We start from the raw sequence: 57,671 nt of genomic DNA on the forward strand, positions 1-57,671 counted from the left end.
ACTTGTAAACCAAAGTGTAAGAGATACAATTCAAGACTTAACCAAAAAAGAATTTCTTCTGCAGAATAAACTAGATAGCATCTTGTCTACACCGATATCTGTAGGTCCAACAGGGCCGACAGGCCCTACCGGCCCTAGTACTGGCGTTACTGGTACTACAGGCGCAACAGGCGCTACGGGGGCTGCTGGTGTTACAGGCGCAACAGGTGCTACTGGCGGTGCTGGCGCAACAGGTGCTACTGGAACTACAGGTGTAACAGGTGCTATCGGCGCTACTGGAGCTACAGGCACTACAGGTGCTACTGGCGTAACTGGAGTTCCTGGTACAGGAGCCATTATCCCATTTGCTTCCGGTGTACCTGTACTATTGACCACGCTCGCAGGCGGATTGGTAGGAACAGGCGGACTGATTGGATTTGGAAACTCTGCGCCGACCGTAAGCGCATTAGGTGCAACGATTGATCTTACAGGAGCAGCAGGTCTGCTTCTGAACATGGCATTCTCGATGCCGCGTAATGGCATAATTACGTCTATTTCTGCTTACTTCAGTACGACAATAGCCCTTAGTCTAATTGGAGCAACTGCAACGATACAGGCACAATTATGGGAATCAACTACACCGAACAACACATTCACTCCAATTCCAGGAGCTATCGTTACACTAGCACCATCACTTTCTGGAATCGTAGCAATTGGTACTATTTCTCATGGAGCAACAACGGGGTTGTCAATACCTGTAACAACAGAGACTCGTTTGTTAATGGTCTTCTCGGTTACAACAACAGGTCTGACATTGGGTACTACGGTTGCAGGGTATGCAAGCGCTGGTGTAGCAATTACGTAATCACTATCATTAGGACGAAATAATTAATATCACGCATTGAATCGGCAGTAATACACTTTTCATAGAAAGGCGTGGAAGCTGCCGATTCTTTGCTTTGTTCATATGAATAATTTCAAGTCCGATCAATGGTTCACATTTCTTCTGCTATATTCTTGCAAAGGCAATCTGCATGCTCTTCTAAGTTAGATAACATGACAGAATCTATCAGTTAATTCATAATCGAATTGTATAGAATCTTTCAGAACCTACATATGGAACAGGAGCAAGAGTTAAAATATTGTTGGCTTCCTCAACCGCAATTATTTCTCTCCCGGGATCAAGAAAAATCCGTTTACCGGCATAATCAATCCGTTTTGCGGTAGCAGGATCAATCCTTTTTCTTATACCATCTAGAGGGAATCATCCGAAGAAGATGTAGGGGAGAGGAGGGCCATTCAAGATGGCTAGAATTCGATTTAGCGTATTTTTCAGTGTATTTGTCTCGATGGTAGCGTTAATGATCATTGCGCCGGTCATGCCGCCGCTCATTCGTGAATTGGGATTAAGTGAGGTGCATTCAGGCATCATCATTTCATTAGGCTCTGTCGCCATGGCCATTATGGCTCCTGTATGGGGACGACTCAGTGATCTCAAAGGGAGAAAGCCGGTTATCTTAATGGGCTTCATCGGAATGTTCGTCAGTTATGTCATTTTCACTGCAACGATGTATGCCGGATTACATGGAGCAATAGAAGGGGGGCTGCTCCTTGGACTTCTAATCGCTGCACGAGCCATGGTTGGCATGTTCATTCCAGCTGTACCTTCATCCGCACAGGCGTATATGGCTGACGTAACCGATGAGAAGGGGCGTTCTTCAGGCATGGCCCTTATAGGGGCAGCAAACGGGCTTGGGCTTGTGCTCGGTCCTGCAATTGCCGCTGTATTCGCATTTATTGGGCTGATATGGCCTCTGTATATTGGGGCATTACTACCGATTATCGCATTCTTTGTCGTGCTCATGTTAGTTCCTACTCATAAGCAGTTGAATCACACCAAGCCGCCCAAAGTGAGTCCGTTCCAGAGAGGGATTCCCCTTAACTTACTAGCCGGGATGATTACCATGCTCAGTATCATTACGCTGCAGGTAGTTGGCGGCTTCTATTTTCAAGACCAGCTTGCACTCACTACGCAAGAAACTGCCCGCATGGTATCCATGGGATTAATGCTGACAGGATTCGCAATGATTTTGACGCAGGGCATTCAAATGAAGACATCGAAGCTGCATCCCAAGCAGCTGCTGCTCATCGGATCGCTGCTCCTTCTATGCAGTATCGCACTGTTCTTGTTTATTAATAGCTTACTCAGCTACTATATCGCGTTCTCCCTGTTCGGAGTAGGGGCAGGATTGTTGATGCCCGGCTTCATGACAGGCGCATCGCTTGCGGTATCCAGTGAACAACAGGGAGGGGTTGCAGGACTGATTTCGGCCGTACAAGGAATTTCTGCGGTAATTGCACCTATTCTAAGCACGATGCTGTATCGGCTGGATAAGCATGTTCCATTTGCAATCATGGGTGTACTCGTTCTTATATTGAGCATTACTATGGTTGCTGTACTGAATAAGACGGCCATAAGCAATTCAGCTATCGAGAAATAAAATAAGACTCTAACCGTAGACTAATAAGCATCTAAAAATAACAAGAACGGCAAGAAGACAAGTGAAATGGTAAAAAGAGATTTTTTATTTTCATTCATTGATAATGATAATCATTTGCTTTAATATGGAGATATATACATGGATTTGCTCGATTTGGACTAACATTGGGGGACGGCACATCAGGATCGTCACATCTAAGCCTGCCAGGCTTCATAGGAATATACCGACACTGGATTGCTTTGTTCATGTACCATACAGAAACTTATATAGACATGGAGTGGGGGAGAAGGTCTTGAAACTGCACATCGATTCCCGCGACTTAAACGATACATTCGGAGATTTCATAGATATCACTCCTTCACTTCGGCCAAATGACCAGAAGCGCATCTATTCCATTCTGGCACCCAGCGGAACAGGGCATCTACAGCGATTTCTCTTAAGAAAAGGGCTAGAAATCAATTTTTTCGACGCAGAATTTCATCGTCCGGTAACGATGGACGTCGATATCCATTATCCGCATCTTGAAATTTCATATACGACTTCAGGCAGCGGCAGCTGGTCAGCATCATCGCAAGAATATGCAATGACCCCGGGGATGTCCTCGCTCATCTATGTCAAGGAAGCCAACATGATTGCGCAGCTGCACCCTAATGAACGGATGCAGCATATGGAGCTCCGGATTGATCTCAGGTATTTCGACAACGATCTTCCTGAGCTTGAACGATTGACTCGCAGCTCCGTCTTCTGTAAGCAAACGGCTGGCTCAGCCCAGATCTCATTGCTTGTAGAACAGATGAAGCAGTGCCCTTACCAAGGCGCGCTCCAAAAGCTATATTTGGAAGGAAAAGCGCTTGAGCTGCTGGCGCTTCATTTAGATGGCTTGGAAGAGAAGGGGCAAGCGCAACAGACCACTTCCAAGCTGACTGCCGAAGACATTCAATGTCTGTATGAAGCGAAGGATATCTTGACAAGAACGTGGAAGCAGCCGCCCAGCCTGCTTGGGCTTGCGCGCTTAACAGGACTTAATGATTATAAGTTGAAGCTAGGTTTCAAGACATTATTCGGGACTACTGTATTTGGTTACGTACGGGAACTGCGCATGAATGAAGCAAGACGAGTGCTGGAACGAGGGGAAGCCAATGTAAGCCAGACGGCAATGATGGTTGGGTATCATAATGTCAGCCATTTTGCTTCTCTCTTCCGGAAAACCTATGGCTACAACCCAAGTGAATGCGGCCGATTGACCGCATCAACTTCACGGCATGAGCTGTACAAGATTTGAGTAGAATGCACTAGGGGTAGTGCTCGGATAATTATAGAAGGTTTTTAGGATTCATGTCTGAGATGCGTGCTTCAATACTGACTGGATCACGATTGCTGTAATTCCCTATGGTATGGTCGTACATGTGCTTAACTAGAACAGATTACTTCAAATAGAACAGATTGAAGATGAATGTAGTACAATATAAGTTCAGATAGGAAAGGGGCGTGCCGATGCGATCCAAGCAAATATATGATTACATATTGACGAATATTGAACGAGGAGAGTGGGGGGCTCATGATAAGCTCCCTTCGGTACGATCCCTTGCCGCTGAACTCGGCGTGAATCGATTGACCGTGTTCAAAGTCTACAAATTGTTGAAGCAGCACGGTGTGACCTATGTCAAGGAGAAATCCGGCTACTACGTAAGCCCATCGAAGTCAGCAGTTGAACTGGATTATTTCAATAGTAAGAACAGCTCAACAGCCATACAGTTAACAAGCAATCTGTCCGATATTCACCGAGTGGCGGCTAACTATAAATTTTCTCAAGCTATAATCGATCCGAATTTACTGCCTAATCTGTTCCTGTCGGAATACGTAAAGAAAGTATTCGATAAGTACCCCAAGCTCATGGGAAGCTATTCAACACCGCAAGGGGATGAGGAACTGCGTGATGTGCTGTGTCAATATTTCATGCGGCAATATCGAGTCGATCTGACTATTGACGAAATTCTGATCACAACGGGTGCACAGCAGGCGATTGATCTCCTAGCCAGAATCCTAATTAGACCGCTCGATGCCATTCTCGTAGAGCGGCCAACATACAGCGCTGCGATTGACATCTTCCGAGGGCATGGCGCCCGATTGATACCGGTGGAGTTCACGCCGGAGGGGTACGATTTGGAAGCGATAGAGAAGCTGATGAAGCAGCATCGTCCACGAATGTTCTATATGAACCCAACCTTCCATAATCCGACGGGTTATACGCTTCCTCCGTCCCAGCGCAAGCAACTTGTAGAATTGGCTGAGCGGTATCGTTGCATGCTTGTGGAAGATGATGCATTTCATGATATTTATTTCGATGAGGGGCCGCCGCAGCCTTTATTCATGTATGATACCTATGGATGGGTTGTCTATCTGCGAAGCTTCAGCAAGTACGTTGCTCCTGGTTTGCGCATTTGCGCGGTGTTCGCTCGCAAATCGATGATCGATCCGCTGATTACAGCCAAATCGCTTGCAGATAACGGAACACCACTCGTCACGCAAAAAATATTTCTTCATTATTATCAATCTGAACGGATGCAGCAGCACCTAGAGAAGTTGCGGATCGCGCTGCAAATTAGACGGGACGTAATGGAAGAGGAACTATCGGCAGCCCCCATTGATTGGAGATGGACAACGCCGCAAGGCGGATTGAACATATGGCTCCGTCTGCCAAGCAACATTTCCTGTGGCGCACTCCTGCACAACTGTTTCCAGCAATCTATTTCCTTTGTCCCTGGTCATATATGTGATCCGCTGAACGACATGCAATCTTGGATTCGTCTAAGCTATTCACTCATGAACGAGATCCAAATACGAGAGGGAATTCAGCAGCTAGCGCAAATCGCCCAGCGAGTAGCAATAACCGATTCACAACCGATGGTTAATCCGAAATAATCCGAATCCTGAAAGGGGAATGGAATAATGAAAAAATACATTATTTTCGGTGCAAGTAAGGGACTAGGTGATGCATTCGTAAAAGGTTTGCCCAAGCAAGGAGATCAAGTGTGGGTTGTCTCGCGTAATCGTCCGTCCAGCTTAGATCTGAAAGATGGGGTCAAGCGAATCTGGATTCAAGCTGACCTGTCGCAGCAGGAGGCTTCCTCCCGTATAGCGAATGCAGTTGCAGAAGATGTGATTGATGTAATCATATACAATGTAGGCATTTGGGAACAAGATGGTTTTGGGGACGATTACAATTTCGACAATGATGATCCTGCGGAAATTGCCAGAATTATTCAAGTCAACATTACATCAACAATAACATGTATCCAGTCGCTGCTTCCGAATATCCGCAAGTCAGAAGCAGGCAAGATCATCTTCATTGGTTCGACGGCTGGGCTAGATCATACGAACAATTCACAAGTTTCCTTCGTTGCGTCGAAGTTTGGACTGCGAGGAATAACGAATGCGCTGCGTGAGCATGTTCGCCAAGATCAGATAGCCGTTACCTGCATTAATCCAGGCGAGCTTGCTGCTGAAATTCCTTATGAAGAGGGCGCAGAAAAGGCACTCTCTGCCTATGACAGTACCCGCATCCCAGTACAAGATATCTTATCACTCGTCACATGCGTAATCGGACTATCCAAAGCAGCCTGTGTCAAAGAAATCAATATTCCTGCGATGCAGGATACGAATGCATAAATTCGAATTTACTATCTAAAACCGTGCGATGCACGGTTTTTTGCTTTTCATTCGCAGGATTCGAGTTACACCTAACTAATGGATTGACATTTGTAAAAAAAGGAATATACTCCTCTATAACAGGAGATGATCTGATGAATTTGAATACACCCAAGTTCTCTGCCGTCCCTCGCCGCAAACTGGTGGATCAAGTGCTTGAACAGCTGCACGATGCGCTTGACCACCACTATCGTCCTGGCGATCGAATGCCAACCGAGCCGGAGCTGATGGAGATGTTAGGCGTAGGACGTTCAACGATTCGTGAAGCCGTCAAGATTCTGGTGCATGCTGGAGTGCTGGAAGTGCGACAGGGGGATGGGACGTATGTTCGTTCACGCCCTTCTGATTCAGACTCGTTGGAACAGCGGCTGCTTAGAGCGGAGACTGTGCACATTACCGAAGTGAGAAGCATGATGGATGCTCAGGCAGCACGCTTGGCATCAGAGCGCCGCACGGATACGGAGCTTGAGCGAATGAAGCAGCTTCTTGAAGAACGAAAAAAGGCACTGGAGGTTGGCAATTACGCTGCCTATGTAGATTATGATGTGGAATTCCACTGTTCGATTGCAGAAGCGAGCCACAATCCTGTGCTGATTGATCTGTACCGTGCCTTCTGCAGCGCGCTTCGCGGTGAACTAAGCCACCTCATCGTCGACACGCAGCATTATGAAGACCGGTCGGAGCTGCATGATCAACTGCTGCAGGCGATTGCGAATAGAGACGCCGATACCGCCGTTCGCTTGTCGCTTGCCAATCTGGAGCCGCAAGGCAGCCGCAGAAACAGCAAATAACTGCCGAACACACAAGGGAGAGGAGAGATGTTATGGTTATTGATGTTCGCGATGTAACTTGGAATAGGGATAACAAGATGATTCTGGAACAGGTCTCTTGGGAGGTGAAGCAGGGAGAGCATTGGTGCTTGCTCGGGCTAAATGGCTCGGGGAAGACAACTTTGCTGAATATGATTAACGGCTATATCTGGCCGACCTCAGGCAGCGTATCCGTCCTCGGAAAGAAATTCGGCACATTCGATCTTCGCGAGTTGCGGAAGCAGATCGGTTGGGTAAGCACCTCGCTGCAGCAGAGACTCCATGGACACGAAACAGTTCAGAAGATCGTTCTTAGCGGAAAGTTCGCTTCAATCGGACTATACGATAACATCGAAGAGTCTGATGAGGACAAGGCATTAACCTTAATTAAGCTGCTCGGCTGCGAGCGACTGCTAGGCCGCACTTATGATACATTATCACAGGGCGAGCGGCAGCGTGTGCTCATCGGGCGTGCGTTAATGGCTTCCCCGAAGCTTCTAATCCTCGATGAACCGTGCACGGGACTTGATATCTTCGCGCGTGATCAACTGCTCCACATGATTCAAGCGATTGCACGCGAGCCTGAAGCGCCAACACTCATCTATGTTACGCATCATGTTGAAGAGATCATGCCCTGCTTCAACAAAACGCTGCTTATTAAACAAGGATCTGTATTTTCATCAGGCAATACGGCCGATCAACTGACTTCGGCTCATCTGAGCGAATTTTTCGATTCGACTATCGAGGTGCGGCAAGAGCTGGGACAACGTTATTCCCTTCAATTGCTGTCAAATGAACCACATTATCATAAGTAATGACGGAAGTGGGCGAGAGTGCCCGCTTTAGCGAATCAACCTCCACCTCCTTAGCTATGTGCGATCCGGGAGATGACATCCTTATTTTCATACAAGCAGAGAAACTTGCTGTTCAGCATGTCTAATTAGAATGAAATTAGTAGAGCTGTCTAACGCTGCTTATTTGCAGCACAGACCATGCAATTTACCATGAGGATAATCATTTCCCCATGGTTCTTTTGTGTGGAGACTAGTATATTCCGGTTCAATATGGTAGAATTCGAACAATTTTCTTGTTATTAAATTCATGAATCATGAAGGAATATGGGGGACACCAGTATGCCACAACTTGAAACGAATAGATTATCATTAAGACCTCTGAATTTGAGCGATGCTGCGAGAATTGAACAATTAGCTGGAGATTATGACGTCGCCAAGACAACATTAAATATTCCGTATCCATATCCGAGCGGAGCGGCCGAGCCATTTATCAACAGCATGCTGGAAGCTGAGGCGAAGGGTAGAGTAGTCATTTTCGCAATCTGCGAGAAATCATCTGAAGACTTAATCGGCATTATGAATATCAGCATCTCAGCAATGCATAACCGAGGAGAATTAGCATACTGGATTGGTAAGCCTTATTGGGGCAAAGGGTATGGCACCGAAGCAGCTCAAGCGCTTCTATCTTATGGATTCGAAGAGTTAGGGCTTCATAAAATTTTCGCTGAAGCATACACCTCTAATCCTGGATCGTGGAGAATCATGGAGAAGATCGGTCTCGCTTATGAGGGAACACTGAAACAACATGTGTATCGATTCGGCCGGCATTACGATCTGGCATTCTATGGCATGTTGAGAGATGAATATAGACAAAGAACGAGCTAATTGGCTCGTTTTTTTGTTGCCAGATTTCACAGTTCTTATAAATAATCATGCCTTCTGTCACAAAAGAGCCGACTGAAATTGTTATATAGAGTAGAACAAGAGAGATTGGAATGGTGAATTCGTATGAATCATGTAGAGAGCAATCCTAATTCGAAAAACAAGTTCAGCTTGATCAAAAAAACCATCATTGTCACTTCCACTGCAGCACTGCTTGGCATTGGAGCATTCAGTTCCAGCATGCCAGCTACAGCAGCACTGAGGATAGATGGCTTCAATGAAAAGACGGCTATCAAGCAGGGGTACCTATACAAGCCTAATTTGAGTGTCAAGCATGATGGAATTACCCTAACTTTGACCGATGTTCGCTACGATGGAACGATATTATCCTTCGCATTGCGTCCGGAAGGAGCGAATCTTGATTTCCCCTTTACCATCAACCCGGAGAAAGAGAAACTCAAAGGTTACATCAAGTCAGAGTGTGAGGTGCTTGCCGATGGCAAACCCATCACCATAAGCAGCTCTGAGACCTTTGGAGCAAATAAGAGCTATCAATACTATGCAAAAGGGGTGAAGCTCCCTGACGAATTCGAGCTCTCGATTAAGGCCGGAGTGACGCATGTGAAGGAAACTTATGATTTCAAAGTGCCGGTGAAGTTGAAAAGCAAACCGCTCGTTGTGAAGCCAGATCGCGCATCCAAAACTTCCGGAAAATTCAGCTATACCGTTAAGCAGATTGTTCTGTCGCCGTTCTCTACACGGCTTATCCTGGACAGCGAAGGTTTGCCCCCTGCTTCAGCTGAGCAATCCGGGAAGTACCATGCAAGTCCAGTTTATTATGAGTTATTCGACAACAACGGCAACGAGATAGGGCCTGAAATGATTGGATTCTTCCATAAAATGCCGGAAACCAAATACCATATTGATAAATTCTACTATCCAACGGACGACAAGGCGACCTCCATCACGATTAAGCCATATACGTATACCATTAATAGCAAAAACTGGGCTATCCTCGAGGAGAAGGGGAGCAACGGGAAAATGACTTATAAGAAAACGTATTTGAAAGACTTGGAGCTTACGATTCCAATCAAGCGATAACACAAAAATGATTTCCAACTAGAAGGGATGATTGATAGAAATGAAGTCAATCAAAAAAACGGCAATCGCCATATCTGTGGCAGCACTGCTTGGGACGGGTGCGCTCGGTGCGAATTTGCCTGCAGCAGCAGCGCTGAAACTAGACGGCATCGATGAAAAGACGGCTATTGAGCAGGGTTACCTGTACAAGCCTAATTTGAGTGTGCAACATGACGGGATTACCTTGAAGCTGGAAGAGGTTAAGTACGACGGTTCTACATTATCCATCTTAATCAAGCGAGAAGGAGCAGATCTGGACGGTGCAATATCCCCATATTTCAGCATGGAGGATCTGAAAAAAAATCCGAACAATGAATTTATCAAAAAAAATGCCATCCCTGAGCAGGATCAGCTAAAGGGTTACATTAAGCTAAGCCCGAAGGTATTAGTTGATGGAAAGCCGATAAAATTGAACAGTGCCAGTTTCTCTGGTCCTAAAAATAATTTTAATTATGTCGCAAAAGGAGTCAAAGCGCCCGAGCAATTCGAGCTTACCATTAAGGCTGAAGTTACAAAAGTTAGTGAACCATTTGAGCTCAAGGTTCCAATCGAGTTGAAAAGCAAACCGCTCGTTATCAAGCCAGAAGCATCCAAAACGTCTGGAAAATTCAGCTATACCGTCAAGCAACTCGAACTGACGCCATTTTCGACCCGACTCATTTTAGACAGTCAAGGACCAGTGCCTGCTTCTGCCGAGCAATCTGGGAAGTATCATGCAAGCAAGGTCTATTATGAGATTGTCGACAACAAAGAGAAGGAAATAAATCAAGAAAGGATTGAGTTCTTTAATAAAAAGCCGGAAACCAAGTACCATGTTGATCAATTCTACTATTCGATTGACGACAAGGTGACATCCATCACGATCAAGCCGTATACATACACGGTAAACAGCAAGGATTGGAGCATCCTCGGAGCAAAAAAGGGCAGTGAAGGAAAGAGAACCTATCTGAAGGATTTGCAAGTCACGATACCGATCAATCGATAATAAATAAAACACAAGGGGGGTTGCTCCAGAACCATGTTAGCATGGCTGGAACTGCCCTTTTTCCATGTGGTAACAAGTCGTCTGAGGCGCTTATTGTGCACATCTACGAATTTGTATCTACTATGTACAGTTATATTATGCTAACATGAAACGGTCGCTTATTTTACAGTGCATAGAATAAAAAATTCATTGAACGTGTCACAAAATAAACGGTTCAGATTGTTATATATAATAAGACAACAAGAAAGGAGTTGAGCACTTGCAATCTACCAGCCCCGGGGAGTCAGTAGTGCAGTCCGTTAATGTTGAAGAAATCGTAACGCGAGTACAAGCTGGTGATAAACAAGCTTACCGAACGATCCTACACAATTTCGAACGCCAAATGTATACATACTGCTACTATATTTTAAAAAATCATGCGGAAACGGAAGATGCTGTTCAAGAAATATTTATCCGTGCCTATGAAAATTTACATCAATATAATAGACAAGTTTCTTTTTCTGCATGGTTATATAAAGTTGCCTATCATCATCTGATTAATTTGAAGAAGAAGAAGAGCCGTTGGCTTAATCTGATTAAGCAGGTGGAGAAGGAGACAGAACAACAAGAGATTGCCTTTTCCCAGCATGAAACGATAGTAAGCGATCTCCTAACCTATCTCACTGCAGAAGAGAGGCATATTTTGCTCTTGAAGGCTGTGGAGCAATATACATTTGAAGAGATTAGTGAAATTATGGGCCTGAAATCAGCAACGCTGCGCAAGAAGTATGAAAGATTACGTGCAAAATTAATGGATCGAATTAGTGAAAAAGGAGAGAAGGCCCATGGGACATATGCAGCGCACGGAATACGCTGAGATGGACGGGATCGAACAAATGATTCGTCAATCCTCACCGCCTCCCATTCGAACCGATAAAATCATGGATCGAATCGAACAAATGGAGTGGACAAGCGCATCTCTATTCAATCGTAAGCCGAGTATACTAAAAAGAACCTTATTCGCTGCTTCTGCCGCAGTCATTCTCGGAGTAGGAATGGTCGGAGTTGGATATGTATCCCCAACGATGGCGGAAGCTTTGAAGAAAGTGCCGGTAATCGGACTGCTATTCTATGAGGCGAGCGAAGACGCGGTTCAGAAGGCGATTGAGCGCGGGATTATATCAACGCCAAACGTTAGCGTTACGCATGATGGAATTACGTTAAAGGTAACTGAAGTATTATTTGACGGGACTCGCTTGTCATTCCGTATCGAACGTGAGGGCAAAGATTTGCCTCAGTATCTGGCTTCTCCATATGTAGAAGGCTTTTCGAATGAGGAAAGAGTTGCGCTCTATAATAAATTCTACGAGACAAACAAAAGTATGGCGGAATCCTTCGGCACTCCTGATGAGAAACAGGAGAGAGGGTATATTCGAAGCCCAGAAGTTCTAATCAACGGTGAGCCTATCAAATCCTCTGGCCAACTCAGCAGCTATATGATGGATGATAAGCCGATGTATATGCTGGAATTTAGACATGTCGCAACCTTACCGGATGAATTTGAACTGACTGTGCGGACAAAAGTGACACAGGTTAAGGAAACGTATGAATTAAAAATTCCTGTGAAGGTTGAGAACAGAGCCATGATTTTGAAACCGAATGCAACCAAGTCCGACGGCAAGTTCTCGTATACCGTTAAGCAGCTTGATATCTCACCTGTATCCACTCGTATCGTACTGGACAGCAAGGGTCCAGTTCCGGCCTCTGCGGAACAAACGGGGGATTATCATGCAAGTAGAATGTACTATGAGATTGTGGATGATCAGGGACGTGTACTAAGACCATCCAAACTTATCTATACACCTGTTCTGCCAACAACCGAGTATCACCTCAACGATTGGTATGCGCCAGCAGGGATGAAATCGAAATCGATCACAATCAAGCCTTACAACTATACAATTAGCAACAAGAACTTTGAAATGAAACGAACCAATAAGAACGATTTTGGAGATCGAACATACTGGAAAAACCTTGAGATGACGATCGAAATTCCGCAATTCAAATAATAAATAGTCAGGGCCGACTCTGCGAACCATGAAATCATGGGGAAGAAGTTGGCCCTGTCTCATTTTTATATAGAGAGGTATTTCTCCCTACTTTATTGCAATTTATCCCTTATGATCCGTCCTTCTTTTCTAGATAATGATGGTGTAAGGCTGAGCCGCATGGAACATCAGTGCAGATGCTCATGGAGGTGTTGTCTCATATGTCTGGTGATGAAATAGGAGGGATAACCAAATCTGTTATCAACATTTTGCAAGCGCTATCATTATGGATTAAAGGAGGATGATTACGTATGTTACGTACAGGGAATACATCCCGCCGCAAATGGATGGTTGTCTTACATGCAGCTCTAGCATTGATGCTCCTGCAAGGTCTGGTACTCTGGGCGCCGCAAGCTCAAGCTGCCGTATCCAGCAAGACGATTGTAGGCTACTGGCACAACTTCGATAATGGTTCCGGGTTCATCAAGCTCCGTGACGTATCTCCTAAGTTCGATGTCATTAACGTCTCCTTCGCAGAGCCAACCTCTGGTGTCACGAATGGTACTATCGGCTTCACGCCTTACAATTATACGGATGCCGACTTCAAGGCTGATGTCGCTTACTTACAGAGCCAAGGCAAGAAAGTCATTATCTCCATCGGGGGCCAGAATGGGCAGGTGCAACTGCCGAACGCCGGAGCCCGGGATAATTTCGTCAATTCAGTCATTGCGATCATTGAGAAATACGGCTTCAACGGACTTGATGTGGACTTCGAAGGACACTCCCTCTATCTGAACGCTGGCGACAGTGACTTCAAAAATCCCACCACTCCAGTTATCGTCAACCTCATTGCTGCACTCCGTACCATTAATAACCACTTTGGAACCGATAACTTCTACCTGACCATGGCTCCTGAAACTTTCTTCGTCCAATTAGGCTATACCTTCTATGGCGGCAGCTGTATTAGCTGCGACAACCGCGCAGGCGCTTATTTGCCCGTCATCCATGCTACACGCGATATTCTGGATTGGCTACAAGTGCAGAACTACAACTCAGGCCCGATTACAGGACTGGATGATCAGTATCACACGATGGGGAATGCTGACTTCCATGTGGCAATGGCCGACATGCTCTTGACCGGATTCCCTGTTGCCAAAAATCCAAACAACTTCTTCCCGGCACTGCGTCAGGATCAAGTTATGCTCGGATTGCCTGCAAATACGAATGCGGGGGGCGGGTTCACTACGGTTGCAGAAGTGCATAAAGCACTTGATGCGCTCATGAAAGGCGTACAGTTGTCCAGCTACAAGACACGAGGCAGTTCGACTGGATATCCGAACTTCCGTGGGTTGATGACATGGTCAGTGAACTGGGATAAGTTCAATAACTTTGAATTCTCAAACAGTCATCGTGCTTATCTGGATGCATTAACTCCGCCTATTCCCGATACGGAACCTCCTTCCGTACCAACAAACGTAATCGTTACAGCTAAGACATCCACCAGTGTCAGTCTCAGCTGGACGGCCTCCACAGATAATGTTGGGGTGACCGGATATACCGTCTCCTATGGGACTCAATCTGTGAGCGTTTCGAATCCGAATGCTGTCATCTCGGGATTGACGCCAGATACGAATTATACCTTCACGATTTCTGCGAAGGATGCGAAGGGGAATCAATCCGCTGCAAGCGCACCGCTAACGGTGAAGACAGCTCCAGCGGGATCAGGTGGAGATACAACACCCCCAACCGCCCCAAGTAATTTACAGGTAACTGGAAACTCCGCAACTTCAGTAATACTCAGCTGGTCGGCCTCGACGGACAATGTCGGCGTGTCTGGCTATACCGTGTCTTATGGAACGAATGCTGTCAATGTGACGGACACAACCGTAACCATTACGGGATTAACGCCCAATACAAACTACGCATTTACCGTAATTGCTAAGGATGCAGCCGGGAATGTTTCCACTGGAACTAGTGTTCAAGTAACGACAGATTTACAAGGCGGAGCTCAGCCATGGGCTCCAAATGTCAGCTATAAGGCAAACGACGAAGTCACTTATGGCGGAAAGACTTATGTATGTCGGCAAGCTCATACTTCATTGCTAGGTTGGGAACCGTCTAACGTTCCAGCTCTGTGGCAGCTCAAATCCTAATAGAAGGGAAGTAGGGGAGTTCTGAATCGATCAGAACTCCTTTTTTCATGTAGGTAAACTGTGTCGCTTCTCCTATTGACACTTCCCATTTATGGCTTATAATCATGATTAATACTTAGATTTACTTAATAACACTTAACTTTACTTAACAGAACAGGGGAGAATCCATGTTTCAAGAGGAACGCTTGGCAGCTATATTAGAGCACCTGAAGAGAAACAAGCGCATTGAAGTGGAAGAAGTATGCGACCTGCTGTCTATATCACGAGATACGGCACGCAGGGACATTATCAAGCTTGAGGAACAAGGATGTATCGTTCGCACACGAGGTGGAGCCGTCCTGCCTACCATATCGAAGGAAATGCCCAATTACGGCCAACGGTTACAGAAGGAGACGACGTCCAAGCAGATGATCGGTCAGGTTGCCGCTGCTCTCCTTCACGACGAAGATTACTTATACATGGACTCATCCACGACGGTACGGTGTGTGGGAGAACATATGAAGACCAAGGGGAATGTCATCGTTACGAATTCCATCGACATGGCTGGTATGATGGCGGCAAGGAATCAAGCTCGCATTCAGCTGCTTGGCGGCCTATTAAACAATGATCAACGCATGATTTATGGATCGCGGGCGATTGAGATGCTAAGCGACTATCACTTCGACAAGGCCTTCCTCGGCACTTGTGGATTATCCATGAATGGACTGACGACCGACTTTGAAGAAGAGACATATCTCATCCGTCAGGTGATTCGCAGCGCAGACCAAGTCATTGTCCTTGCTGACCACTCCAAGTTCGGCAAGACGATGTTCCATCGTGTTGCAGGCTTAGAAGATATAGACTTTATCGTCACAGATCGTGAGCCAGATGCGGAGTGGCAGCGTTATGTAAATGAAATAGGCGTTGAGATCATCATTGCTGACAGAGAGGTGCACCATGATTAACAGACTAATTTGGATGGGTTGTCTATCATACATTGTAACTGGGGTAACACTTGTCATTATGGGTGCAGTGCTCCCTGAACTGCTTCTGAACTATGACTTGAATTATACGGACGGCGGAATACTTGTCTTCGTTCAATTCGTCGGTATGCTGCTCGGCGTTCTCAGTATGCCTGCTATTTCTCGAAGGTTCAGTCGGAAACGAGGAGTTATGATCGGATTGCTGATGATTAGCGCCGAGCTGCTGCTGTTTTTCCTCCCGCCATGGCCAGTCGTTATTTTGATAGCCGGATTTGCGGGGGCAGGAGCGGGGCTTGTGGAGTCAGGGATCGGTACCATTATTCTTGTCGCAGTCAAAGAGAAGCAAGCCATCGCGATGAGCAAGCTGGAGGTTACTTTTGGCCTCGGCGCCTTGATGATACCATTCGTGGCAAGCTTCTTAATCGCACGTGGGATATGGACATACTCTTTCCTGCTGCTCGGCATAAGCGCACTTCTCACGGCAATCGCCTGGCAGCGGATGTCATTCGGTCATGTCGATGCCATGTTGACGCGCACAGTAGGTAAGGGCTCCGAAGCCAAGCGTGAATCTTACTCAGCGAAGTCCATTCCTTTCCTTGTCCTATGCGCCTTCTTCTTCATGCTCTATGGAGGAAGCGAAGTGTCTGTTGTGCACTTCTTCCCATCCCTGTTTATCGAGAGATGGGGCGTCGCAACCTCTGATGCAACATTGACGGTTACGGTATATTGGACGGCGATGGTTATCGGCCGCGCGCTATGCGGTGTACTTGCAGAGAAGATAACGTACTATCGATTTTTATGGATCACGACAGTGCTCAGTGTCCTTGTATTGCTCATTCTGCCTTTCATCTCACAGGCATGGGGAGGGTACGTCATTAGTTTTCTCCTCGGGCTTGGAATGGCAGGCATGTTCGCGATCATGCTGATTTATGCGAATAGTGCCCTTCCCGGCATGACTGAGCGGACAACGAGTATTTTGCTGGCGGCAAATGGACTAGGTGGTTCGCTTCTGCCGATTGCAGTCGGTAGAATGATGGACATATGGCCGGTTCAAGCCGTCATGTGGCTTTTCTTCGGGGTGATGGTAACGATGCTGCTGCTCGTATTCGGATCAAAGCGCCTGAATTTGTTCTTGTCGACGAGCAAACAGACGAGCCAAATCCATACTTCAGAAGCGATCACCAATAACCATTCCTAGCGTTATTACTAGAGTACATGCAAAGCTAAGATAATAAAATTAATCGAATGAAAAGCAATTCCTTCCTCGCAACATGGAAGCGGAATTGCTTTTTTGTTATGCAATCATAGAATGAGGATTCTAGCCATATATTTTGACCATCGGTACATTAAGTGGATTCACTATCCCACAATAACTCCTTTGGAAATGAGGGCAAGCAAGAATGCGCGAAAATACCCATGTGCACCAGCTAGCAGCACTTGTAAGCAGGGGAGGACATTGAATGCCAAAAAAGCTTCACTATACCATTGCCATTGTCGGGGCAGGCAGCGCCGGATTGTCGGTCGCGGCCCGCTTGCTGCGCGAATCGAAAGCGCTTCACGGCTCAGTCGTGCTACTTGATCCGCAAACCAAACATTATTATCAGCCCTTGTGGACGCTTGTCGGCGGAGGCGTCGTCAGCAAGGAGACGACCGAACGTAGCCAGCAATCACTGATCCCGAAGGGAGCCGACTGGATTCAGGAGGCGGTCGAGGAATTCAATCCGGAGGTCAACCGATTCGTTACCAAGGCGGGCACCGTCATCCAGTACGAGATCCTCGTCGTAGCGGCGGGAATTCAGGTGGACTGGGAGCGGATCAAGGGACTGAAGGAGTGCATCGGACGGGATGGGGTGTGCAGCAACTATGATTATCGATACGTCGATAGCACGTGGAAGTCCATTCGCCAGTTCCGTGGCGGGAATGCAATCTTCACGCAGCCGAACACGCCAATCAAATGCGGGGGAGCGCCTCAGAAAATTATGTATTTAGCCGACGATGCATTCCGGCAAGCTGGGGTTAGAAGTAAGTCGAACATCATCTTCGCTTCGGGCAATGCGTCTATCTTTGCCGTCCCGAAATATGCTGCGGCACTTAATCGGGTGATCGAACGAAAAGATATTGTGACCAAATACCAGCTTGATCTGATCTCGATTGATTCGGTGAGGAAGGAAGCCGTGTTCGAGCACGTGGTTACGAAGGATCGGGAGACGCTTCGATACGACATGATTCATGTCGTGCCGCCCATGTCGTCTCCCGACTTCATTCGAAATAGCCCGCTTGCAGGAGCCGCAGGATGGACCGAAGTCGACAAACATACGCTGCAGCATCTCCGGTTCAAGAACGTGTTCGCACTCGGAGATTGCAGCAACCTCCCGACTTCCAAGACGGGAGCAGCCATCCGCAAGCAGGCTCCTGTCGCAGTTCAAAATATCATCAGCTTGCTAGCTGGACAACCGCTTGCCGCACGTTATGACGGCTATACATCATGTCCGCTCGTTACCGGCTATAATCGGCTTATTCTGGCGGAGTTCGATTATGATCTGACCCCGCAGGAAACATTCCCGTTTGATCAGTCGAAGGAACGGTACAGCATGTATATGCTGAAAAAAAATCTGCTGCCTAAAATGTACTGGCACGGGATGCTGAAGGGCCGAATGTAAGAGAAGTCTACGAAAAATTCATAATGTTAAGTTAATCAAGTACCCGTGGTTGTTTTATTTAGAAAGGGGAGAGTATTGCCTAATGCTGCTGCGTTATTTTTATGATGACAAGTTAGCTCACGCTTCCTACCTGGTCGGCTGCCAAGCTACGGGGGAATCGATCGTGATCGATCCGGCTCGCGATGTAATGCCATATATCACAACAGCTAAATCCGAAGGCTTGAATATCATCGCTGCTGCCGAAACCCATATACACGCTGATTTCGTGTCTGGAATGCGCGAATTCGGAGTGGAGCACGAAGCAACGCTTTACTTATCGGGCGAAGGCGGGCCGGACTGGATGTATTCGTATGTGAACGATGAGAGCGGGAACGAGGTCAATCATCGCCTTGTGCAGGATGGAGACCGATTCCACATCGGCAATCTCGAATTCGAAGTGCTTCATACCCCTGGCCATACGCCTGAGAGTATTTCGTTCCTGCTAACGGATCGGGGCGGAGGGGCCGATTCTCCGATCGGCATTTTTACGGGCGACTTCGTGTTCGTCGGTGATGTGGGACGCCCTGATCTGCTGGAGAAGGCAGTAGGGCTGGCAGGCACGGCAGAGGAGGGAGCAAGGCAAATGTTCCGCTCCTTACAGCGCTTCAAGGAGCTTCCCGAATACGTGCAGGTGTGGCCTGCCCATGGTGCGGGAAGCGCATGCGGCAAGGCGCTGGGCGCAGTTCCTTCATCGACGGTAGGCTATGAGAAGCGCTTCAATTGGGCCCTGTCCTTCACGAACGAAAATGAGTTCGTTAACTCATTACTGGCGGGGCAACCCGAACCGCCAACTTATTTTCCGAGAATGAAGCACGTGAATCGGGTAGGGCCTACATTACTTGGCCAGCTTTTTGTTCCAGAGCAAATCGAAGGGAGTGTGGAAGAAGTCGCGAGTTTCGTGCAAGCAGGAGCAATCGTCGTGGATACTCGCCCATGTGCTGCATTTGGTGCCGCGCATGTAAAGGGAACGATTAATGTGCCATACAATCGTTCCTTTACTTCATGGGCCGGATGGCTCCTGAATGACGAGCATCCGCTGTATGTGATGGGGGAAGAGGAACAATTGCCTCACATTGCCCGAGATTTGCGATCCATTGGCATCGATCGAATTGAAGGTCTGATCGAAGCGACGAAGATGTGGGTGGATAGCGCCCTCCGTTCATCTTCCAAAGAATTGGTGGAATCTTATCCTGACGTTACTCCTGCGAGCATCGCAGACCAGGTAGTTGGCGGCGAGGTCGTAGTTGTGGATGTGCGCTCAAGTGCAGAATGGGAGGAAGGCCACATTCAACATGCCAAACATATACTGCTTGGCAAGCTGCCGGAACGTGTTCGTGAGGTGCCGACTGAAATGCCCGTGCTCGTCCAATGCCGAACCGGAATGCGTTCCGCCATTGCGGTCAGCATTCTTCAGGCACATGGCGTTACGAATGTCTTCAACCTGCAGGGCGGCATTGTCAGGTGGCAAGAAGAGGGATTGCCTATTGTAACGCGATAGATGGCAAGATCTTGGCCCATACATTTCAAGGAATACCATAAAATAATGAGTAAAAAGCGGGCAAAGCATGCTCGCTTTTTTTATTGGCTGTACAGGGAGTAATCCATTGACTATATACTATAGGGGGGTATACTATAAAAGTAACAAAACACGAACATACGCCCTAAGTATATAGAGGAGGGATCGGATGACGCATCTCGCGAAGTTTGCAGTAACTCCGGGTTTTGAAGAAGGAGGAAGTCTTTTTACGCCTAAACAGTTGTCACTGCTTGGTTCTATCGTAGGCAATCAGGCAAAGATCGAGCTGACTACCTTCAAGCAGCTGTATGTCGAAATGGAAGAAGAACGAATGGGTGAGGTACAGCAGCGGTTGAAGGAAGTAGGGTTAGAGATCAACCCAGCGGGCTTCTACACCAAGAGCTTGATTACATGTAATTTCTGCAGAGGAGCAGAAGACACGAATATGGAGCTTGCTAAGCAACTGAATGAAGCGATAGCCGGAATAGAGGTTCCATATCCGATCAGGATAGGCTACTCTGGATGTGCACTCGGAACAGGAGAACCGTTGCTGAAGGATATCGGAATTGTGAAAATGAAGGATGCATTCGATATATACATTGGCGGAGAACCGAAAACAATCAAGCCAACCCTCGGACAATTGGCGATTTCCGGAGTGACAGCGGAGCAGTTAATCCCTTGTGTCACCCGAATGATCGATTTCTTTCAAGCGAATGGCAAGAAGAAGGAGAAATACGCTAAGTTTATTCAACGCATGTCGTTCGAAAAGATTATCGAAGAAGCTGTGCGTACCGAAAGTAAAACTGAATCAAGTTAACCTTGCACGCTAGGGAAGATCTGCATGTATATGATATCGTTTATCGTTCTGATAACCTCTTATTTATAGTTGAATGATGCTTCATACACTTGTGTATAAAAAAGAGCGGTCGGATCAAGAATCTTCTTGAATCGTACCGCTCTTGTATATGGATTATGAGAATTCGTTCAACGCTTCAGGCGTCCAGTCCGTAACCCCGTTATCCTCTAAAACACCCAAAATAACGTCTGTAATATCTGGATCCGCCATCAGCTTGTCTTGAACGCGGAAAATAATATCGTCAGCGTCGGCTAAGGTTAAGCCCTTGCGCAGTTCGATCATCGCATCGACGTGATAATAGCGCCCTTCCTGCGTAATTCGCAAATCATTAATATCCGTAACGTCTGAGTCAGCAAGAATAAGGAAAGCTACCTTCTCCGCAACATCGCGAGGAGCTGCGACCCCGATAAGTCCAACCATATTGTCATACCCGACTCGAAAAGCAACGCCAATCATTAATATCCCGATTAGAAGCGTCGCAATTCCATCCAAAGCCTTAAATGCTGTCAAGGAAGTGACGACAACTGCGCTCATGGCCAATAAGGCACCCGTAACAGCAACAAGGTCTTCATAGAATACTAAGCGAGTGGGCGGTGCAGAACGACTAACATGCTTAAATGAAGCAGGGATAAATGCAATACCTTTTGTTTCAACTCTTGCTTCCTTCGTAATTTCCTTCATCGCTTTGAGCAAAATAGCTCCATCAACAACTAAATTGAATACTAATGCCGCGATATTTATCCAGAACGCCCCACTGCTCGCTTGTACGGGGTGCTGAAGTAAATGCAGGCCCTCACGTATCGTCTCGTAGGCCATAATCGTTACAACAATAACAGCCACCATACAAAAGAGGTTGATGACTCGACCGAATCCAGTAGGGAATTGGCGAGTGGGCTTCTTCTCCGCAAGGATACTGCCGACGAATACAAAGCCTTGATTCACGCTGTCCGCCAGAGAATGCATGGAAGATGCGAACATCGCCCCACTGCCGCTCATTGCAGCACCTGCGCCTTTTGCAGCTGCAATAATGGCATTTCCTATCATTGCAATTGCAGAGGACTTGTTTCCTTTCTTAATAAGCTGTAATACCGTTTCTCGTTCCGATTCGGGATCCATTGCTTCCTCCTAAATGATGAATAAGATAAATGAAATTGTTGCCTAAGCTTACTAATTTTATTACAAGAAGCTTAATGCAATCAATTATTAATACGTTTAAATCAAAAATAGTTTCGAGATTTCATTTTTGCTTCTATCATTGATATAATTACCAGGATAGGAGATTGATAGAATTACGCGACAGAGCGTGGCAGTTATGAACTGCTTATTCGTAATTACTAACTTACATTGATTGAGCCTTAGGGGAGGAAACGATACATGGATCAAGAAGCAAGCACCGCCGGATGGGATGCGATTGATCAAGCAGTCACAGCAATTTATGGCGAGCAGGAGCCTAAGCATTACGGCACGATCATTTCATATGCATTGGGTGGACATGATCCCTTGGATGGAATCAGTGCATACAAGGCGGATTTTCCATACCCGCATTGGCATTTTGTCACCTATGGTTTTTCAGAACTTTATGATAAAGAATTAGACGATGAAGAATATAGCGGATACGGGTTCGAACTTACATTCAGACTGGTTAGGCAGCCTGAGGATGAGGAACCTCCCGCATGGGCGCTTAATCTGCTGCAAAACATGGGGAGATACATATTCAACTCCGGCAATGTATTTCGATCGGGAGATTATCTGGATGCGAACGGGCCGATATGCTTAGATGCAGATACCCAATTAACAGCGCTCGCCTTCGCTGAAGATCCCGATTTGCATGCAATCGATACCCCGAATGGCAAGGTAGAGTTCATTCAAATGGTAGGGATTATAAATGATGAGCTTGAAGCGATGCAAACTTGGAATACACTCGGCCTTTTGAATGTATCCCAAACGTACCTGCCTTATTACATTACCGATCTGGAGCGGGAGTCGCTTCTTCGCACGCCAGAAGTGGCCGAAGCTGCTGAGCGAGGAATGCAGAATGATGGTTCAAACACCGGAATCTTATTCGTTCAGCAATTAGGATGGGAATCTGGCAAGAATGGATGGTTAGGCAAGAAGCCGGCTAAACTCCTCATCGGTGCAAAGCAGGCGGACTTAATTGGGAAGCTGCTGCAGGGGCGGATCTTGAAGCGCAAAGAACTTACACTGGTTGGGCCAGAGGTTACAATCGTAATAAAATCGGGCGATCGTACTTCTCACGAAACGACAGAAAATGCGATTCAGTTGTTCGTAGATGATCGTACGGTTGCTGAACTAAGCACGAAGCTGGAGCCGAAGGCGGGCATGATCGAACTTGCGTCTACACAGAGCATCGTCTTTCAGATTGAGATAACAGAAATTAAGGATCAAGAAGGCAACGTCGTCGAGGTTATTGGATAAGGCTGACACGAGAGACATGAATGGGTATGAGGAGGAGTTGTCATGAGCTGGCTAAGAGAAGAAATTGCGTGGCGCACAGAAGGAAAGCGGTATGCCTCGGAAATTAATGAATATGTGCGCGTCGGGATGGAAAGCAACTGGGAACAGGTACAACAAGAGCCAGGGGATGATCAGCGTTCAGACATGGCCACAGACATCGTTGACATGATACGAGCTGCCAATCAAGAAGGTGATAATGAGCGATTGCGGCAGGAAATTCCGCCAGCTTCCTGGCCAATTACACCCAGTTATGAAGAGAAGCAGCAAGCAATCAAACCAATTGTCTGCCTGAACGATGGAACTGTTCTTGTGCGTACTTATGGCGGCGGCATCTATCTCATTCAACAGGATCGAATTACTGAGCTTCCTGACTTCTATCATATTGGATGCTCCTCGGACGGAAACTATTTCGCGCTTAGTAATGAGCAAGGAATACGTATAATACGAGGAATCGTTACAAGCTTGGGGGAGGGCGAAGAGATTGCCGCTTGGTCCTGGCAAGTTATACAGCAACGTATTAAGGCAATCTTGAATGATTGTGAATCACTTGCCGATTCAGAACATCCGGCTAGCCATATTGAGGAGGCTATTCCATTCGACAATGGCTCAAGTCTTCTTCTCGTAACCGATTGCGGCATCTATTTGCTTAACAAAGACCAAGTCGAGCTGCTTCATCCTGAACTGACGGAGATGCAGCAATATGATTACGAGGATACTCACATTGATATGGTGCACGGTGCTGTGTCTCCAGATGGACGCTGGCTTGCGTATGGCAGCCAGTGCAGTGAACATCTATTGCGAGATGCGGCAAGTGGGAAGGTGTATACGTTCGAGCCGCAGTCCAGTTATCCGCATTATTCCCTGTTCGCCAAGGACAGTGGCGAAGTGTGGTATAATGCATGCCATTTCTATAATGGGGCAACGATTCAAATCCCGCTTGCAGACTTGGAGCAGCTTGAAGCTGGGGCAGAACGAAAGTGGCCGCTAATGAATGATGAGATGCGTATATACGCCGCTGCTGCATTGACAGATGGTCATATATTGGGTGATGCCTATGGATATTTGCGCAAAATAGACAATGAAGGTAATGAGATATGGCGATATTTTGTCGGCAGCACCTTATCCGGTATTGTCGCATCACCAGATGAATCACGATTAGCGGTAGGCACATATGGAGGAATGCTGCATCTCATTGATTTACAGAGCGGTGTCAAGAGTGAGTACAGCATTGGTACTGCGAATATCATAGAGATTGACCGCTGGATTCTATGGCGAGATGAAGAGCCACTGCGCTGGTAGTTGAAGTAAGGTAGAAATACGGAAGAAGTATGGCATAAAACGCTCTACTGATCGAACCTGCTAACCAGATAAGAATATAATATTGATGATCTGCGCTGTGTGAGTTTCTGAGTTTGTAAGTTGTCAGCATCACACCATAAAATCATGATGTAAAATCTCTAATTGAAGAAAGATTTATTGAAGAAGGACTGGTATACAACGATGTCTAAACGATGCGCTTGGGTAAAAGAAAATGAGCCTCTATATGTGGACTACCATGACAAAGAGTGGGGCGTTCCCGTATACGACGATCGAAAGTTATTTGAAATGCTGTGCCTGGAAGGTGCGCAGGCGGGGCTCAGTTGGTGGACAATCTTGCAGAAGAGAGAGCATTACCGTGAAGCCTTCGATCAATTCGAGGCAGAAAAAATCGTGCAGTACACGGAAGAGAAACTGGAATCCTTGCTTGATGATGCAGGGATCGTGCGCAACAAATTGAAAATTCACAGTGTCGTTAAAAACGCGCACGCTTTTTTGCGACTCCAGAAAGAGCACGGCTCCTTCTCTACGTACATATGGAGCTTCGTCGATAGCCAACCCATTGTGAACCATTGGGCGACCATCAAGGAGGTTCCCGTTACAACCGATATCAGTGATCGAATGAGCAAACAGCTTAAGAAAGACGGGTTCTCATTCGTAGGCAGCACGATTTGCTATTCCTTCATGCAGGCGGTTGGCATGGTGAATGATCATACGCTGGAATGCATCTGCCATCCGTCACATCAAACGATTCGATCTTAGTTTTTGGATAGATGTCTGTTTGATGTATGAATAGAGGTATCGATTAATAAAAGAGATTTGAAAGGAGGTGAGAAATCGATGAGTTCCATTCACATGCTGGCCGGCATACCGGGTAGCGGGAAGAGCCATTACGCGAAGGAGTTGTGCAAGCAGCATAGGGCTGTTCATGTAGCAACCGACTCCATACGTCAGAAGCTGTTCGGAGATGAGGCGAAGCAAAAGAATACGTATGTCGTATTTGATGAAGCTTTCTCTCAGATTGAGCAAGCATTGGCTTCTGGGCGCAATGTAGTATTTGACGCAACCAATGTCAGCCGAGAACGAAGATTGAAGTTCTTGAAGCGGTTCAGGGAGGTCCCGGTGGAATGTCATGTGTGCAGCACGCCCTATGATATCGCCATGCAGCGGGCTCAATCTAGGAAGCGTAGGATTGACGAGACCGTTATGTCCAAGTTTGCTAAGCACTTTGAGTTTCCGGTACTAGGCGAAGGCTTTCAACAACTTCATATCGTGCATGCTCCAGCTGATGCTATGCTTTCGCGCTCGGAGCTGGAAGAGCTGCTTGCGGATAATCCGGATCACGACGAATTGTTCAACTATTTGTCCCGCTCTCCGCATTTTCAGGTGATGGTAGGATATGATCAACAAAATCCGCATCATTCGAGAACGTTGTCCGAGCATACCTATGCGGTGCTGGAATATGTACGTGCGTTCTACGAAGGAGATAACATGCTGGCAATGCAGTTTGCTGCACTGTTTCATGATGCAGGCAAGCCATTCTGCAAGGTGTGGAAGGAAAGCCGGGGATATTACTCCTATTATGGTCATGAACATGTATCCGCAGCGATCGCCTGCCATGTCCTGAAGCAAATGGGGTACGACGAGGAATTTGTCCTGCAGGTTGTCAATCTAGTCAGCTTCCATATGGAGATCCTGCACGGCGGGGATGCTGGAGCATCTCATATTTATCATTTGTTAGGCGATGAGATGCTGGCTCAATTGTATTTTTTTGCGGAAGCCGACACTTTCGCGAAATAAGGAGGTGAAACGACATGAAAATCAAATATCCGAAAACGATGCACCTTCCCTGGTCCAGAAGCTATACGAATGACGATAAAATCTTGCGGAATACGGATCATTTCATCGGCCGCGAGGTTGTTGTTACAGAAAAAATGGACGGGGAGAATACAACGATGTATAACAATGGCATCCACGCTCGTTCCCTGGACAGCAAGGATCATCCTTCTCGGCACATCGTCAAAATGCAGCATGGCGGCATTCAATACATGATCCCGGAAGGCTATCGATTATGCGGTGAAAATGTATATGCGAAGCATTCGCTATCTTATACGGACTTGCCGAGTTATTTCATGCTGTTCTCGGTATGGAATGGGCAGAACATATGCCTATCTTGGGACGATACCCTCGAATGGGCTGAACAGCTTCAGCTTACTGTTGTTCCGGTGCTGTATCGGGGAATATGGGATGAGGAAGCCGTCAGGAAGTGCTATACGATGCAATCCCGCTGCGGTGGGGAACAGGAGGGCTATGTTGTTCGACTCGCGTCTGCATTTCATTATGATGCATTCAAGGAAAGTGCAGCAAAGTTTGTCCGCCGCAATCATGTACAAACCGATGAACATTGGTTAAGCAAGCCGATCGAACCAAATGGTCTTGTGAGACAATAATCGAATTTTCGCTAATTTACAATACTAGATTATAAGAAAGGAATGGGTATCATGTAATTCATAATAGAAGTACCGATCTATAGAGGATTTATCCTAACAACAAACTAAAAAACCAGCTTCCTCCTTAATCGGCAAGCAAGCTGGTCTGCTATCGAATACCGTATTTATTTTACCCCTGCTTTTTCTTGTTCAGGGCATAGGCCGTGCTTCTTTCTAGAAACTCCAATACCTCATCTGATATCGGAAATAACCCCGTCTCACTGGCAGGACGTTTTCTTACTTCCCAGAACTTCTCGCTTAACTCCTCATCACCCTCAAATGTAATCATCGACAGCTCATGCAGCTCAATTGCAATTTTGCAACCTTCATCCGATTCTGGCGGAATAGACTGTTGAATACACCATTCGATCCGCCGCAGACAGGACACATATTGTTGAGTGATTGGATCGCTATTGCCGAGACTCGGAAGAGTCTGGCGCAATAACTTGCTTTCTTCTTCTCCGAAGTAATCCATCCACTGCTCGGAATTCTCTGGTGCGTTCTGCACAAGACTCGATACCTTCTCCCAAGAGAGATTTCCCTCTATATCAATCATATGTATGAGTGTCGCTGTATTGGAAATGCTCGTCTGCAACGATGTTAACTGCTTCTGAAGATGATTATAATGGGCAGTTAGGATGTGACGGTAAGACAGCTTGTCTATCAATTGCTGAATATCCTCCAGCGGGAGTGACAATGACTTCATGAGCGTGATCTTCTCAAGCGTAAATAAATCTGCTTCCGAATAATAGCGTCGACCGTTGTCTTCCTTATGACTTGGCGTAAGTAGGCCAATCTGATCATAGTACCGCAATGTTCGTACGGATACATTTCTCATCTTCGATACTTGTCCTGTTGTCCAGCGATTCATGTCAGTCCTCCTGAAAAAAGTGCTTGCAGGTTACGTAACGTCACCTAATATAGTTGGATTATAACATAGAGGATTGAGGGATGAAGATTGAAGACAACAGAGATGTGGAAGAAAAATGATCCTTGGACTTGGCGCCAAATGCTGGCCTTGCTGGCACTGGAATTCGTATTTGTGATTTTTGTGATTAAATATCCACTGCAGCAATTGTACGATGATTGGATGCAGAACACACTATATGCAGGCACGATGACGGGACTTACTATAGCCATAACGCTAATGCTGGGCATATATTTCGTTGCTTTACGGCCACAGAAATTGAGCTGGACAGAAGTTGGAGTAAAGTCATTTTCGGCTAAAGATTGGTGGAGAATCATACTCTGGATACTTGCACTTATTATACTCAGCTTGGCAACCGTTTATCTTACCAGCTTTCTAGGGACTACGGTGGAGAATAGTAAAACAGAGAGCCTAAAACAGCATGTTACGTTATTTACTTTGCTGCTTGGTGTCATATCGGCAGGGATCATTTCGCCAGTATATGAAGAAATCTTCTATCGAGGATTCATCTATCGCTGGCTGCGGACACGTGTTGGAATGGTAGGAGCATTTCTTATAAGCGCGTTGATCTTTACTGCAGCGCACTACCCAACGACAAATGCGATGCCCGTTAATTTCGTTGGCGGAGTCATATTCGCATGGGCGTATGAGCGTACGGGTTCCGTATGGCCTGGAATCCTTGTCCATGGCATAACGAATACGATTGGTGTTCTATTAACGGTGGTAGGCTGATGCTGATTTATCCAATCGAATCCGTACAGGTGATTATTCTGACGAACCTCATCCATCTTTGGGCGGGGTTTTTCTATGCTTCCTGATAGTGACTACCGACTCTAAGAAGGGGGGAATGGAGTTAATCGTGCTTTACTTGTAAACAGAATGATTGAGAACATGGGAGGATCTGAATTTGACATCATCTATTTTAGAGGTATATAATTCAGTAATAAAATAATAGGTAACCTAATTATTTGATTATTTAATAGTTAGCTAACCTAATATAGAGATGAAACGTGTTCTAGAATCTATGAGGTGATGCGGAAATGTTCGATCCAGATACAACGGCGTATAAGCTCGTCCAATCGTTCATGCGATTCAATCGGGCCGAGTGGAATCAACGGATGTCAGCAGGCAAGAAGCGCAGTGAGATGATGATGCTGTTCTGCATCAAGCGCCATGCGCAAGAGGGAGAGCCGGCTATGCGGGTATCCGACATCAGCAACCATCTGCGGCTCACTTCTCCGACGGTTACTCAGACCTTGAATGTGTTGGAGAAAAAGGGACTTGTGGAGAGGTTTATGGATAAAGAAGACAGGCGTGCCGTTCGAGTACAACTGACCGAAGAGGGATTTAAGACAACAGAAGAAGGTCAGAAACAATTCGAGGAACAGATTAACGGGCTGATTCAGCATCTAGGTGAGGAGGATAGCCTTCATCTCGCGGATTTGTTAAAGAAAGTTTACGAATACTATGACATCCGCAGCCAACAACGAGAAAAAGAAAAGACACATGATGATGGAGATGGAGTTGAGGAAGCATGATGAAGTTGTTTCGGTATTTGAAACCATACCGAGTGCCGATCGGCATCATATTAGCGCTTGTTTTTGTACAATCGCTGTCGGAGTTGTATTTGCCGACACTCATGTCTGATATTGTAAACTTCGGGATTTCCAAAGGAGATGTCCCTTACATTTGGAAAATTGGCTGTCTCATGCTGGCGGTAGCAATCGGGGGGACAATCTGTGCGATTGTGAGCAGTTATTTGTCAGCCAAGGTTGCAATGGGCTATGGGAAATTAATGCGCGGCAAGGTATTTAATCACGTTCAGCATTTTTCCCTGCAGGAGTTCGATAACATTGGTACTGCTTCGCTTATTACGCGTACGACCAATGACATTACACAAGTACAACAGGTGCTTGTCATGATTCTTCGCATGATGATCAGTGCTCCGATGATGTGTATCGGCGGGATTATTATGGCCGTTAATAAGGATGCCAAGCTAACGTTAGTGCTAGCCGTTGTTATCCCAATCTTGGCACTTGCAATCTTTCTCGTAGCTAGTAAAGGGATTCCCCTGTTCAAGGCACAGCAGAAAAAGCTCGATAAGCTGAATCAAGTCCTTCGTGAAAGCTTAATTGGTATACGGGTAATTCGTTCCTTCAATCGCACCGAGCATGAGAAGAACCGTTTCAACGAAGCCAATACAGACCTAACGCAGACAGCGGTAAAGGTAAACCGCATTATGGCATCGCTAATGCCAGTCATTATGCTTGCCTTTAACTTCTCGACACTTGCGATCATTTGGTTCGGAACGGATCGAATCAATGCCGGCAGCATGCAGGTGGGCGATCTGATGGCATTTATCCAATATGCGGCTCAGATTATGTTCTCTCTTGTTATGGTATCGATCATTTTCGTTATGATACCGCGCGCCTCCGCATCTGCCACACGAATTAACGAGGTGCTTGACATGGAACCAGTCATTCGTGATCAGGATCATGTAAAGAAAGCGGAAGGACTTCGCGGATACATTGAGTTCGATCGCGTGACGTTCAGCTATCCGGGTGCAGAGAATCCAGCATTGTCCAATATCTCATTCAGCGCCCGCCCTGGAGAGACGACTGCCATTATTGGCGGTACAGGTTCCGGTAAATCTACGATGCTGAATCTCATTCCGCGATTCTATGACATTGACAGTGGGCGCATCCTGATTGATGGTGTAGATGCCAGAGAGTTATCTCAGGAGGGCTTGCGGGAGAAGATTGGGTACGTGCCGCAGAAGGCCGTACTATTCTCAGGCACAATTGCAGATAATATTCGCTATGGCAAGCAGGATGCGACAGATGAGGAATTGCAGCATGCAGCAGTAGTTGCGCAAGCTGCTGATTTCATTGCAGCTATGCCGGAAGGATACGATTCAGCTATTTCCCAAGGGGGAACGAACGTATCAGGCGGACAGAAGCAGCGCTTATCCATTGCGCGGGCACTAGTGCGCAAGCCTGAGATTTATCTCTTTGATGACAGCTTCTCCGCTCTAGACTTCAAAACAGATGCCAAGCTGCGGACAGCATTAAGAGGAGAAACAACTAACGCAACTGTAATTATCGTCGCACAACGTGTAAGTACGGTGAAGGACGCTGATCAGATTATTGTGCTGGAGGAAGGACGAATCGCAGATATTGGCACGCATCAAGAACTGCTGAAATCTAGTGAAGTGTATCGTGAGATTGTATCCTCGCAGCTGTCGGAGGAGGAGATCGCATGAGTGAAAAAAATAAAGCAGCGAATTCCGGCCGTAAGCATGGTGGCGGTGGACCGATGGGGCCGGGGATGATGATGCCGGGTGAGAAGGCCAAGGACTTCAAGGGTACCTTACGCAGGCTTCTCGGTTATTTGAAACCGAGCCGAACCAAGCTCTTCATCATCTTTTTGATGGCTATACTCAGTACCATATTTTCAATCGTCAGTCCTAAAATTATGGGTAAAGCAACAACCAAGCTGTTTGAATTTACAATGGCGAAGTTCAACGGACTCCCAGCTGTCATGGACTTTGACTTTATTACTAATATCCTACTGCTGCTTGTTGGCTTGTACCTGTTCAGTGCGTTTTTCAGTTATATCCAACAATACTTGATGGCAGGTGTAGCGCAGAAAATTGTGTATGACATGCGTCAGCAGGTCAATGATAAGCTGAATCGTCTACCGCTCAAGTACTTTGACGGGCGCACGCATGGTGAGATTCTAAGCAGAGTTACGAACGATGTAGATAACATAAGTACAACGCTGCAACAAAGCTTAACGCAGTTAATTACGTCCATCATCACGATCATTGGAGTCATCGTGATGATGTTGACCATCAGCCCGCTATTAACCCTCATCTGTATGCTGACATTGCCGCTCAGTGCGATCGTCATTAAGATGGTGGCTTCTCGGTCGCAGAAACACTTTATGGGACAGCAAAAGTCACTTGGTGAGCTAAACGGGCATGTGGAAGAAATGTATACGGGGCATAATATTGTCAAAGCGTTCGGCCATGAGGAAAAATCACTCGAAGAATTTAATGAGGTTAATGAACGCTTGTATGAATCGGGTTGGAAGGCACAATTTATTTCCGGCATGATTATGCCGCTTATGAACTTCATCGGCAATATTGGATATGTGCTGATTTGTGTTGTTGGCGGATTGCTCGTGACGAAGAAATCGATCGAGATCGGTGATATTCAAGCATTCATTCAATACGCTCGGCAATTCACACAGCCAATTGCTCAAACAGCCAACATTGCAAACGTCATTCAATCGACGATTGCCTCTGCAGAGCGGGTATTCGAAGTACTCGATGAGGTAGAAGAGGTTCCAGAAGCAGCGAAGCCGGTTGAGATCGCACATCCAGTCGGCCAAGTGGACTTCGAGCATGTGCAATTCGGCTATAAGGAAGATGAACTGCTCATTACAGACATGAATATCCATGTAAATCCAGGACAAATGATTGCGATTGTAGGTCCTACTGGAGCAGGGAAGACGACGCTCATTAACCTGCTGATGCGCTTCTATGAAATTAATGGCGGTGCCATTAAAATCGATGGCGTGGATATAACCGACATGGAACGCAGCAGTCTGCGGTCGATGTTCGGTATGGTGCTTCAAGATACATGGCTCTTCAATGGTACCATTCGTGAAAATATCGCGTATGGCCGAGAAGGAGCGTCGGAAGCGGAGATTGTACGCGCAGCGAAGGCTGCGCACGCCGATCATTTTATCCGTACGCTACCGAAGGGATATGATACGGTTCTGAATGAAGAAGCCTCCAACATTTCACAAGGTCAGAAGCAGCTCCTTACGATCGCACGCGCGATTCTTGCGAATCCATCCATTCTTATCTTGGATGAAGCAACGAGCAGTGTCGATACACGCACTGAGGTTCATATCCAGCGCGCAATGAACGAATTAATGAAGGGAAGAACGAGCTTCGTTATCGCTCATCGTTTGTCGACAATACGTAACGCTGACCTGATTCTTGTAATGAACAAAGGTACTGTAATTGAGCAAGGAACCCATGATGAGTTGCTCGAACAAAAAGGCTTCTACGCGGATCTATATAATAGTCAATTCGAAGAATCAACACCAGAAGCAATTTAATTTCTATAGCCTGAGTATGTCAGTCCACGATGGATCAGCATACTCGGGCTTTTTATTTGCAAATGATACCCGAATTTAAGTTTACATAATAAATATTACGTTACTTCATTTGATTACAAGATCTCTATTTTTGAGTAAATTACGCGTTACAGAAACGAATAAAATTTGACAATTTTCGATTACGAGTGTAATCTATACCTCGGGATGTTAATTACATATGTAATCAATAGAAAGAAGGTTGAAGATATGACAGAAATTCCGCGAATCTCGGATGCTGAATGGGAAGTCATGAAGGTATTCTGGGGGACAAACCATAAGCTGTCAGCGAACGATGTAATCGAGAAGCTAAGTGAGAATAGCGACTGGAAGCCAGCTACGATTAAATCGTTAATTAATCGATTGCTCAACAAAAATGCGCTCGGCTATGAACAGGAAGGGAAAACCTATCTATATTATCCTGTAGTCAGTGAAGAAGAGTGCGTCAGGGCAGAGAGCAATTCCTTCTTGCAGCGTCTATATGGAGGCGCCTTGAAGCCGATGTTTGTTAATTTCCTGAAGCAAGAGAAGCTATCCACAGAAGAAGTAGAGGAGCTGAAGAAAATACTCGACGAGGGGCAGCGTAGAGATGAATAACTTATTAACATGGTTAACTATAATTTTTGATTGGGTTGCAAAGACTTCCTTAATGGCATCAATCATTGTTGTCCTTATCTTGCTTGTGAGGGCCGCATTGAAGGATCGTCTCCCGATCAAATGGCAGTACATGCTCTGGTTCGTTCTGCTTGCCAGGATGCTGCTGCCTTGGGTACCTGAAAGCTCGTTCAGCTTATATAATCTATTTTCATTTGCAGATAAACCAATTGCGCTTCCTATCTCGTCAATGGATGATGATATGAACAGATTATCGGCGGAACATGCATCAGGAACAAACGAAACCAGCCATATTCTGGACAATAGCATGTCTGGTGCTGAGCGGTCAGATGTCACGAATAACGATAGTCCTACATTCATTCACTCCGCATTGTCACTTAGCTGGTTACTTGGCGTATTGACAATGACAGCCTATGTACTTGTATCGAACCGCAAATTTTCGCGCGGGATGATGAGAGAATCCTATGTCGTATCCGATGAAGACAGCTTGCGTGTACTTCAGCAATGTCGCGAGGATTTGAAGATAAAGAGAACACTGCCGCTGCTGATATCGAATGGAGTGAGCAGTCCTACACTGTATGGGGTATTACGACCGAAGATATTGCTGCCCGGCAAGTATTTTGCACAGTTTCGCAATGAAGAACTAAGACATATTCTGCTTCATGAATTTGTTCATTACATACGCAAGGATATTGTGACAAACTGGTTATTCACCATCCTGCTTATCCTGAACTGGTTCAATCCGATTCTATGGTACGCATCCAGTAAAATGAGGGAAGACCAGGAGCTGTCTTGTGACGATCGCGTCATTTCTTGTTTGGAAGAAGATGAGGTCAAACAGTATGGATACACCATTGTCAAGCTGGTGGAAGCGAATATGACAACCGGCTTTCGTCCTGTCAGTGCGACAAGCTTCTCAACCGACAAATCCCTCATTAAAAGGAGAATAAACATGATTGCTTTGTTCAAACGAGGTTCGTATAAATGGACCATTCTCGGAATCGCGATCATTTCCATTTTTGCCTGCATTGCCCTAACGAACGCGGCAGCGGATAAACCAGAGCCGAAGAAATCCGAAATCCTTGAACTGTATGCAAATGAACCATTATTTAATCAGGTTAATGAAAAAATCCGCACTACGGTTAAGCAAACGGTTAGTGATGTCATGCAGCAGTTGGGCAAGCCGCTTCCGCTCCAAGAGATCATGCCCACAGAAGACACGAAGGATTTGTTCCTTGCATTCAAAAGCTCTCCAAATGACGGCCCCGGTCAGCGTTACATATGGGTAAACGCTGACACCGGCAAGCTATCGAGAGTACAACTAGGGTTGGATCTGACGCCAGAAGCAGCCGGCTCTGAATTGTTGAAGAAGGCTGCGCAAGCGCTGCAAGACAGTGGATACAAAGGGAATCCATATTTTAAAATCAGTCGTACCATTTTCAATGATCCTTACACGAATGAATATACGGTTCAAACGAAATTGATAGATAATCAGAACGATCATCGAGTTGAAGTGCGATTTTCGAATGACACAATCACTACGTCCTATGATGTAGGTCCTGACCAAATTTCGGATGATGAAAATAAAAAAGGTCAATACATGCTTGCTGTACTGCGCGGCAAAAAAGCTGATCAGCTTACCGCTGCATCCAAACTTTTCTCTGACAGCTACAATACCGTGTATTTGTCTTATGGTTCTGACGGCGGTGTCAGCTTCGATCCGAAAACCTATAAGATTCGTCAAATTTATGATTCTTCATTATCTACCTATTCGAGCAATCCTAAAACAAGCGCGAGCCAAAAGCAGAAAAAGCTTGAAATCACGGATGAGCAATTACAAACAGCTGCTTTCCCTCTTGTTGCTGAATTGCTCGGATATAATCTACATGAATATGAAATGCAGAGAAATCCAAAGGCTCCCGGCAGTGCTCAATTTGTTAAAGATGGAGAGCGTATATTTGCGATAGAGTTTAACGAGAATGGTGATATATGGATGATCAACGACTACACGAATTAAAGCAGACATTCATATCCAAATAACGACGACCTGAGACATAGTCATGCATAACAAGTATTATATAAATCCATGACAGGAATCCTGAATCATCAAGATTCAGGATTCCTGTATTTTGGTCAATGGTTTGGCTGCCGGGCCCTCTAATACATCGCCTTCATAGGAGAACCTTGACCCATGGCAAGGACAATCCCAGCTTCGTTCGCCGTGGTTCCATTCCAGTTCGCAACCCATGTGCGTACAAGTGGTATCAACGAGATGAAGCATGCCATGTTCATCTCGATAAGCTCCAGCTCTTTTACCGTCAATCGATACAACGGCGCCTTCATCATTCGATAGATTCTCAGGCTTATTGTGAACACGCTCCAATTTGCCGCTAATGAGATGTTTGGCAACATCCGCGTTCTGAGCGAAAAATGTCTTCACATCAGGATCGACATGAAAGCGCGACGGTGTATATAGTTCCTGATAGGCATTCTCTCTCCCCATAATCATATCCCTCAACAGGAGCGCAGCAGCCGTGCCATTGGTCATGCCCCATTTCCGGTATCCGGTTGCAACGTAAACATTCGGTACTGAAGAAGATATTTGTCCGATATACGGCATTTTATCCAAAGAAACTAAATCCTGAGCCGACCATCGATACGATATTTCTGCTGCCCCAAACACATCATTCGCGTATGCTTGCAGTGCTTCATAGTGCTTAATGGTGCAAATGCCCTGTCCGGTCTTATGACCTTCACCGCCAATAAGTATCAAGCTTTCACCGGTATCCAATGCCGCTGTACGGATCGAGCGTTTTGGGTTCTCTGCGCTAATATACATGCCTGACAATTGAACATTCTTATTGGGGATGCCCACAACATAGGAGCGTTCAGCATGCATTCTTGCAAAATAAAATCCCATCCCGTCATAACAAGGAAAGTGGGAGCATGAAACGGCATGCTTGCAGGTCAACTTGAAGCCATCTTGCGTAATTACGGTCGGCAGCGTACCCTTATCGATGGTTTCTACAGTGGTATGTTCATAGATCTGCCCGCCTAATTCCACAAACAGCTGAACTAACTTGTCCAAATACTTAACCGGGTGAAATTGGGCTTGATTCCGCATGACGAGGGCCGCCTTGATCGGCACAGGCAGATCGATTTGAGTGACCAATTCACCGTCAATCCCGAGCTTCTCATAGGCAGCGAGTTCCGTTTGAAGCTTCGGCAGGTACTCATCCGAATTTGTATAGATATAAGCGTCCCGTTCCTCATAATCGCATGGAATCTTATGTTCCTGAACCATATGCTTAATAAATTGCTTTGCCTCGATATTCGCTTGATAGTACAGCTTTGCCTGTTCTTGACCGAAATGGTGATTGAACTCGTCGTAAATAAGGTCATGCTGCGCTGTTATTTTGGCCGTCGTATGACCAGTCGTGCCATTCAGCAGCTGACCTGCTTCAACAAGCACGACGCGGAGTCCTTCCCGTGCCAAGAGGTAGGCCGTTGTTATGCCGGAAATTCCGCCTCCAACTACTACAACATCTGCTTCCGTATGTTTAGCAAGTTTCGGGAAGGAGGGAATCGTTGCGGAGTCCCGCCAATAGGATTCAGGAAATTGGGGGAGATCTTGAATGGACGAGGAATCATTGTGCATAGTAGCGAACCTCCTATATAGATTGTCTTTGTCTATTCATTTCCTTGGGAATCCGTGTCTAATCAGTGTGTGATTGAAATCATACGTACAGACTAGGGAATACAAACATCGATCTGTATGACGAAGAAAGGAAATATCAGCGCTTCTAGGGTATAATCCGAATCGTTCGATGCCTTGCAGCCTAATTGACATGCTAGCCATTCGCGGATATTATCGATATCATAAATCTATGATTAAGAAGGGTTGTCCATGAAATTTACAAAAGCAACGAATTATGCGCTCCATACTATGCTCATGCTGATTGAGGCATCTACCTTTAAGCCAGTTGGCGTACAACAGTTGGCAGAATCCCAGGGCGTGTCCCCAACGTACTTGTCCAAAATATTAACGAGACTTGTGAAGGCCGGCATGATTGAATCGATCTCGGGAGCCAATGGGGGATATCGCCTGACTCGTCATCGAGAAGATATTACATTTCTGGATATTATCCATGCTATCGAAGGCTCGACCTCGTTATTCGAATGTAATTTCGTCCACGGCGAAGAATGTCTGATTCAAGCGGTGATGAAGGAAGCGGAAGAGAAGATGGAGAATCATCTGAAGAATAAGAAATTAATCGATATCGCTCAACAACTCCATAAGAAATCGCATTCGTAATCTACTGAAATGGAGATCATTTCGTCTAGTACCTAATGTTGTTGTTAATATGTGTATCTCGAAATGTCGAATGTTCCAAACTACAAATAAATAGGAAGTGTTGATGCAGGGGGACAGAATAAATCTCAAGGGATTTGAACTGTCTGCTGAACGAAAAGTGAAGAGGGGTATGTCCTGATGTCAATTCGTCAATTGAATCCGAAGGTCGATGAATTTATACGGAAAGCGAAAACGTGGAAAGAAGAATATGAGAAGCTGAGACATATCGTTCTTGACTGTGAGCTGACCGAAGATTATAAGTGGATGCACCCATGCTACACCTATGAGAACAAAAACATCGTTTTAATACATGGGTTTAAAGAGTACTGTGCACTTCTGTTTCATAAAGGGGCCCTGTTAAAAGATCCAAGCGGAATTCTCATCCAACAGACGGAAAATGTACAAGCAGCCCGTCAGATTCGGTTCACCAATGTTCAAGAAATCGTTGAGATGGAAGATATCTTGAAGGCCTATATTAAGGAGGCCATTGAAGTTGAAAAAGCGGGGTTGGAAGTGAACTTTAAGCAAACGGCAGAGTACACAGTTCCCGAAGAATTTCAAGTTAAACTCGATGAAAACCCTGCCTTGAAAGAAGCCTTTGAAGCATTAACGCCAGGGCGTCAACGACAATACCTGTATTATTTCTCAGAACCCAAACAATCCAAAACGCGAACATCAAGGGTAGAGAAATATACACAGCAAATTCTTGATGGAAAGGGATTAAAAGATTAGATTATTTGACGATAATCGTAGGTGGACAAGAACATACCTTCATGTAGATCCCGCATTGCGCGGTTTTTTTATTTATATGCATGGCAATACAAACAATAGGGGTTGGATCGGACGCATGAAAATCAATCGTTGACAGGACACCTTTTGGTGTCTTATAATCAAACCGACACCAAAAGGTGTCACTTTTAAAGACAGTCATAGCGAAATTTGCAAACCTGATTATGTTTCACCTGAAATATTCTTTGTCATGACTGGTGCAGCTCTCTCTCATGCGTTTGCTAATGATTATGGTGATTACGGTTTTTATGTGATCCTCCCGCTTTTCTATGCAGCACTGAACATCGCCTCATGGACACTGCGTCCAAATAGCCGTAAACTCTAAGGAGGTGATAGAAGTAGTCATAGCTGATCCCTCATATCACCAACAGATTTCTACTACAGAATGTAAGATATTGGAGAGGTTGTTGTGGGTGAGAATAATCAGTTGCGGGATGTGTTTGACGCGATTGCAGATCCAACTAGGCGGAGACTCATTCGTTTGTTAGCAGAGAAAGAGGAGATACCGCTTCATGAATTAACGGCACAATTTCAAATGGGACGTACAGCGGTATCCAAGCATTTGACAATTCTTAAAGAAGCCGGACTGGTATATGACCGCAAAGTCGGCCGAGAGACACGATTTAGGCTGAATGCCGCGCCACTGAGAGAAGTCCAAGACTGGGTGGCTTTCTACAGCAAGTTCTGGGGTTTGAATATGTTGCGCTTGCAACATTTATTAGAGGAGGAAGAAGAATGAGTGTAACATTAACACTGGATTTTCAATACAAGACTACAATTGAGAAGTTGTGGTCCGCATTAACCGATTCCAGCAAGCTTGCCAAGTGGGTTCACAACATCCACACTGGTGAAGCAATGGAAAATGATTTTAAAGCCGTCGTTGGACACCATTTTCAGTTCCGCACGCAGCCGAACGAATGGTGGAATGGAATTATTAATGGAGAAGTACTGATTGTAGACGAACCCAACAAGCTGTCCTATACATGGGAAAGCGGGGAGAAGCACACGATCACGTGGACACTGCAAGACTTAGGGAACGGAAGCGTTAACCTTCATCTCGAACAAACCGGAATCTCCAATGAACAAGCACTCGCAGGCGCTAAGTATGGCTGGACGAAGTGGTGCAGTGAGCTTGAGAAGGTATTCGCTTAGTAATAAAGAAGTACACAATAATGCAGCAATCAGCATGATGGGCACAGTTATCAATTATTAAGAAGAACTCTCCAAGTCAGGAGGGTTCTTTCTGTATTTTTACGTAACGCGAGTAATAACTGCTTCATAAATAGGAGAAGAATATGTTATCATAGATATTATCAGTCTGTAATATCCTATTTAATAAGGAGATGAGTATCATGATTTACGATTGCGTCATCATTGGGGGAGGACCCGCAGGACTGAATGCTGCTCTCGTCCTAGGAAGAGCAAGAAGAAGCATCGTCTTGTTCGACCACAATCGCCCTGGAAATGCGGTGACACATGCATCCCACGGTTTTATTACGAGGGACGGGGTTACAATTCCAGAATTCCGGCGCATCGCGCACGAAGAACTGGGTCGCTATCCATCTATCCATCTATCCGTCTGATGCATGTTGAAGTTACGACAGTTGCCAAAGTGGATGGTGTCTTTAACGTACACGACACAATGGGGCAGTGCATTCAAGCGAAGAAATTGATACTTGCGACAGGGGTCAAGGAAATATTCCCGCAAATAGAAGGATTCACTCCGCTATACGGCAAAAGCTTGTTCAACTGCGTATACTGCGATGGCTGGGAATTGCGTGATCAACCACTTGTGGTCGTGTCTGAACATGCTGCTGGATTTCACACCGCCAAGTTGCTCTATCAATGGAGCAATGATTTGGTTCTTTGTACGAACGGATACTCAACCCTTACACACGAGCAGAAGATGCAGCTTCAATCCAAAGGGGTGAAGGTCATGGAACAACCGATAGCCGCTTTTATCGGACATAATGGCAAGCTCCAACAAGTTCGATTCGCAGATAGAACAGAGCTTGCGAGATCAGGGGGCTTCGTCACTCCCAAGTTTGAACAAAGTGCACCATTTGCTGCACAGTTGGGCTGTGAATTGACCGCGACTGGAGGGATTCAAACAGATGATTCAGGGCGAACTACGATAACGGGTGTCTACGTAGCAGGGGATGCGGCTTCCTTTTCTCCCTCCCAAGTTGTATTCGCTGCAGCAGACGGTAGTCGAATTGCTATGCATATCAATAGAGTATTGACTGAGGAGGAGTTCGAACAAGTGGAAAACTAGATGGCACGAAATCACTTTGGTAGTCACTCAAATCTTTATTGGAGGGGTTACACATGAACATTCCATGGAATGAGCGTTACGGTTCAGCAGAATATTACTATGGAGAAGAGCCGAATGCATTTATCCGAGAACAAGCTCATCATCTTGACAATTGCCGAAATATCGTTGCTTTTGCGGAGGGAGAAGGCAGAAATGCCGTCTATTTAGCTCGTGCTGGACATCAAGTGACAGCGATTGACTACTCCGAGAACGGTCTCATCAAAACGGAAAAGCTGGCTCACAAGTACAATGTTCGAGTGCATACCAAGCAGGCAAATCTCCTTACGGATCATATCGCTCAACAAGAATACGATGCTGCAATTATGGTTTTCGGCCACTTTCACCAACGTGACCAAGGCTTAATCGTGAATAATCTGAAGCAGGCCGTGAAGCCAGGGGGCATTATTATGCTTGAAGTATATTCGAAGATGCAGCTTCGTTATGGAACAGGCGGCCCTCCGGATATAGAGATGCTATACGACCCCGCTGAGATGCTAGCTTGGTGCAAGGAGCTTGAGGTTCTGCACTTCTATTATGGGGAACAGAACCGAGTGGAAGGAAAGGGCCATACTGGATTAGCTCATGTGATTCAAGTGATTGCAAGACATCATTCCGCCACAATTTGATCTTGAACCACCCTTATTGATGGGATATTATGTAAGGGAATGAACGTTCATTCCGAAAAAAGGGTGATAGCTAGTGACCACGAACAAAAGAGACGATATTTTACTCGCAACATTGCATTTATTTACTGACCGCGGTTTCGACGCGACTACCGTACCGATGATCGCTGAAAGAGCCAAGGTTGGCGCAGGCACCATCTATCGTTACTTTGAGAGCAAGGAGGAGCTGCTGAATTCTTTGTTTCAAGAATGCACCGAGCAGTTCTTCCGCGCCGTCAAACAAGGCTTTCCTGAATCTGCAACCGTCCGCGAACAATTTCATCACATTTTTGTTCAGACCATCCATTTCGCGAAAGAGAACAGGGAAGCCTTCTCGTTCATTGACTCTCACTTGAATCCTCGATTATTGGACGAGAAAAGCCTCAAAACATTTGAAATAGGCATGGATTTTATTCGCCACTTCTTATTCAACGGCCAGCAGCAGAACGTTATCTCTCCATTGCCGCCAAATGCGTTAATCTCTATTTTCTACGGGGCGCTTGTCAAATTGTTCGAAACAATCCGGGCAGAAGTGCTCGAAGAAACGCACGAACTCCTCGTAGGAGTGGAGGAATGCTGCTGGAATGCAATCAGAGTTCATTAACTCGATTGTGTTCCATTGCAGCACGGAATGAATATTCATTCCTACCTGTCTACTGTCGACTTCAATCGTTCCTTGCTGCAATGTAACACTGACATCTATGAGCTACCTCTTGCGAACGAATCTGTATTCCATTTAGAGGAGGCAAAATCATATGTCTATTGCGATTCCACAACCCAAAACCTATGGCCCTCTCGGCAACATTCCTCAACTGAATCCGAATACACCCATCTTATCTTTCATGAATCTTGCTGATGAATACGGTGAAATCTACCGCATGAAGCTGCCATTTGGAACGCTTCATGTCGTCTCTGGGTACGAGTTGGCCAAGGAATTTAGCGACACTGATCGCTTCGGCAAAATCGTAGATAAAACCGTATTAAACAATGTGCGATCCTTTGCAGGGGATGGATTATTTACTTCTGAGACGGAGGAGCCGAACTGGAAGAAGGCCCATAATATTTTGCTCCCGAGCTTCAGCCGCACAGCAATGCGGGGCTATTTTGACAAGATGCTGGATCTCGCCATGCAGTTAATCCAGAAGTGGTCGCGCCTAAATCCTGATGATCATATTGAGGTGCCGGAGGATATGACAAGACTGGCGATGGATACGATCGGGCTATGCGGCTTTAATTACCGCTTTAACAGCTTCTACCGTGATCAACCCCACCCATTTGTAACAAGTATGGTTCGGGCATTGGATGAATCCTTGAATCAAGCGCAGCGGCTTGGCATTCAGGATAAGCTTATGGTCAAAACCCGGCGGCAATTCCAGCAGGACATTGATGTCATGTTCACATTAGTTGATAAGATTATCGCTGAACGCAAAGCGCACGGACACGATGAGGCAGATGACTTGTTAGCTTACATGCTGCAAGGCAAGGATCCCGACACAGGTGAAGCTCTGGACGACGCCAACATTCGGTATCAAATTATTACGTTCTTAGTAGCCGGACATGAGACAACAAGCGGATTATTGTCATTCGCCCTGTATTTTCTGCTGAACAATCGCGACAAGCTGCAAAAAGGCTATGAGGAAGTAGATCGTGTATTGAAAGATCCCATTCCCACCTACACACAGATCAAGGATTTGAAATACATTCGCATGATTCTCGATGAATCGCTGAGATTATGGCCGACAGCACCCGCGTTCAACTTGCATGTGAAGCAAGATACGCTGTTGGCGGATCGATATGAGATGAAGAAGGGAGATCGCCTGCTCCTACTGCTTCCTCAATTGCACCGAGATGCTGCAGTATGGGGAAGTGATGCTCACGAATTCCGCCCAGAGCGATTCGAGGATCCAAGCCAAATCCCTCATGATGCTTACAAGCCTTTCGGAATCGGTCAACGCGCTTGTATCGGTCAGCAATTTGCTCTGCAAGAGGCGACATTAATGCTTGGTTTAATCTTGAAACATTTCGAACTCATCGATCACACCAATTATCAATTGAAGCTTATGGAGTCGCTGACCATCAAGCCCGAAGGGTTTACCGTGCAAGTCCGTCCGCGACGCACTAAGATCGGAGCTGCAGCCATTCTCATTGAAAATCGTGACCCGTCTAATGAAGGAGCAGCCTTAAGCCGAGAGCCTCAACAACGATCCCTTCACCATACGCCGCTCCTCGTATTATACGGCTCCAATCTTGGCACAGCAGAGGGCATTGCCCGCGAACTGGCGGAGAAGGGCCATCAATTAGGCTTCCTAAGTAAAGTCGCATCCCTTAATGATTATGCAGATGGCCTGCCCAAGGAAGGCATCACCTATATCGTGACAGCATCATATAATGGTCAACCGCCGAGCAATGCACGACGCTTCATGAAGTGGCTGAAGGAAGTGGAGCCAGAAGCGTTGACAGGAGTTCGCTATTGCGTCTTTGGTTGCGGCGATCATAACTGGCCTAGTACCTATCAGAGCATTCCCATATCCATTGACGAACAGCTCGCAGCTAAAGGAGCGACTCGACTGCTGCCTGTCGGCCATGGCGATGCCAGCGGTGACTTCGAAACCGAAGTGGAGGAGTGGCGCGCTAAGCTGTGGCCAGCTGTTATGCGTTCACTGGAATTAGAATTTGATGGAATTGATGGAACAGAGGAATCAACAGCTTCTTCGTTATCTGTAGAGGTTGTAAACATATCAGTTGAATCACCATTTGCCGAATCATATCAGGTCCATTGTGCAACGGTCATAGACAATCACGAGCTGCAAAGAGGGGGAAACGGGCGTAGTACACGTCATATCGAGATTGAACTGCCACAAGGCGTGTCTTATCTTGAGGGGGATCATTTAGGTGTGTTCCCTATCAATTCGGATAATCTAGTTGAACGGGTAATAAGCAGATTTGACTTAAATGGAAGCGATCACGTGGTGTTGCGAACAACAGGGAACCTTTCTTCCCATTTGCCGTTACATCGCCCTGTACTAATATATGATCTTCTAAGCCGGAGCGTCGAACTTCAGGAGCCTGCCAGTCGAGCACAAATTCGCGAGCTTGCCGCCTTGACGGTATGTCCCCCACATCGAATCGAATTAGAAGCACTGCTTGAGGCAGAAGCCTATAGGCGGAACATCCTAGAGAAGCGAATATCAATGTTAGATTTACTTGAGAAATATGAAGCTTGCTCGATGACATTCGAGCGCTTTCTAGAGCTGCTCCCGCCACTAAAAATACGATACTATTCGATATCCAGCTCTCCTCGTGTACAGCCGAATCAGATTAGTCTTACGGTAGGGGTCGTACAGAGTCCGGCTTGGGATGGACGCCATGAATATCGTGGAGTTGCTTCTAACTATCTTGCCGACAGACAACCAGGCGAATCCATCAGGATGTTTATTCAGCCACCGCAGTCCAATTTCCGGCTGCCAGAGGATCCAAGCACACCTATTATTATGGTAGGCCCGGGGGTAGGAATTGCGCCGTTCCGTGGATTCCTTCAAGCTCGGCAAGCCATGAAGGAGCAAGGGATTCCGCTCGGCAGCGCGTATCTTTATTTCGGCTGTCGAGATGCGACGGATCACATCTATGAAGAAGAACTGGAGCATTATCAACAAGAGGGGATTGTTACGGTACACACCGCATTCTCTCGTATCGAGGGTCAACCAAAAACCTATGTCCAGCACCTGATCAAGCAGCGTCAGCAAGAAGTTATCGGTCTCCTTGATCAAGGGGGACAGTTCTATGTGTGCGGAGACGGGAGCGCTATGTCACCAGATGTAGAGGCAACACTTAAGCAAATGTATCAAGACATTCATGGTGTTAGCGAGACGAAAGCAAACAGATGGCTGGAGCAGCTCGGGGTCGATGGGAGATATGTGAAGGATGTGTGGGCAGGAAAGCTTAATGAACCAAAATAAGTTGTAAACGAGTTGCAGGACAAGGGCGCCCTAGATGGGCGTCCTTTACCATTTAGACAACTAACTAGGTCATTCGTGTGATTGTGTTGCAAGAACAGGCTTTATATACTTGATTGGAGGTTGACAGCACGGTAGACTTTCTAGCATCGCAGACTAGTAGGAGGGAATAACAATGATATATATTGAAGCTGCCGGGGTCGAGAAAGACGAAATGTACTATTTTGAGATCAACGAGAACGGAACAGCTTATCGACAAATAAGCAAACATGGTAATTTACATAGCGAGGTCTCCACTGCGCCCGATTTTGTGTTGTGCGATCAAGAAGTAGTTATTGAAGCGGGCGATCGTATCATTACGAAGGAACAATTTGAAATCGAGTGGCAGCAAGCGATTGAGCCTAACCTAGCGGCATGGAAGATAACGAAGAAGCAGTATCCCCTTGGGCGTCCGGTTCGCGGGGAAATTGCAATGTTTTATCCGCAAGGAGCGATCATCCGTATGAGCGATGATGCTTATGCCGTAACAGATTATAATAAACTAAGAGAACTAACGCCTGCACAATATTTATATCCAAGCTACTGTATAGAAGGGTTCGTCGTAGACTACGACGAGATCAATTTATGGCTGGTTATCGAGAACTGTAAGATAACGGGAGAAAACTCTTTGTAGGTAGTAACAGTGCTTCTATTGAACCTAACTTTTTTCAGAAAGGAGGAGATGAGATGACGAAAGACGAGGCGCTATTTCTTCTTAAATGCCATGCTTTCCATCATGACGATTTCGAACACGAAAAAATGTCGAATGGATTTTTGCATGCTGCAGAGTAATGGCCTGCTTTCCCAAGAACAAGTTCAAAAAATGGATGAATGGTAGACATGATCTCGTATGCCGTGATGGTATTATTGGAAGGCGGAGATCAATTGGATGAAGCGCTATGGTTATATCGAGAATACTTGCACAATCAAGAGAAGTGAAGCACCGTGTGAGAAGGTGAACCAAGGGTATATTGAGGGAAATACATGTACTTGATAGGAGATAATGCGATGAATAGACTCGCCTCATTAGATAGCATTCCATGGCAGCGAATGACAACGGCCTATGGAAGGGGAACGGACATTCCTCATCTGATTGAAGAAGGACGCTATCATGAATTGGCTAATTTAATCGAGCATCAGGGGACATTGTGGCAGGTAACGCCATGGGTACTGCTAGTGTTGCTGCAGAAGCTGGCGGATCGAGCTCTCCAACCAGATCAAATTACGGAAAATGAAATGACGCCTTACGCGGCCGTTGCTTCCGCATTAGCCTTTCAAGACATAGAGGCGGGGCAAGCGGTTAACAAGATGGAAGATTTACTAGAACAAAAGTACTTATGGCCGGAGAGCGAAGAAGAGGATGAGGAACAGTGGGAGGAAGGGGAGCCGCCTGGATATGATCCAATACCGTTCTTTAGTTATTATTACTATAGCTATGACTTATTGAAGCAGGCAGTGCCTACTTTCACTGCAATCAAGAATGGAAATCGCCAGCTTGCTCCCACTATTGATGAGATTCTTCAGTTATTCGAAAGCTAATTTATACAGAACTTATCACCGTCAATAGAACAATAGAGAAGGGTAATGCGTAATTTCGGTGATTTATCTATCTTTACCTTGGCCGCATGCTTACCTGAACAGGTATAATAAATATACGTTAGCAAACCCTAACAGCACGATACATACGAAATAGCAGGAATGAAAAGGAGATCCAATGAACGAGAAGCCTTCTAATTTAGACGCAGGATGGAACTTTGACAACAGTTTCTCCCGTCTTCCACATTCATTTTATTCCAAGCTGAATCCAACTCCTGTACGAGCGCCGGAACTTAGTGTTTTGAATGAATCGCTCGCTGCCTCCCTCGGATTGAGTGCAGAAGCATTAAGAAGCGAGTATGGCTTAGCTACACTTGCCGGCAATACGATTCCAGAAGGGGCGCTGCCGCTCGCCCAGGCTTATGCTGGCCATCAATTCGGATATTTCAATATGCTCGGGGACGGAAGAGCAATTCTGCTTGGCGAACATATTACGCCTACGGATGAACGATTCGATATTCAGTTGAAAGGCCCCGGCAGAACCCCATATTCACGAGGCGGCGATGGTCGAGCCGCCCTCGGGCCGATGCTGCGAGAATACATCATTAGCGAAGCGATGTACGGTCTAGGCATTCCAACGACACGCAGCTTAGCGGTAGTATCCACCGGTCAAGGAGTCATACGTGAATCAGAGCTGCCGGGCGCTATACTCACTCGAATCGCTGCGAGTCATATACGAGTCGGGACATTCCAATACGTATCCAATTGGTGCGGTGCCGAGGATTTGCATACTTTGGCTGATTATACGCTGAACAGGCACTTCCCAGGAGCAGCAGACAACAGTGACAACCGATATTTGATCCTGCTCAAAGAGGTTATAAAGCGTCAGGCATCGCTTATCGCTAAATGGCAGCTTGTCGGATTCATTCACGGAGTCATGAATACGGACAATATGGCGATTAGCGGTGAAACGATTGATTATGGCCCTTGCGCCTTCATGGATACGTACAATCCAGACACCGTCTTCAGTTCCATTGATCGAGAAGGACGCTATGCATATGGCAATCAGCCGAATATTGGCGGGTGGAACCTTGCCCGGTTCGCGGAATCTATCTTGCCGCTGCTGCATGACAACGAGTTGAAGGCCGTGGAATTGGCCGAGGATGCCCTGAATGAATACTTTGAGCTGTATCATAGTCACTGGCTGGCTGGAATGAGAGCAAAGTTAGGCATTTTCAATGAAGAAGAGCAAGATGAAGCCTTGATTAACGACCTGCTGAATCTGATGCAGAAGCATCATGCTGATTATACCAATACGTTCCGTGCATTGACCCTCAATACGGGCGAGAAAGAGTCATCTTTATTCGCTAGCACCGAGTATGGACAATGGCATGAGCAATGGCAAGCAAGACTAGCCAAACAACCGCAATCCAAGGAACAGTCACTTCAGCTTATGCGCAGCAGCAATCCAGCCGTCATACCGCGCAATCATCGAGTTGAAGAAGCATTGGATGCAGCGTCGCAAGAAGGGGATTTCGGTGTGATGAAGCGGCTGTTGGATGTTCTCGCGAGTCCATTCGCGTACTCTACGGATCAGGATGAATACTGCGAATTGCCGCCTACGCCTTCCCGTCCTTACCGGACTTATTGCGGCACGTGATAGACAACACGAGCAGTAACTTGACATGTATATTTACAAGGTGTTACGATAAATGCATAAATTTTCTAGGGAGAGATGTTGATGTTGGCGGTCGTTCTTAACTAATCAAATTCCATAGTGAGGTATATGTAATGCCAGTGAGAAGTGTTGCTGTTTAGCAATATTTATTTGCTGTGGCTTTGCGTACCCTCGGAATTAGTTAAGAACAACGGATATCATACTTGCCTTAGGTCATAAGTATGCCTATTTATTGAACCCGCATCCGTGCTTCTTGAAGCACGGATTTTTGCTTTATTTGGGGGCTTATTTAGGTATCAATCAAGTAGGGCGTAGAATGACGTTTGTTCATTCTGCGCCTTTTTTGTGTGCCATGAATGAGCGTCATTCCGCCACAGAAGAGGAATGACACAATGCGCAATTTTATCGACATCGCAAATGAAGGCGTACGCTTGGAAGAAGGGATCACTGTTATCGAGCAGCTCTTGTTGGAATGTTATTTGAACCCTGGAATCTCTACCAAAGAATTGGCCCGGAAAGCTCTTATTCCGATACCAACTGCTGCTGCTGTCAAACGGGAACTTATCAAGGTCGGGGCCATTGTTCAGGATAAAGGAGCACGCTGTACCGTGAAAGGAAAAGCATGGGTTGAGGAACAATGGGGATATCTCGGAATCCATAGAAGCCTATATCAAGAGCTGATGGCTTTCGAAAATGGGATTCATTCCGATCTGCACCATGTATTAGCCGATTTGCGGGAAATCATGAAGTATCGTCCACAGGCCGATACTCGAATCGATCAATCCAAATGTACACCGGAGACTAGCTTACGCAGAGCAGTGCTTTGTTTGAAGCAGCAATTCTTAATTGGGAAACAGATTATGTGTGTGGGCGACGACGATTTGGTTAGTGTATCAATTGGACTGCTGCTTCAAGCTCTATTCCCTAATGGGAGACATTCCAAAACAGCAGTGCATGTCGTTGACATGGATGAGCGATTTTTACATTACATTCATGATGTGGCACAGCACAAACGATTGCCGATTCAATGCATCTATCACGATTTAAGAGAACCACTGCCGGCAAACTTGCAAGGGAAGTTCGATTGTTTCTTCACAGATCCCCCGTATACGCTGCAGGGGATGAGCCTCTTCGTATCTCGAGGTATTAGCGCACTGCGGAAGAGAAAAGGCTTGCCGATTTTCTTATCCTTCGCACATAAGTCACCTGATTACATGTTTACGATGCAGCGTGAGTTCCTAAGAATGGGGGTGACGACCAGTGCAACAATGCCGCGATTTAATGAATACGAAGGAGCAGAGATTATCGCGAATCGGAGCCAGATGATCATTCTCAAAACGACTGAGCGTACCATACCGGATTGCTCAGGGACATTTGAGGATGCATTATACACAGGTGAAGTGAGGCAGACGATGCGAACGTACAAATGTAAACAGTGCGGGAACAAGATCACGGTTGGCTGCCAATGTGATATCGCAACGATAGAGCAGCTCAAGCACCGAGGCTGCCACTCATGCGGCAACGATACGTTTGATTTCATGAATAAGAAAACATTTTGATATATCAAGAAGGAGAAAACATGAACATCATCATTCGAAAAGAAACACAAGCAGACTACCAAGTGACTGAATCCGTTGTGAAACAGGCATTCGACTCATTGGAATTCAGTGATCAAAAGGAACATGAATTAATATCCCGTGTCCGGCAATCCGACGCATTCATTCCGGAATTATCCTTAGTCGCTGTTCTCAGTGATCGTATCGTTGGTCACATCCTGTTATCTCGAATAACAATTCGTGGAGATCAGCACACCGTTGATTCACTCGCCTTGGCTCCCGTATCCGTGTTACCGGAATACCAAGCTCTCGGAATTGGAAAGAAGCTGATCCGCGAAGCACTGCAGCTAGCTGTACAGTTGGGATACAGTTCTGTGATTGTGATGGGTCATCCTCAGTATTATCCGAAGTTCGGCTTCAAGAAAGCCTCAATATGGGGGATACAACCACCTTTTGAAGTGCCTGACGAGGTATTTATGGCATTGGAGCTGCAAGAGCACGCTCTGGATCACGCTTCCGGGGTTGTGCAGTATCCAAGTGAATTTTTTGAATAAATGGTCGTTCTGGCCGGTATGCAGATGATCTGGCCAGGTAGCGAGTCATACATGGGAGAGTCGATAATGAGGTACCCAATTGTCGCGTATGATGCGAAATACCATGAACGATTAGTAGACATATGGCTTCGTACGTACAGATAGGGCGTTCAGCACTCGACGGAACAGGCCGACCATTTCCATTGCTGCATCTAGAACTAAAAAATGATCCATCGGGTTAAGCTTTTATATCGAAATAGAATCATGTAATTCTATTGCTGGTGAAATGATAAACGAAGTAATCGGGTGTTTTATATTCATATTTTATCTTTTGATGTTCAAGTCAGTCTCCCTAGAGGGGATTGGCTTGAACTCTTTTTGTCTTGAGATTAATTTCATAATGAAAAAGGATGAGGGCGGCATATTTGGATCGTTTCATCATATGATCGATACTGACCGAAAGGTTAGTAAAAAGTGAAGGAGGAGAAGCTTTGCCTGTAAGGCTCTACGAAAGAGAAAAAGTGTTGAGGGCCTGCATATCCGTATTTGCGAGCAATGGTTATAAAAACACTTCGACCGGGATGCTGGCTGAAGCTGCCGGCACATCGAAGGCTTTAATATTTCATCACTTTACTAGCAAGAAAAAGCTGTATTTCAGCTTGCTGGATCATTGCTTTGAAAAGCTATTCGGCGAAATTCAAGCGGATTGCATATTCGATAACAAGGATTTTTTTGAGGCTATAGATACGATCAGCCGCTTAAAACTCAATTACTTTCGCAAACATGCCAATGAGTACAAATTGGTGTACGAAGCTTTCTATTTAACGCCTGATGAACTGAAAGAAGACATTGAGCTGAAGTATGGGCACGCAATTGCCATCAGGTATCAAGAGTGGGAACGATTATTTGAAAAAGTTCAGCTGCGAGAAGGCGTTCCGCGCAAGCAAGCTTTTGAACTAATCAAGATTACGCTAGAGCATTTCCAAAGGAAGTTTATTGAGGAGCTCAAGGATATTGATAACATTGAAGAAGAATGCCTTAATGTCTTGCTTGATGAGATGAAAAGCTTCTGCTGCATGATCCGTCAAGGAATTGCATCGGACACGACTGACACGAATGCATGACCCAATGATTATGGAAACGGCGAATGTGAAAAGGAGCAAAAATATGAAGAGATTAACGAGTGACGACTTTATCTCTACGGAACCAATGCACGATGTCGTCTCATTTTATGCGAAATTTTATGAGCAGCAGGAACCGCTGTACCGCCTTGATAATTTTTTTGGCATGGGGGAAGCATGGCTCGCATTTCGCCACGATGATGTTGTTGCAATATTGAAAGACCCGCGCTTCATCAAAGACATCCGCAAGCTGACACCAAGGGAACAACCCATAGAGGAGAACGTATCCGTGAATGCCTTGATGGAATGGGTGATCAACATGCCGAATATGCTCACTGTTGATCCGCCTGATCACACCAGGCTGCGCAGGCTGGTATCCAGAGCCTTCACCCCCAACTTAATTGAGGAGCTACATCCCCGTATTCAGCAGATTGCCGATGAATTGCTAGATGCTGTGCAGGAGCAGGGAAAGATGGATCTTGTATCGGATTTTGCCTATCCGCTTCCTATCACCGTCATTTCGGAAATGCTTGGCATTCCCGTCGCTGAGCGAAGCCAATTTCGAGAATGGACACGTACACTTGGGCAAGCCTCACTGGATCCGAAGGAAAGTGAGGCGGTTGTTGCCACACTGAATGAATTTATTCAATATATTCAATTACTTCTAGTCGAGAAACGCAAAAATCCTGGGAACGATGTAATCAGCAGTCTCGTTCAGACCTATGACGAAGGCGACCAATTAAGCGAGAATGAGCTCCTATCGACCATATGGCTGCTTATCTCCGCCGGACATGAAACGACATTCAATCTGATTGCGAATGGCACGCTGGCTCTGCTTCAGCACCCTGATCAGATGCGTCTGCTCCAGAACGATTCCTCTTTGGTGCCTTCTGCAGTGGAGGAATTATTGCGTTATGCCGGTCCTGTCTTGCTTGGCAACCGCATTGCGGGCGAAGATATAGTGCTTCACGGCCAGACGATCCGCAAAGGCGAAATGATAGTGATAACGTTGAACGGAGCCAATTTCGATCCGCATAAGTTTGCGAATCCCGGTACTCTGAACATTACGCGCGAAGAGAATGAGCACTTAACCTTTGGCAAGGGAATTCATCACTGCTTAGGCGCTCCATTGGCCCGATTGGAAGGTCAGGTTGCTTTCCGCACACTGCTGCGACGACTGCCTAATCTGCGCCTGGCCGTTGCTCCCGAGGAACTGACCTATAACAAGGACTCAATGCGTTCACTTGCGAGCTTGCCTGTATTGTTTTAGGTTCTTCATCACGGTTCGCTTGACTGTAATTCGACGTTCACATGTCTTCAGGTTTTGTCGTATCAATGATACGCAAGCTTGAGGACATTTCTTTTTTTTGCAAACTTATAAGCCTTTAGCAAGATTGGAACAGCAACTATCCCACAGAACAGATACAATAATGGTAACAACGAACGACTGCAAGAAGAAAGGACAGATCTCGCATTGAATTACAATGACGATATTCAGCGCAGTATCGAGTATATCGAAACAAATCTAACCAGAGAGCTTACCGCCATTGAGATCGCAGAGCATATCGGATACTCGGTATTTCATTTTTGTAGAGTGTTTAGTGTTCACCAAGGCATGCCTCTGATGGATTTTGTACGCAAGAAAAGACTGATTCAGGCAAGGAGAGCACTGCTCACGAACCGTAAAATTATCGATATTGCCCTAGATTACGGGTTCGAAACAGCAAGCGGTTTTTCCAAAGCCTTCCGCAAAGAATTTGGCTACAGTCCGACCGTCTATCTTACTAAGTTCAAAGCATGGCATTCAAGCAATCTATACATTCATTTGGAGGGAGACAGAATGCACCCTATTTTTGTAACGAAATCCGAATTCAAAGTAGCTGGCTATGGCATTCACACGAATCTGGCGAACGGGTATACGAAAGACATCGCAGCCTATTGGGATACGTATATCGGAGGCAATTTGGAAAGTAAGATGTATGAGCAATTAACTCCGCCGGAGCACGGCGAGGTAGGAATCTGTATCCCCGCATCAGATGAAGGGAATATTGTCTATTTATTTGGCGTTATCGTTAAAGATTATAGCAAGGTTACTCCCGACATGATAACTGTCGAAGTTCCTGAGGCACATTATGCCGTCTTCACAACACCGCCAGTCGATTATTTCGAAAGCGATGCAGCTTATGATGCAGATCCGCTAGCTGCGGCCGTTCAAGCAACCTGGACCTACATTTTCGAGGAATGGTTCCCGAACAATGAGTATGTATACGATGAATCCAAGCTCGATTTTGAATTTTATGATGAACGCTGCCACGGACAGCGCAATGTCGTCATGGATATTTATGTCCCAGTCCAAAAATCAACTGCTCAGGGGGAATAGAGTATGGAGAAGCAATATTATGGAGAGTTATGCTCCTTATTTTACGATTTGGATAAGCCAGAGGCACCGAAGGAACAAATGGACTTCTGGATGTCTTATGCCGATAAGACTATGAGAATATTAGAGCCTATGTGCGGGTCAGGCCGGTTTCTAGTCCCATTTCTTGAACAAGGCTATCAGATCGATGGATTCGATGTGTCTGCGGATATGATACATAGATGTATAGAGAAGCTCACATCATTAGGCTTCAGTACACGTATTGATATATGTGATTTCAACAACTTTGATACGTCAATTGCGAAGTATGATTTAATCTTTATTGCAGCCGGATCATTTTCCTTATTAACGGATCGGGACGAGGTAATCAAGGCTCTCCAAGTTATGAAGAATTGTCTAACTCCGACAGGTCGCATCGTGTTAAGTGTTGAATCCGACCTTCCTTATCGTGGAATTGGACAAACTAGCATGAATCAACAGCAATTCGAATTGGCAGCGTTCGAGGAAGGCAGGAGGGTAGGGAAGGACTCCGTAGAAGTAGCCCTGCGAAGCAAGCATGCTTACGATACGGACCAACAAATTTTGTACTCGATGATTTCCTATGAGTTGTATATCGATAATAGATCTGTACGTACCGAATACGAGGACTTTCATTTGAGACTGTATCAACCCAATGAATTCGACCGCATCGTTGAGCAATGTGGGTTCGTGATCGCTCATAAATATGCCAATTTAGATAAAAATAATGTTGATTTCCAGCAGGCAGAAGATATCTATTACGAGCTTCATACATAAAACGTCAAGGGTGGCTTAATCCTGCAGCAGGAAGGCCGCCCTCATCGGTTCATGCAACAATGTATGGATTGCTCGTATCATTATTGTTCACAATGACATCTGCGCACAGTTGTGGAGCGTGTTCCTCAATATACAGCTGGGATGCTGCATGATATCGATTCACAAACACAGCTTCCGCCTTCTCATAACTTCCGAAAGCAAGTGCCTCCCGCAGTGCCCCTCTATTTCTAGCAATTGCATAATCCGTATCTACAAACACCTTGAAATCGAAGAGCGTCCGCAGCTCCTTTTTCAGTAAGAAGGTTCCATCGATGATTACAATCAAATCCTTGGCTGCTAATTGCAATTCTGGATTCACATATACATCCTGAGCTAGATCCAATGAGATTGTCTGGTAATACAGGCTACCATTGGGGCCGAGGGGAACGAGAAGCTTTTGTTTGAATGACTCATAATCATGAGCATCCTCGTAATATCCGGTTGCAGAATCCTTGCCTTGTCTGTAGCGAATTTGCCTTGGATGATGAAAGTGATCAATACTAGCTCTAATCACGCGACTTTGCCTACAATGAAGTTCCTCAGCTAGCTCATTTGCAAGTGTTGTCTTCCCAGATGCAGTGATTCCACTAATCCCCACACGAATCGGATGGTCTAATCTCAAATCTACGATTCGATCCGCGATTTCAGCGATTAACTTTCTTCGCAACATATTGCTCCTCCTTATGTGATTGAGCAGCATCCATTCTTTTATTTGCAGGTCGAAAACGTGTGGGAATGGGATGGTGATATCAGATTGATTTATGAATGAGCGGACACTGGAATATGCGTAAAGCTAGCAAAATCGAACAAGCCCATATCAGTCAACTTCAGTTCCGGAATAACCGGCAAGCAGAGGAATGACAAGGTGACAAAAGGATTGAACTCCTTAGAAGCGCCAATGTGTGCCAATGCATCATTGAGACGCTCCATCCGATCAAGTACCTCCGTGTATTCGCCCTTCGCCATCAATCCTGCCAATGGAAGCTCGATCGAAGCGAGGACTTCGCCCTGGCTTACCACAACCAAGCCGCCCTCTAAGTCACGCAGCGCCTGAACGGCTGTCAGCATATCCTTATCGTTACTGCCGGCTACAACCAAGTTGTGCGAATCATGTGCTACGGTAGAGGCAATCGCTCCGGATTGTATGCCAAATCCCTTCACAATGCCTAGTCCAACACAGCCAGTATGGTGATGTCGCTCGAACACGGCGATCTTTAATTGATCCTTCTTGGTAGAAGGGCAGAAGTACCCATTCGCTACGTCTACTTCCTCGATAAGATGTGTCGTGATTAGACTATTCGGATTAATGCCGATAATGTGGCAGTGTCGTTCTGATTCACCCAGTTCAATTTGCAGATCATGCTCCGTAATTTCAGACAGATGTACGGTCTTCAATAAAGGGGCAGGGATATCAGCTGCTTGGATCTTCGGCCCTGTATACTGGCCATTCTCGCCGACTAAGCTTCCGCCTTTGTACACCTGAGCAATCGTCAGTTCCTGCAAGTCATCCAACAATAACAGATCTGCCTCGTACCCTGGGGCAATCGCACCCTTCGCATGCAAGCCGAAGCATTCAGCTGCATTCAGAGAAGCCATCTGAATCGCTTGCAGCGGGTCAAGACCGTATCGAATAGCAAGGCGTGCATTATGATCAACGCTGCCCTCATGGAGCAGCTCATCCAAGTGCTTATCGTCGGTACAGAACACACAACGGCGGGCATTGCTCGCTGTAACAGCCGGGATGAGCGCCTCAACATCCTTCGCAACCGATCCCTCGCGCAGCATGACATACATACCTCTGCGCAGTCTTGCCTTTGCTTCCTCAGCTGTCACACATTCATGGTCATTGCGAATGCCTACAGCTCGGTACACATTGATAGCTTCTTCATCTAATCCAGCACCATGGCCGTCAATCAGCTTGCCG

The 57,671-nt window shown here is 46.0% G+C and carries 50 protein-coding genes and 2 pseudogenes (2 of these 52 only partly in view); 47 read left to right on the forward strand and 5 right to left on the reverse strand.

Going from position 1 to position 57,671, the window contains the following annotated elements:
* The 18 genes from RQP50_RS15375 to RQP50_RS15460 form a co-directional block, all read left to right on the forward strand.
* Positions 1-844, forward strand: partial view of an exosporium glycoprotein BclB-related protein gene (locus tag RQP50_RS15375; protein WP_315745930.1) — the 3' portion only. It extends 200 nt beyond the left edge of the window; the window shows 844 of its 1,044 coding nt (coding positions 201-1,044); its start codon lies beyond the left edge, outside the window; its stop codon occupies positions 842-844.
* A gap of 439 nt (positions 845-1,283) precedes the next feature.
* Positions 1,284-2,480 (forward strand): MFS transporter, encoded by a 1,197-nt coding sequence (locus tag RQP50_RS15380; protein ID WP_315745931.1) that lies wholly within the window; start codon positions 1,284-1,286, stop codon positions 2,478-2,480.
* A 292-nt stretch (positions 2,481-2,772) separates the two neighbouring features.
* Positions 2,773-3,762: a helix-turn-helix transcriptional regulator gene (locus tag RQP50_RS15385; protein WP_072729567.1), complete on the forward strand. Its 990-nt coding sequence runs from the start codon at positions 2,773-2,775 to the stop codon at positions 3,760-3,762.
* Positions 3,763-3,974: 212 nt separating this feature from the next.
* Positions 3,975-5,402, forward strand: coding sequence for an aminotransferase-like domain-containing protein (locus RQP50_RS15390; protein ID WP_072729566.1), 1,428 nt, complete (start codon positions 3,975-3,977; stop codon positions 5,400-5,402).
* Between the two features lie 27 nt (positions 5,403-5,429).
* The gene (locus RQP50_RS15395) at positions 5,430-6,149 is read left to right on the forward strand and encodes an SDR family NAD(P)-dependent oxidoreductase (RefSeq protein ID WP_072729565.1); all 720 of its coding nucleotides are present in this window, start codon (positions 5,430-5,432) and stop codon (positions 6,147-6,149) included.
* A 134-nt stretch (positions 6,150-6,283) separates the two neighbouring features.
* Complete coding sequence (locus tag RQP50_RS15400) at positions 6,284-6,979, forward strand: FadR/GntR family transcriptional regulator (RefSeq protein WP_315745932.1); 696 nt, start codon at positions 6,284-6,286, stop codon at positions 6,977-6,979.
* Between the two features lie 32 nt (positions 6,980-7,011).
* On the forward strand, positions 7,012-7,812 hold the full coding sequence (locus tag RQP50_RS15405; RefSeq protein ID WP_315745933.1) for an ABC transporter ATP-binding protein: 801 nt from the start codon (positions 7,012-7,014) through the stop codon (positions 7,810-7,812).
* Positions 7,813-8,130: 318 nt separating this feature from the next.
* Positions 8,131-8,676 (forward strand): GNAT family N-acetyltransferase, encoded by a 546-nt coding sequence (locus RQP50_RS15410; RefSeq protein WP_315745934.1) that lies wholly within the window; start codon positions 8,131-8,133, stop codon positions 8,674-8,676.
* Positions 8,677-8,799: 123 nt separating this feature from the next.
* Entirely contained in the window at positions 8,800-9,774 is a 975-nt protein-coding gene (locus RQP50_RS15415) for a DUF4179 domain-containing protein (RefSeq protein WP_315745935.1), read from the forward strand.
* 40 nt (positions 9,775-9,814) lie between these two features.
* Positions 9,815-10,798, forward strand: coding sequence for a DUF4179 domain-containing protein (locus tag RQP50_RS15420; protein ID WP_315745936.1), 984 nt, complete (start codon positions 9,815-9,817; stop codon positions 10,796-10,798).
* Between the two features lie 259 nt (positions 10,799-11,057).
* Complete coding sequence (locus tag RQP50_RS15425; protein ID WP_072729559.1) at positions 11,058-11,654, forward strand: RNA polymerase sigma factor; 597 nt, start codon at positions 11,058-11,060, stop codon at positions 11,652-11,654.
* Positions 11,623-12,843, forward strand: coding sequence for a DUF4179 domain-containing protein (locus RQP50_RS15430; protein ID WP_315745937.1), 1,221 nt, complete (start codon positions 11,623-11,625; stop codon positions 12,841-12,843). Before RQP50_RS15425 ends, RQP50_RS15430 begins: the two co-directional genes overlap by 32 nt.
* 290 nt (positions 12,844-13,133) lie before the next feature.
* Positions 13,134-14,975: a fibronectin type III domain-containing protein gene (locus RQP50_RS15435; protein ID WP_315745938.1), complete on the forward strand. Its 1,842-nt coding sequence runs from the start codon at positions 13,134-13,136 to the stop codon at positions 14,973-14,975.
* Positions 14,976-15,142: 167 nt separating this feature from the next.
* Complete coding sequence (locus RQP50_RS15440) at positions 15,143-15,919, forward strand: DeoR/GlpR family DNA-binding transcription regulator (protein ID WP_315745939.1); 777 nt, start codon at positions 15,143-15,145, stop codon at positions 15,917-15,919.
* Entirely contained in the window at positions 15,912-17,135 is a 1,224-nt protein-coding gene (locus RQP50_RS15445) for an MFS transporter (protein WP_315745940.1), read from the forward strand. Before RQP50_RS15440 ends, RQP50_RS15445 begins: the two co-directional genes overlap by 8 nt.
* Before the next feature lie 262 nt (positions 17,136-17,397).
* Positions 17,398-18,597 (forward strand): FAD/NAD(P)-binding oxidoreductase, encoded by a 1,200-nt coding sequence (locus tag RQP50_RS15450; RefSeq protein WP_315745941.1) that lies wholly within the window; start codon positions 17,398-17,400, stop codon positions 18,595-18,597.
* Positions 18,598-18,679: 82 nt separating this feature from the next.
* The gene (locus tag RQP50_RS15455) at positions 18,680-20,134 is read left to right on the forward strand and encodes an MBL fold metallo-hydrolase (RefSeq protein WP_315745942.1); all 1,455 of its coding nucleotides are present in this window, start codon (positions 18,680-18,682) and stop codon (positions 20,132-20,134) included.
* Between the two features lie 187 nt (positions 20,135-20,321).
* Positions 20,322-20,969, forward strand: a complete 648-nt coding sequence (locus tag RQP50_RS15460) for a nitrite reductase (protein WP_315745943.1) — start codon at positions 20,322-20,324, stop codon at positions 20,967-20,969.
* A 153-nt stretch (positions 20,970-21,122) separates the two neighbouring features.
* On the opposite strand, the gene RQP50_RS15465 is transcribed toward RQP50_RS15460, so the two are convergent.
* Complete coding sequence (locus RQP50_RS15465) at positions 21,123-22,124, reverse strand: cation diffusion facilitator family transporter (RefSeq protein ID WP_021255980.1); 1,002 nt, start codon at positions 22,122-22,124, stop codon at positions 21,123-21,125.
* Positions 22,125-22,382: 258 nt separating this feature from the next.
* Here RQP50_RS15465 and RQP50_RS15470 point away from each other — a divergent pair, with 258 nt between their 5' ends.
* The 5 genes from RQP50_RS15470 to RQP50_RS15490 all read left to right on the forward strand — a co-directional run bounded on the left by RQP50_RS15470 (position 22,383) and on the right by RQP50_RS15490 (position 27,250).
* On the forward strand, positions 22,383-23,444 hold the full coding sequence (locus RQP50_RS15470; protein WP_315745944.1) for a suppressor of fused domain protein: 1,062 nt from the start codon (positions 22,383-22,385) through the stop codon (positions 23,442-23,444).
* A gap of 42 nt (positions 23,445-23,486) precedes the next feature.
* A complete protein-coding gene (locus RQP50_RS15475; RefSeq protein ID WP_315745945.1) occupies positions 23,487-24,782 on the forward strand; it encodes a WD40 repeat domain-containing protein in 1,296 nt (431 codons plus the stop codon).
* A gap of 201 nt (positions 24,783-24,983) precedes the next feature.
* The gene (locus RQP50_RS15480; protein WP_072729638.1) at positions 24,984-25,562 is read left to right on the forward strand and encodes a DNA-3-methyladenine glycosylase I; all 579 of its coding nucleotides are present in this window, start codon (positions 24,984-24,986) and stop codon (positions 25,560-25,562) included.
* 78 nt (positions 25,563-25,640) lie between these two features.
* Positions 25,641-26,600, forward strand: coding sequence for an AAA family ATPase (locus RQP50_RS15485; RefSeq protein WP_315745946.1), 960 nt, complete (start codon positions 25,641-25,643; stop codon positions 26,598-26,600).
* A gap of 14 nt (positions 26,601-26,614) precedes the next feature.
* Positions 26,615-27,250 carry an RNA ligase family protein gene (locus RQP50_RS15490; protein ID WP_072729548.1) on the forward strand — a complete coding sequence of 212 codons (636 nt, stop codon included), beginning with the start codon at positions 26,615-26,617 and terminating at the stop codon, positions 27,248-27,250.
* Positions 27,251-27,419: 169 nt separating this feature from the next.
* On the opposite strand, the gene RQP50_RS15495 is transcribed toward RQP50_RS15490, so the two are convergent.
* Complete coding sequence (locus RQP50_RS15495; RefSeq protein ID WP_072729547.1) at positions 27,420-28,160, reverse strand: MerR family transcriptional regulator; 741 nt, start codon at positions 28,158-28,160, stop codon at positions 27,420-27,422.
* Positions 28,161-28,247: 87 nt separating this feature from the next.
* On the opposite strand from RQP50_RS15495, the gene RQP50_RS15500 reads away from it, so the two are divergent.
* From RQP50_RS15500 to RQP50_RS15525, 6 genes are all read left to right on the forward strand, one after another.
* Positions 28,248-28,949: a CPBP family intramembrane glutamic endopeptidase gene (locus RQP50_RS15500; protein ID WP_315745947.1), complete on the forward strand. Its 702-nt coding sequence runs from the start codon at positions 28,248-28,250 to the stop codon at positions 28,947-28,949.
* Between the two features lie 308 nt (positions 28,950-29,257).
* Entirely contained in the window at positions 29,258-29,755 is a 498-nt protein-coding gene (locus tag RQP50_RS15505) for a MarR family winged helix-turn-helix transcriptional regulator (RefSeq protein WP_315745948.1), read from the forward strand.
* A complete protein-coding gene (locus RQP50_RS15510; RefSeq protein ID WP_315745949.1) occupies positions 29,752-31,479 on the forward strand; it encodes an ABC transporter ATP-binding protein in 1,728 nt (575 codons plus the stop codon). The genes RQP50_RS15505 and RQP50_RS15510 overlap by 4 nt, the downstream gene beginning before the upstream one ends.
* Positions 31,476-33,350, forward strand: a complete 1,875-nt coding sequence (locus RQP50_RS15515) for an ABC transporter ATP-binding protein (protein WP_315745950.1) — start codon at positions 31,476-31,478, stop codon at positions 33,348-33,350. The genes RQP50_RS15510 and RQP50_RS15515 overlap by 4 nt, the downstream gene beginning before the upstream one ends.
* A gap of 246 nt (positions 33,351-33,596) precedes the next feature.
* On the forward strand, positions 33,597-33,983 hold the full coding sequence (locus RQP50_RS15520) for a BlaI/MecI/CopY family transcriptional regulator (RefSeq protein ID WP_072729542.1): 387 nt from the start codon (positions 33,597-33,599) through the stop codon (positions 33,981-33,983).
* Entirely contained in the window at positions 33,976-36,018 is a 2,043-nt protein-coding gene (locus RQP50_RS15525; protein ID WP_315745951.1) for a M56 family metallopeptidase, read from the forward strand. Before RQP50_RS15520 ends, RQP50_RS15525 begins: the two co-directional genes overlap by 8 nt.
* Before the next feature lie 96 nt (positions 36,019-36,114).
* Here RQP50_RS15525 and RQP50_RS15530 read toward each other — a convergent pair whose 3' ends face one another.
* Entirely contained in the window at positions 36,115-37,659 is a 1,545-nt protein-coding gene (locus RQP50_RS15530) for an FAD-dependent oxidoreductase (protein ID WP_315745952.1), read from the reverse strand.
* A gap of 249 nt (positions 37,660-37,908) precedes the next feature.
* Here RQP50_RS15530 and RQP50_RS15535 point away from each other — a divergent pair, with 249 nt between their 5' ends.
* The 18 genes and pseudogenes from RQP50_RS15535 to RQP50_RS15625 all read left to right on the forward strand — a co-directional run bounded on the left by RQP50_RS15535 (position 37,909) and on the right by RQP50_RS15625 (position 55,708).
* Entirely contained in the window at positions 37,909-38,316 is a 408-nt protein-coding gene (locus tag RQP50_RS15535; protein ID WP_315745953.1) for an Rrf2 family transcriptional regulator, read from the forward strand.
* Between the two features lie 177 nt (positions 38,317-38,493).
* A complete protein-coding gene (locus RQP50_RS15540; RefSeq protein ID WP_315745954.1) occupies positions 38,494-39,087 on the forward strand; it encodes a YdeI/OmpD-associated family protein in 594 nt (197 codons plus the stop codon).
* A gap of 235 nt (positions 39,088-39,322) precedes the next feature.
* Positions 39,323-39,469: pseudogene (locus RQP50_RS15545) on the forward strand (DoxX family protein); the annotation flags it as partial.
* 84 nt (positions 39,470-39,553) lie between these two features.
* Complete coding sequence (locus tag RQP50_RS15550; protein ID WP_021255963.1) at positions 39,554-39,883, forward strand: ArsR/SmtB family transcription factor; 330 nt, start codon at positions 39,554-39,556, stop codon at positions 39,881-39,883.
* Positions 39,880-40,296 carry an SRPBCC family protein gene (locus RQP50_RS15555; protein WP_315745955.1) on the forward strand — a complete coding sequence of 139 codons (417 nt, stop codon included), beginning with the start codon at positions 39,880-39,882 and terminating at the stop codon, positions 40,294-40,296. Before RQP50_RS15550 ends, RQP50_RS15555 begins: the two co-directional genes overlap by 4 nt.
* A gap of 200 nt (positions 40,297-40,496) precedes the next feature.
* Positions 40,497-41,419: pseudogene (locus RQP50_RS15565) on the forward strand (NAD(P)/FAD-dependent oxidoreductase).
* Positions 41,420-41,472: 53 nt separating this feature from the next.
* Positions 41,473-42,084, forward strand: a complete 612-nt coding sequence (locus RQP50_RS15570; protein WP_315745958.1) for a class I SAM-dependent methyltransferase — start codon at positions 41,473-41,475, stop codon at positions 42,082-42,084.
* A gap of 73 nt (positions 42,085-42,157) precedes the next feature.
* Positions 42,158-42,724 carry a TetR/AcrR family transcriptional regulator gene (locus RQP50_RS15575; RefSeq protein WP_315745959.1) on the forward strand — a complete coding sequence of 189 codons (567 nt, stop codon included), beginning with the start codon at positions 42,158-42,160 and terminating at the stop codon, positions 42,722-42,724.
* A 151-nt stretch (positions 42,725-42,875) separates the two neighbouring features.
* Positions 42,876-46,076: a bifunctional cytochrome P450/NADPH--P450 reductase gene (locus RQP50_RS15580; protein ID WP_315745960.1), complete on the forward strand. Its 3,201-nt coding sequence runs from the start codon at positions 42,876-42,878 to the stop codon at positions 46,074-46,076.
* Between the two features lie 172 nt (positions 46,077-46,248).
* A complete protein-coding gene (locus RQP50_RS15585; protein WP_315745961.1) occupies positions 46,249-46,746 on the forward strand; it encodes a hypothetical protein in 498 nt (165 codons plus the stop codon).
* A gap of 374 nt (positions 46,747-47,120) precedes the next feature.
* Entirely contained in the window at positions 47,121-47,651 is a 531-nt protein-coding gene (locus RQP50_RS15590) for a hypothetical protein (protein ID WP_315745962.1), read from the forward strand.
* Between the two features lie 175 nt (positions 47,652-47,826).
* Positions 47,827-49,308, forward strand: coding sequence for a protein adenylyltransferase SelO (locus RQP50_RS15595; RefSeq protein ID WP_315745963.1), 1,482 nt, complete (start codon positions 47,827-47,829; stop codon positions 49,306-49,308).
* A 410-nt stretch (positions 49,309-49,718) separates the two neighbouring features.
* Positions 49,719-50,885 (forward strand): bis-aminopropyl spermidine synthase family protein, encoded by a 1,167-nt coding sequence (locus RQP50_RS15600; protein WP_072729529.1) that lies wholly within the window; start codon positions 49,719-49,721, stop codon positions 50,883-50,885.
* Between the two features lie 20 nt (positions 50,886-50,905).
* Positions 50,906-51,436, forward strand: a complete 531-nt coding sequence (locus tag RQP50_RS15605) for a GNAT family N-acetyltransferase (RefSeq protein WP_315745964.1) — start codon at positions 50,906-50,908, stop codon at positions 51,434-51,436.
* Positions 51,437-51,906: 470 nt separating this feature from the next.
* Positions 51,907-52,539: a TetR/AcrR family transcriptional regulator gene (locus RQP50_RS15610; RefSeq protein ID WP_315745965.1), complete on the forward strand. Its 633-nt coding sequence runs from the start codon at positions 51,907-51,909 to the stop codon at positions 52,537-52,539.
* Positions 52,540-52,582: 43 nt separating this feature from the next.
* Positions 52,583-53,806: a cytochrome P450 family protein gene (locus RQP50_RS15615; RefSeq protein ID WP_315745966.1), complete on the forward strand. Its 1,224-nt coding sequence runs from the start codon at positions 52,583-52,585 to the stop codon at positions 53,804-53,806.
* Between the two features lie 204 nt (positions 53,807-54,010).
* The gene (locus RQP50_RS15620) at positions 54,011-54,916 is read left to right on the forward strand and encodes an AraC family transcriptional regulator (protein WP_315745967.1); all 906 of its coding nucleotides are present in this window, start codon (positions 54,011-54,013) and stop codon (positions 54,914-54,916) included.
* A 3-nt stretch (positions 54,917-54,919) separates the two neighbouring features.
* Positions 54,920-55,708, forward strand: coding sequence for a class I SAM-dependent methyltransferase (locus RQP50_RS15625; RefSeq protein WP_315745968.1), 789 nt, complete (start codon positions 54,920-54,922; stop codon positions 55,706-55,708).
* Between the two features lie 49 nt (positions 55,709-55,757).
* On the opposite strand, the gene RQP50_RS15630 is transcribed toward RQP50_RS15625, so the two are convergent.
* Both RQP50_RS15630 and ade read right to left on the reverse strand, forming a co-directional pair.
* The gene (locus tag RQP50_RS15630) at positions 55,758-56,417 is read right to left on the reverse strand and encodes a nucleoside/nucleotide kinase family protein (RefSeq protein WP_315745969.1); all 660 of its coding nucleotides are present in this window, start codon (positions 56,415-56,417) and stop codon (positions 55,758-55,760) included.
* An 89-nt stretch (positions 56,418-56,506) separates the two neighbouring features.
* Positions 56,507-57,671, reverse strand: partial view of an adenine deaminase gene (ade, locus tag RQP50_RS15635; RefSeq protein ID WP_072729523.1) — the 3' portion only. The gene runs 587 nt beyond the window's last position; the window shows 1,165 of its 1,752 coding nt (coding positions 588-1,752); the start codon falls outside the window, past its right edge; it ends in the stop codon at positions 56,507-56,509.

The organism is Paenibacillus suaedae (assembly GCF_032337355.1).
Classification (GTDB): domain Bacteria; phylum Bacillota; class Bacilli; order Paenibacillales; family Paenibacillaceae; genus Paenibacillus_B; species Paenibacillus_B suaedae.

Coding starts and splice junctions, on each gene's coding strand:
- RQP50_RS15380 (WP_315745931.1), top strand. CDS start 1,284: ATGGCTAGAATTCGATTTAGCGTATTTTTCAGTGTATTTGTCTCGATG.
- RQP50_RS15390 (WP_072729566.1), top strand. CDS start 3,975: ATGCGATCCAAGCAAATATATGATTACATATTGACGAATATTGAACGA.
- RQP50_RS15395 (WP_072729565.1), top strand. CDS start 5,430: ATGAAAAAATACATTATTTTCGGTGCAAGTAAGGGACTAGGTGATGCA.
- RQP50_RS15400 (WP_315745932.1), top strand. CDS start 6,284: ATGAATTTGAATACACCCAAGTTCTCTGCCGTCCCTCGCCGCAAACTG.
- RQP50_RS15405 (WP_315745933.1), top strand. CDS start 7,012: ATGGTTATTGATGTTCGCGATGTAACTTGGAATAGGGATAACAAGATG.
- RQP50_RS15410 (WP_315745934.1), top strand. CDS start 8,131: ATGCCACAACTTGAAACGAATAGATTATCATTAAGACCTCTGAATTTG.
- RQP50_RS15415 (WP_315745935.1), top strand. CDS start 8,800: ATGAATCATGTAGAGAGCAATCCTAATTCGAAAAACAAGTTCAGCTTG.
- RQP50_RS15420 (WP_315745936.1), top strand. CDS start 9,815: ATGAAGTCAATCAAAAAAACGGCAATCGCCATATCTGTGGCAGCACTG.
- RQP50_RS15430 (WP_315745937.1), top strand. CDS start 11,623: ATGGGACATATGCAGCGCACGGAATACGCTGAGATGGACGGGATCGAA.
- RQP50_RS15435 (WP_315745938.1), top strand. CDS start 13,134: ATGTTACGTACAGGGAATACATCCCGCCGCAAATGGATGGTTGTCTTA.
- RQP50_RS15440 (WP_315745939.1), top strand. CDS start 15,143: ATGTTTCAAGAGGAACGCTTGGCAGCTATATTAGAGCACCTGAAGAGA.
- RQP50_RS15445 (WP_315745940.1), top strand. CDS start 15,912: ATGATTAACAGACTAATTTGGATGGGTTGTCTATCATACATTGTAACT.
- RQP50_RS15450 (WP_315745941.1), top strand. CDS start 17,398: ATGCCAAAAAAGCTTCACTATACCATTGCCATTGTCGGGGCAGGCAGC.
- RQP50_RS15455 (WP_315745942.1), top strand. CDS start 18,680: ATGCTGCTGCGTTATTTTTATGATGACAAGTTAGCTCACGCTTCCTAC.
- RQP50_RS15460 (WP_315745943.1), top strand. CDS start 20,322: ATGACGCATCTCGCGAAGTTTGCAGTAACTCCGGGTTTTGAAGAAGGA.
- RQP50_RS15465 (WP_021255980.1), bottom strand. CDS start 22,124: ATGGATCCCGAATCGGAACGAGAAACGGTATTACAGCTTATTAAGAAA.
- RQP50_RS15470 (WP_315745944.1), top strand. CDS start 22,383: ATGGATCAAGAAGCAAGCACCGCCGGATGGGATGCGATTGATCAAGCA.
- RQP50_RS15475 (WP_315745945.1), top strand. CDS start 23,487: ATGAGCTGGCTAAGAGAAGAAATTGCGTGGCGCACAGAAGGAAAGCGG.
- RQP50_RS15480 (WP_072729638.1), top strand. CDS start 24,984: ATGTCTAAACGATGCGCTTGGGTAAAAGAAAATGAGCCTCTATATGTG.
- RQP50_RS15485 (WP_315745946.1), top strand. CDS start 25,641: ATGAGTTCCATTCACATGCTGGCCGGCATACCGGGTAGCGGGAAGAGC.
- RQP50_RS15490 (WP_072729548.1), top strand. CDS start 26,615: ATGAAAATCAAATATCCGAAAACGATGCACCTTCCCTGGTCCAGAAGC.
- RQP50_RS15495 (WP_072729547.1), bottom strand. CDS start 28,160: ATGAATCGCTGGACAACAGGACAAGTATCGAAGATGAGAAATGTATCC.
- RQP50_RS15505 (WP_315745948.1), top strand. CDS start 29,258: ATGTTCGATCCAGATACAACGGCGTATAAGCTCGTCCAATCGTTCATG.
- RQP50_RS15510 (WP_315745949.1), top strand. CDS start 29,752: ATGATGAAGTTGTTTCGGTATTTGAAACCATACCGAGTGCCGATCGGC.
- RQP50_RS15515 (WP_315745950.1), top strand. CDS start 31,476: ATGAGTGAAAAAAATAAAGCAGCGAATTCCGGCCGTAAGCATGGTGGC.
- RQP50_RS15520 (WP_072729542.1), top strand. CDS start 33,597: ATGACAGAAATTCCGCGAATCTCGGATGCTGAATGGGAAGTCATGAAG.
- RQP50_RS15525 (WP_315745951.1), top strand. CDS start 33,976: ATGAATAACTTATTAACATGGTTAACTATAATTTTTGATTGGGTTGCA.
- RQP50_RS15530 (WP_315745952.1), bottom strand. CDS start 37,659: ATGCACAATGATTCCTCGTCCATTCAAGATCTCCCCCAATTTCCTGAA.
- RQP50_RS15535 (WP_315745953.1), top strand. CDS start 37,909: ATGAAATTTACAAAAGCAACGAATTATGCGCTCCATACTATGCTCATG.
- RQP50_RS15540 (WP_315745954.1), top strand. CDS start 38,494: ATGTCAATTCGTCAATTGAATCCGAAGGTCGATGAATTTATACGGAAA.
- RQP50_RS15555 (WP_315745955.1), top strand. CDS start 39,880: ATGAGTGTAACATTAACACTGGATTTTCAATACAAGACTACAATTGAG.
- RQP50_RS15570 (WP_315745958.1), top strand. CDS start 41,473: ATGAACATTCCATGGAATGAGCGTTACGGTTCAGCAGAATATTACTAT.
- RQP50_RS15580 (WP_315745960.1), top strand. CDS start 42,876: ATGTCTATTGCGATTCCACAACCCAAAACCTATGGCCCTCTCGGCAAC.
- RQP50_RS15585 (WP_315745961.1), top strand. CDS start 46,249: ATGATATATATTGAAGCTGCCGGGGTCGAGAAAGACGAAATGTACTAT.
- RQP50_RS15590 (WP_315745962.1), top strand. CDS start 47,121: ATGAATAGACTCGCCTCATTAGATAGCATTCCATGGCAGCGAATGACA.
- RQP50_RS15595 (WP_315745963.1), top strand. CDS start 47,827: ATGAACGAGAAGCCTTCTAATTTAGACGCAGGATGGAACTTTGACAAC.
- RQP50_RS15600 (WP_072729529.1), top strand. CDS start 49,719: ATGCGCAATTTTATCGACATCGCAAATGAAGGCGTACGCTTGGAAGAA.
- RQP50_RS15605 (WP_315745964.1), top strand. CDS start 50,906: ATGAACATCATCATTCGAAAAGAAACACAAGCAGACTACCAAGTGACT.
- RQP50_RS15615 (WP_315745966.1), top strand. CDS start 52,583: ATGAAGAGATTAACGAGTGACGACTTTATCTCTACGGAACCAATGCAC.
- RQP50_RS15625 (WP_315745968.1), top strand. CDS start 54,920: ATGGAGAAGCAATATTATGGAGAGTTATGCTCCTTATTTTACGATTTG.
- RQP50_RS15630 (WP_315745969.1), bottom strand. CDS start 56,417: ATGTTGCGAAGAAAGTTAATCGCTGAAATCGCGGATCGAATCGTAGAT.